At 62.0% G+C, this 55,329-nt stretch carries 54 protein-coding genes (1 of these 54 only partly in view); 29 read left to right on the top strand and 25 right to left on the bottom strand.

The features are described 5' to 3' along the window. Genes dnaA through gyrB form a run of 4 tightly spaced genes read left to right on the top strand, consistent with a single transcriptional unit; the run spans nt 1 to nt 6,220 of the window. Nucleotides 1-1,533 (top strand): chromosomal replication initiator protein DnaA, encoded by a 1,533-nt coding sequence (gene dnaA / locus AC5O5R_RS00005; protein WP_172225091.1) that lies wholly within the window; start codon nt 1-3, stop codon nt 1,531-1,533. A 40-nt stretch (nt 1,534-1,573) separates the two neighbouring features. After that, a complete protein-coding gene (gene dnaN, locus AC5O5R_RS00010) occupies nt 1,574-2,677 on the top strand; it encodes a DNA polymerase III subunit beta (RefSeq protein WP_016712777.1) in 1,104 nt (367 codons plus the stop codon). A gap of 14 nt (nt 2,678-2,691) precedes the next feature. Continuing rightward, nucleotides 2,692-3,795 (top strand): DNA replication/repair protein RecF, encoded by a 1,104-nt coding sequence (recF, locus tag AC5O5R_RS00015; protein WP_172225088.1) that lies wholly within the window; start codon nt 2,692-2,694, stop codon nt 3,793-3,795. A 4-nt stretch (nt 3,796-3,799) separates the two neighbouring features. Further along, the gene (gene gyrB / locus AC5O5R_RS00020; RefSeq protein WP_172286502.1) at nt 3,800-6,220 is read left to right on the top strand and encodes a DNA topoisomerase (ATP-hydrolyzing) subunit B; all 2,421 of its coding nucleotides are present in this window, start codon (nt 3,800-3,802) and stop codon (nt 6,218-6,220) included. A gap of 61 nt (nt 6,221-6,281) precedes the next feature. On the opposite strand, the gene AC5O5R_RS00025 is transcribed toward gyrB, so the two are convergent. Together AC5O5R_RS00025 and AC5O5R_RS00030 are read right to left on the bottom strand one after the other, a co-directional pair. Then, on the bottom strand, nt 6,282-6,689 hold the full coding sequence (locus AC5O5R_RS00025) for an RcnB family protein (RefSeq protein WP_172228422.1): 408 nt from the start codon (nt 6,687-6,689) through the stop codon (nt 6,282-6,284). Nucleotides 6,690-6,807: 118 nt separating this feature from the next. Continuing rightward, nucleotides 6,808-8,100, bottom strand: coding sequence for a sigma-54 interaction domain-containing protein (locus tag AC5O5R_RS00030; RefSeq protein WP_172228420.1), 1,293 nt, complete (start codon nt 8,098-8,100; stop codon nt 6,808-6,810). A 222-nt stretch (nt 8,101-8,322) separates the two neighbouring features. Here AC5O5R_RS00030 and AC5O5R_RS00035 point away from each other — a divergent pair, with 222 nt between their 5' ends. The 3 genes from AC5O5R_RS00035 to AC5O5R_RS00045 are packed head-to-tail and all read left to right on the top strand — an operon-like array spanning nt 8,323 to nt 11,332. Further along, nucleotides 8,323-9,207: an MBL fold metallo-hydrolase gene (locus tag AC5O5R_RS00035; protein ID WP_172228418.1), complete on the top strand. Its 885-nt coding sequence runs from the start codon at nt 8,323-8,325 to the stop codon at nt 9,205-9,207. Nucleotides 9,208-9,245: 38 nt separating this feature from the next. Then, complete coding sequence (locus AC5O5R_RS00040; protein ID WP_172228416.1) at nt 9,246-10,517, top strand: NAD(P)/FAD-dependent oxidoreductase; 1,272 nt, start codon at nt 9,246-9,248, stop codon at nt 10,515-10,517. Continuing rightward, entirely contained in the window at nt 10,514-11,332 is an 819-nt protein-coding gene (locus AC5O5R_RS00045; RefSeq protein ID WP_172228414.1) for a sulfite exporter TauE/SafE family protein, read from the top strand. The genes AC5O5R_RS00040 and AC5O5R_RS00045 overlap by 4 nt, the downstream gene beginning before the upstream one ends. Here the strand turns inward: AC5O5R_RS00045 and AC5O5R_RS00050 are convergent. After that, nucleotides 11,321-12,208, bottom strand: coding sequence for a LysR family transcriptional regulator (locus AC5O5R_RS00050; protein ID WP_172228412.1), 888 nt, complete (start codon nt 12,206-12,208; stop codon nt 11,321-11,323). The genes AC5O5R_RS00045 and AC5O5R_RS00050 overlap by 12 nt on opposite strands. A 141-nt stretch (nt 12,209-12,349) precedes the next feature. Here AC5O5R_RS00050 and AC5O5R_RS00055 point away from each other — a divergent pair, with 141 nt between their 5' ends. Continuing rightward, a complete protein-coding gene (locus AC5O5R_RS00055) occupies nt 12,350-13,996 on the top strand; it encodes a GMC family oxidoreductase (RefSeq protein ID WP_172228410.1) in 1,647 nt (548 codons plus the stop codon). A gap of 97 nt (nt 13,997-14,093) precedes the next feature. Further along, nucleotides 14,094-15,713 (top strand): MFS transporter, encoded by a 1,620-nt coding sequence (locus AC5O5R_RS00060; protein WP_172228408.1) that lies wholly within the window; start codon nt 14,094-14,096, stop codon nt 15,711-15,713. 177 nt (nt 15,714-15,890) lie between these two features. On the opposite strand, the gene AC5O5R_RS00065 is transcribed toward AC5O5R_RS00060, so the two are convergent. Genes AC5O5R_RS00065 through glyQ form a run of 4 tightly spaced genes read right to left on the bottom strand, consistent with a single transcriptional unit; the run spans nt 15,891 to nt 20,248 of the window. Beyond that, a complete protein-coding gene (locus AC5O5R_RS00065) occupies nt 15,891-16,676 on the bottom strand; it encodes a lysophospholipid acyltransferase family protein (RefSeq protein ID WP_172231287.1) in 786 nt (261 codons plus the stop codon). Nucleotides 16,677-16,721: 45 nt separating this feature from the next. Beyond that, the gene (gene gmhB, locus AC5O5R_RS00070) at nt 16,722-17,249 is read right to left on the bottom strand and encodes a D-glycero-beta-D-manno-heptose 1,7-bisphosphate 7-phosphatase (RefSeq protein ID WP_172231284.1); all 528 of its coding nucleotides are present in this window, start codon (nt 17,247-17,249) and stop codon (nt 16,722-16,724) included. A gap of 3 nt (nt 17,250-17,252) precedes the next feature. Further along, complete coding sequence (gene glyS / locus AC5O5R_RS00075; protein ID WP_172231281.1) at nt 17,253-19,304, bottom strand: glycine--tRNA ligase subunit beta; 2,052 nt, start codon at nt 19,302-19,304, stop codon at nt 17,253-17,255. Next, nucleotides 19,301-20,248, bottom strand: coding sequence for a glycine--tRNA ligase subunit alpha (gene glyQ / locus AC5O5R_RS00080; RefSeq protein WP_043198565.1), 948 nt, complete (start codon nt 20,246-20,248; stop codon nt 19,301-19,303). Before glyQ ends, glyS begins: the two co-directional genes overlap by 4 nt. Nucleotides 20,249-20,331: 83 nt before the next feature. On the opposite strand from glyQ, the gene AC5O5R_RS00085 reads away from it, so the two are divergent. Together AC5O5R_RS00085 and AC5O5R_RS00090 are read left to right on the top strand one after the other, a co-directional pair. Continuing rightward, complete coding sequence (locus tag AC5O5R_RS00085; RefSeq protein ID WP_172286915.1) at nt 20,332-20,883, top strand: DNA-3-methyladenine glycosylase I; 552 nt, start codon at nt 20,332-20,334, stop codon at nt 20,881-20,883. Between the two features lie 41 nt (nt 20,884-20,924). After that, nucleotides 20,925-21,812: a lysophospholipid acyltransferase gene (locus AC5O5R_RS00090; RefSeq protein ID WP_172232060.1), complete on the top strand. Its 888-nt coding sequence runs from the start codon at nt 20,925-20,927 to the stop codon at nt 21,810-21,812. A 178-nt stretch (nt 21,813-21,990) separates the two neighbouring features. On the opposite strand, the gene AC5O5R_RS00095 is transcribed toward AC5O5R_RS00090, so the two are convergent. From AC5O5R_RS00095 to def, 5 genes are read right to left on the bottom strand one after another with little or no spacing between them, the layout of a single operon-like run. Beyond that, on the bottom strand, nt 21,991-22,299 hold the full coding sequence (locus AC5O5R_RS00095; protein ID WP_172232063.1) for a tetratricopeptide repeat protein: 309 nt from the start codon (nt 22,297-22,299) through the stop codon (nt 21,991-21,993). 11 nt (nt 22,300-22,310) lie between these two features. Then, nucleotides 22,311-23,684, bottom strand: coding sequence for a Trk system potassium transporter TrkA (trkA, locus tag AC5O5R_RS00100; RefSeq protein WP_016712794.1), 1,374 nt, complete (start codon nt 23,682-23,684; stop codon nt 22,311-22,313). A gap of 22 nt (nt 23,685-23,706) precedes the next feature. Then, nucleotides 23,707-25,017 (bottom strand): 16S rRNA (cytosine(967)-C(5))-methyltransferase RsmB, encoded by a 1,311-nt coding sequence (gene rsmB, locus AC5O5R_RS00105; RefSeq protein ID WP_172286916.1) that lies wholly within the window; start codon nt 25,015-25,017, stop codon nt 23,707-23,709. Continuing rightward, nucleotides 25,014-25,946, bottom strand: a complete 933-nt coding sequence (fmt, locus tag AC5O5R_RS00110; protein WP_172229405.1) for a methionyl-tRNA formyltransferase — start codon at nt 25,944-25,946, stop codon at nt 25,014-25,016. Before fmt ends, rsmB begins: the two co-directional genes overlap by 4 nt. 60 nt (nt 25,947-26,006) lie before the next feature. After that, complete coding sequence (gene def, locus AC5O5R_RS00115; RefSeq protein ID WP_051097836.1) at nt 26,007-26,513, bottom strand: peptide deformylase; 507 nt, start codon at nt 26,511-26,513, stop codon at nt 26,007-26,009. A gap of 206 nt (nt 26,514-26,719) precedes the next feature. On the opposite strand from def, the gene dprA reads away from it, so the two are divergent. From dprA to AC5O5R_RS00130, 3 genes are all read left to right on the top strand, one after another. Continuing rightward, entirely contained in the window at nt 26,720-27,817 is a 1,098-nt protein-coding gene (dprA, locus tag AC5O5R_RS00120) for a DNA-processing protein DprA (protein ID WP_172229403.1), read from the top strand. Nucleotides 27,818-27,859: 42 nt separating this feature from the next. Continuing rightward, nucleotides 27,860-28,417 carry an L-threonylcarbamoyladenylate synthase type 1 TsaC gene (gene tsaC / locus AC5O5R_RS00125; RefSeq protein WP_172229401.1) on the top strand — a complete coding sequence of 186 codons (558 nt, stop codon included), beginning with the start codon at nt 27,860-27,862 and terminating at the stop codon, nt 28,415-28,417. A gap of 460 nt (nt 28,418-28,877) precedes the next feature. Beyond that, nucleotides 28,878-29,186, top strand: coding sequence for a hypothetical protein (locus AC5O5R_RS00130; protein ID WP_172229407.1), 309 nt, complete (start codon nt 28,878-28,880; stop codon nt 29,184-29,186). A 445-nt stretch (nt 29,187-29,631) separates the two neighbouring features. On the opposite strand, the gene AC5O5R_RS00135 is transcribed toward AC5O5R_RS00130, so the two are convergent. Further along, nucleotides 29,632-30,609 (bottom strand): NADPH:quinone reductase, encoded by a 978-nt coding sequence (locus AC5O5R_RS00135; RefSeq protein WP_494511892.1) that lies wholly within the window; start codon nt 30,607-30,609, stop codon nt 29,632-29,634. A 135-nt stretch (nt 30,610-30,744) separates the two neighbouring features. Here AC5O5R_RS00135 and hemF point away from each other — a divergent pair, with 135 nt between their 5' ends. Together hemF and aroE are read left to right on the top strand one after the other, a co-directional pair. After that, the gene (hemF, locus tag AC5O5R_RS00140; RefSeq protein ID WP_172229397.1) at nt 30,745-31,656 is read left to right on the top strand and encodes an oxygen-dependent coproporphyrinogen oxidase; all 912 of its coding nucleotides are present in this window, start codon (nt 30,745-30,747) and stop codon (nt 31,654-31,656) included. Between the two features lie 25 nt (nt 31,657-31,681). Next, nucleotides 31,682-32,506: a shikimate dehydrogenase gene (aroE, locus tag AC5O5R_RS00145; RefSeq protein ID WP_172229395.1), complete on the top strand. Its 825-nt coding sequence runs from the start codon at nt 31,682-31,684 to the stop codon at nt 32,504-32,506. Nucleotides 32,507-32,596: 90 nt separating this feature from the next. Here the strand turns inward: aroE and AC5O5R_RS00150 are convergent, their stop codons facing one another. The 4 genes from AC5O5R_RS00150 to betC all read right to left on the bottom strand — a co-directional run bounded on the left by AC5O5R_RS00150 (nt 32,597) and on the right by betC (nt 38,052). Then, nucleotides 32,597-33,847 (bottom strand): IS256 family transposase, encoded by a 1,251-nt coding sequence (locus AC5O5R_RS00150; RefSeq protein ID WP_494514460.1) that lies wholly within the window; start codon nt 33,845-33,847, stop codon nt 32,597-32,599. A 62-nt stretch (nt 33,848-33,909) separates the two neighbouring features. Next, entirely contained in the window at nt 33,910-35,475 is a 1,566-nt protein-coding gene (locus tag AC5O5R_RS00155) for a SulP family inorganic anion transporter (RefSeq protein WP_172286168.1), read from the bottom strand. Nucleotides 35,476-35,590: 115 nt separating this feature from the next. Further along, nucleotides 35,591-36,520 carry a choline ABC transporter substrate-binding protein gene (choX, locus tag AC5O5R_RS00160; RefSeq protein ID WP_172228911.1) on the bottom strand — a complete coding sequence of 310 codons (930 nt, stop codon included), beginning with the start codon at nt 36,518-36,520 and terminating at the stop codon, nt 35,591-35,593. Between the two features lie 14 nt (nt 36,521-36,534). Then, the gene (gene betC, locus AC5O5R_RS00165) at nt 36,535-38,052 is read right to left on the bottom strand and encodes a choline-sulfatase (RefSeq protein ID WP_172228913.1); all 1,518 of its coding nucleotides are present in this window, start codon (nt 38,050-38,052) and stop codon (nt 36,535-36,537) included. Between the two features lie 108 nt (nt 38,053-38,160). Between betC and AC5O5R_RS00170 the strand changes: the two genes are divergently transcribed. Together AC5O5R_RS00170 and AC5O5R_RS00175 are read left to right on the top strand one after the other, a co-directional pair. After that, a complete protein-coding gene (locus AC5O5R_RS00170; RefSeq protein WP_172228915.1) occupies nt 38,161-39,060 on the top strand; it encodes a choline sulfate utilization transcriptional regulator in 900 nt (299 codons plus the stop codon). Between the two features lie 205 nt (nt 39,061-39,265). Further along, complete coding sequence (locus AC5O5R_RS00175) at nt 39,266-39,598, top strand: DOPA 4,5-dioxygenase family protein (protein ID WP_172228917.1); 333 nt, start codon at nt 39,266-39,268, stop codon at nt 39,596-39,598. 118 nt (nt 39,599-39,716) lie between these two features. Here AC5O5R_RS00175 and trpA read toward each other — a convergent pair whose 3' ends face one another. Together trpA and trpB are read right to left on the bottom strand one after the other, a co-directional pair. After that, nucleotides 39,717-40,526, bottom strand: coding sequence for a tryptophan synthase subunit alpha (gene trpA, locus AC5O5R_RS00180; RefSeq protein ID WP_172228919.1), 810 nt, complete (start codon nt 40,524-40,526; stop codon nt 39,717-39,719). Beyond that, nucleotides 40,523-41,740 carry a tryptophan synthase subunit beta gene (gene trpB / locus AC5O5R_RS00185; protein WP_172228921.1) on the bottom strand — a complete coding sequence of 406 codons (1,218 nt, stop codon included), beginning with the start codon at nt 41,738-41,740 and terminating at the stop codon, nt 40,523-40,525. Before trpB ends, trpA begins: the two co-directional genes overlap by 4 nt. A gap of 110 nt (nt 41,741-41,850) precedes the next feature. On the opposite strand from trpB, the gene AC5O5R_RS00190 reads away from it, so the two are divergent. Beyond that, entirely contained in the window at nt 41,851-42,747 is an 897-nt protein-coding gene (locus AC5O5R_RS00190) for a LysR family transcriptional regulator (protein WP_172228923.1), read from the top strand. Here AC5O5R_RS00190 and AC5O5R_RS00195 read toward each other — a convergent pair. Next, the gene (locus tag AC5O5R_RS00195; RefSeq protein WP_172228925.1) at nt 42,744-43,067 is read right to left on the bottom strand and encodes an ElaB/YgaM/YqjD family protein; all 324 of its coding nucleotides are present in this window, start codon (nt 43,065-43,067) and stop codon (nt 42,744-42,746) included. The genes AC5O5R_RS00190 and AC5O5R_RS00195 overlap by 4 nt on opposite strands. A 150-nt stretch (nt 43,068-43,217) precedes the next feature. Here AC5O5R_RS00195 and AC5O5R_RS00200 point away from each other — a divergent pair, with 150 nt between their 5' ends. Both AC5O5R_RS00200 and AC5O5R_RS00205 read left to right on the top strand, forming a co-directional pair. After that, nucleotides 43,218-43,433, top strand: a complete 216-nt coding sequence (locus AC5O5R_RS00200) for a dodecin (RefSeq protein WP_086976505.1) — start codon at nt 43,218-43,220, stop codon at nt 43,431-43,433. A gap of 100 nt (nt 43,434-43,533) precedes the next feature. After that, nucleotides 43,534-43,755, top strand: a complete 222-nt coding sequence (locus AC5O5R_RS00205; protein WP_172228927.1) for a DUF1161 domain-containing protein — start codon at nt 43,534-43,536, stop codon at nt 43,753-43,755. Between the two features lie 37 nt (nt 43,756-43,792). Here AC5O5R_RS00205 and AC5O5R_RS00210 read toward each other — a convergent pair whose 3' ends face one another. Next, on the bottom strand, nt 43,793-44,797 hold the full coding sequence (locus AC5O5R_RS00210; RefSeq protein WP_172286171.1) for an LLM class flavin-dependent oxidoreductase: 1,005 nt from the start codon (nt 44,795-44,797) through the stop codon (nt 43,793-43,795). A 152-nt stretch (nt 44,798-44,949) separates the two neighbouring features. Here AC5O5R_RS00210 and AC5O5R_RS00215 point away from each other — a divergent pair, with 152 nt between their 5' ends. After that, a complete protein-coding gene (locus AC5O5R_RS00215; RefSeq protein ID WP_172231976.1) occupies nt 44,950-45,375 on the top strand; it encodes an OsmC family protein in 426 nt (141 codons plus the stop codon). A 73-nt stretch (nt 45,376-45,448) separates the two neighbouring features. After that, nucleotides 45,449-45,682, top strand: coding sequence for a DUF1161 domain-containing protein (locus AC5O5R_RS00220; protein ID WP_172231979.1), 234 nt, complete (start codon nt 45,449-45,451; stop codon nt 45,680-45,682). 36 nt (nt 45,683-45,718) lie between these two features. On the opposite strand, the gene AC5O5R_RS00225 is transcribed toward AC5O5R_RS00220, so the two are convergent. Both AC5O5R_RS00225 and AC5O5R_RS00230 read right to left on the bottom strand, forming a co-directional pair. Then, a complete protein-coding gene (locus AC5O5R_RS00225) occupies nt 45,719-46,132 on the bottom strand; it encodes a PA0061/PA0062 family lipoprotein (RefSeq protein ID WP_172231982.1) in 414 nt (137 codons plus the stop codon). Nucleotides 46,133-46,187: 55 nt separating this feature from the next. Then, nucleotides 46,188-46,601, bottom strand: coding sequence for a PA0061/PA0062 family lipoprotein (locus AC5O5R_RS00230; RefSeq protein WP_172231985.1), 414 nt, complete (start codon nt 46,599-46,601; stop codon nt 46,188-46,190). 85 nt (nt 46,602-46,686) lie between these two features. Between AC5O5R_RS00230 and AC5O5R_RS00235 the strand changes: the two genes are divergently transcribed. Further along, the gene (locus AC5O5R_RS00235; RefSeq protein ID WP_172231988.1) at nt 46,687-47,760 is read left to right on the top strand and encodes an aminopeptidase; all 1,074 of its coding nucleotides are present in this window, start codon (nt 46,687-46,689) and stop codon (nt 47,758-47,760) included. Nucleotides 47,761-47,892: 132 nt separating this feature from the next. On the opposite strand, the gene AC5O5R_RS00240 is transcribed toward AC5O5R_RS00235, so the two are convergent. After that, nucleotides 47,893-48,543 (bottom strand): HAD family hydrolase, encoded by a 651-nt coding sequence (locus AC5O5R_RS00240; protein WP_172286172.1) that lies wholly within the window; start codon nt 48,541-48,543, stop codon nt 47,893-47,895. A gap of 114 nt (nt 48,544-48,657) precedes the next feature. Further along, nucleotides 48,658-49,206, bottom strand: coding sequence for a gamma carbonic anhydrase family protein (locus AC5O5R_RS00245; RefSeq protein ID WP_172226539.1), 549 nt, complete (start codon nt 49,204-49,206; stop codon nt 48,658-48,660). A gap of 66 nt (nt 49,207-49,272) precedes the next feature. Between AC5O5R_RS00245 and prlC the strand changes: the two genes are divergently transcribed. The 5 genes from prlC to AC5O5R_RS00270 all read left to right on the top strand — a co-directional run. Next, on the top strand, nt 49,273-51,360 hold the full coding sequence (gene prlC / locus AC5O5R_RS00250; RefSeq protein WP_172226542.1) for an oligopeptidase A: 2,088 nt from the start codon (nt 49,273-49,275) through the stop codon (nt 51,358-51,360). Further along, nucleotides 51,357-51,638, top strand: a complete 282-nt coding sequence (locus AC5O5R_RS00255; protein WP_172226545.1) for a YheV family putative zinc ribbon protein — start codon at nt 51,357-51,359, stop codon at nt 51,636-51,638. The genes prlC and AC5O5R_RS00255 overlap by 4 nt, the downstream gene beginning before the upstream one ends. Nucleotides 51,639-51,742: 104 nt before the next feature. Beyond that, entirely contained in the window at nt 51,743-53,752 is a 2,010-nt protein-coding gene (locus tag AC5O5R_RS00260) for a M3 family metallopeptidase (protein WP_172226547.1), read from the top strand. An 80-nt stretch (nt 53,753-53,832) separates the two neighbouring features. Further along, on the top strand, nt 53,833-54,891 hold the full coding sequence (locus AC5O5R_RS00265) for a PA0069 family radical SAM protein (protein WP_172226550.1): 1,059 nt from the start codon (nt 53,833-53,835) through the stop codon (nt 54,889-54,891). 302 nt (nt 54,892-55,193) lie between these two features. After that, on the top strand, nt 55,194-55,329 hold the start of the coding sequence (locus AC5O5R_RS00270; RefSeq protein WP_172226553.1) for a carbonic anhydrase. Its footprint extends 584 nt past the window's final position; the window shows 136 of its 720 coding nt (coding positions 1-136); its start codon is at nt 55,194-55,196; its stop codon lies off the right edge, out of view.

A 55,329-nucleotide genomic window follows, 5' to 3' on the forward strand; every position in this document is an offset into this window, starting at 1 on the left:
GTGTCAGTGGAACTTTGGCAGCAGTGCGTGGAGCTTCTGCGCGATGAACTGCCTGCCCAGCAATTCAACACCTGGATCCGTCCGCTACAGGTCGAAGCCGAAGGCGACGAGTTGCGCGTCTATGCGCCTAACCGTTTCGTTCTCGATTGGGTCAATGAAAAGTACCTGGGTCGCTTGCTCGAGCTGTTGGGTGAAAACGGCAGCGGGATTGCGCCTGCCCTGTCCTTGTTGATCGGTAGCCGTCGCAGTTCTGCACCCCGGGCCGCACCCAATGCGCCGGTCAGTGCTGCGGTGGCTGCCTCGCTGGCGCAAACCCAGACGCAGAAGGCTGCGCCTGCAGTTGCAGCAGTCGAGCCTGTCATTGCAACGTCTGCCGAGCCCGTGTTGGTCGATGAGCAGGCGTTGCCGTCTTCGCGTAACAGCTTCGATGCCATGGCCGAGCCCGTTTCTGCGCCAGCCGCCAATACCCGCACCGAACAGCGCACTGTCCAGGTTGAAGGTGCCCTCAAGCACACCAGCTACCTGAACCGTACCTTTACCTTCGACACGTTCGTCGAAGGTAAATCGAACCAGTTGGCCCGCGCGGCCGCCTGGCAGGTCGCCGATAACCCCAAGCACGGCTACAACCCGCTGTTCCTTTATGGTGGTGTGGGTCTGGGTAAAACCCACCTCATGCATGCTGTGGGTAACCACCTGCTGAAGAAAAACCCGAACGCCAAGGTTGTGTACCTGCATTCGGAGCGCTTCGTTGCGGATATGGTCAAGGCGCTGCAACTCAACGCCATCAACGAATTCAAGCGCTTCTATCGGTCGGTGGATGCGCTGCTGATCGACGACATCCAGTTCTTTGCCCGCAAAGAGCGCTCGCAGGAAGAGTTTTTCCACACCTTCAACGCCTTGCTTGAGGGTGGGCAGCAGGTAATCCTCACGTCTGACCGTTATCCGAAAGAGATCGAAGGCCTCGAAGAGCGCCTGAAGTCGCGCTTTGGTTGGGGTCTGACGGTGGCGGTCGAGCCGCCGGAGCTGGAAACCCGGGTTGCCATCCTGATGAAGAAGGCCGATCAGGCCAAGGTCGAGCTGCCACACGATGCAGCCTTCTTCATCGCCCAGCGCATCCGCTCCAACGTCCGTGAGCTGGAAGGTGCACTGAAGCGGGTGATTGCCCACTCGCACTTCATGGGCCGCGACATCACCATCGAGCTGATCCGTGAGTCGCTGAAGGACTTGTTGGCGCTGCAGGACAAGCTGGTGAGTGTGGATAACATCCAGCGGACGGTGGCCGAGTACTACAAGATCAAGATCTCCGATCTGTTGTCCAAGCGGCGTTCGCGATCTGTCGCGCGCCCACGCCAGGTGGCAATGGCCCTGTCCAAGGAGCTGACCAACCACAGTCTGCCGGAAATCGGCGACATGTTCGGTGGTCGCGACCATACGACCGTGCTGCACGCGTGCCGCAAAATCAACGAACTGAAGGAATCCGACGCGGACATCCGCGAGGACTACAAGAACCTGCTGCGGACGCTGACGACCTGATGGCCGTCTGCGCAGCTAATTGAAGGCAAGGGACTAGACCATGCATTTCACCATTCAACGCGAAGCCCTGTTGAAACCCCTGCAACTGGTCGCCGGTGTCGTCGAGCGCCGTCAGACCTTGCCGGTCCTGTCCAACGTATTGCTGGTCGTACAGGGCCAGCAACTGTCGTTGACCGGTACCGACCTGGAAGTCGAGCTGGTAGGCCGCGTGCAACTGGAAGAGCCGGCCGAGCCTGGCGAAATCACTGTGCCGGCGCGCAAGCTGATGGACATCTGCAAAAGCCTGCCGAACGACGCCCTGATCGATATCAAGGTCGACGAGCAGAAACTGCTGGTCAAGGCCGGCCGCAGCCGTTTCACCCTGTCGACCCTGCCCGCCAATGATTTCCCGACCGTGGAAGAAGGCCCTGGCTCGCTGACCTGCAACCTGGAGCAAAGCAAGCTGCGCCGTCTGATCGAGCGCACCAGCTTCGCCATGGCTCAGCAGGATGTGCGCTACTACCTTAACGGCATGCTGCTGGAGGTTTCCCGCAACACCTTGCGTGCGGTCTCTACCGACGGTCACCGCCTGGCGCTGTGCTCCATGACCGCGCCTATCGAGCAAGATGATCGCCATCAGGTGATCGTGCCGCGCAAAGGTATCCTGGAGCTGGCACGCCTGCTGACCGACCCGGAAGGCATGGTCAGCATTGTGCTTGGCCAGCACCACATCCGCGCCACTACCGGCGAGTTCACCTTCACCTCCAAGCTGGTGGACGGCAAGTTCCCGGACTACGAGCGCGTGCTGCCCAAGGGCGGTGACAAGCTGGTGGTGGGCGATCGTCAGGCGCTGCGTGAAGCCTTTAGCCGTACGGCGATCCTGTCCAACGAAAAGTACCGCGGCATCCGTCTGCAGCTGGCTGCTGGCCAACTGAAAATTCAGGCGAACAACCCCGAGCAGGAAGAAGCCGAAGAAGAAATCAGCGTTGACTACGAAGGTAGCTCGCTGGAAATCGGCTTTAACGTCAGCTACCTGCTGGACGTTTTGGGCGTGATGACTACCGAGCAAGTTCGTCTGATCCTGTCTGATTCCAACAGCAGCGCTCTGCTGCAGGAAGCTGGCAACGACGATTCTTCCTACGTTGTCATGCCGATGCGTCTGTAACCGTAGCTGGCGAAATGTCCCTTCGACGTATCATGGTCACCGCGGTGCGCAACCTGCACCCGGTGACACTCTTACCCTCCCCCCGTATCAACATCCTTTACGGCGCCAACGGCAGCGGCAAGACCAGCGTGCTTGAGGCCGTACACTTGCTCGGGCTGGCGCGCTCATTCCGCAGCACTCGCCTGAACCCTGTCATTCAGTATGAGCAGCCGGCCTGTACCGTGTTTGGCGAAGTACAGCTGGCCGAGGGTGGCACCAGCAACCTGGGCGTGTCCAGGGAGCGGCAAGGGGAGTTCACTATTCGCATCGATGGGCAAAATGCGCGCAGCGCGGCGCAACTTGCAGAATTGCTCCCGCTTCAGCTCATCAACCCAGACAGTTTCCGGCTGTTGGAAGGTGCCCCGAAAATCCGCCGGCAGTTTCTGGATTGGGGGGTGTTCCACGTGGAACCTCGTTTCCTGCCAGCATGGCAACGCCTGCAGAAGGCGCTGCGGCAGCGGAACTCATGGTTGCGTCATGGTACACTTGACCCAGCTTCGCAAGCCGCCTGGGACCGGGAATTGTGCCTGGCCAGCGCGGAAATAGATGAATACCGCCGCAACTACATCAAGGCCTTGAAGCCTGTCTTCGAGCAAACCCTGAGTGAACTGGTCGAGCTGGACGGGTTGACCCTTAGCTACTACCGAGGCTGGGACAAGGACCGCGAACTGCAAGAAGTACTCGCCTCCTCTCTCCTGCGCGATCAGCAGATGGGCCATACCCAGGCCGGTCCGCAGCGTGCTGATCTGCGTCTTCGTCTGGCTGCCAACAACGCAGCCGACATCCTGTCGCGTGGTCAGCAAAAACTGGTGGTGTGCGCTTTGCGTATTGCCCAAGGGCACCTGGTTAGTCAGGCTCGCCGCGGTCACTGTATTTATCTGGTGGATGACTTGCCGTCCGAGCTGGACGACCAGCACCGCCGCGCGCTATGCCGCTTGCTAGAAGAATTACGCTGCCAGGTGTTCATCACCTGTGTAGATCAAGAATTACTGAGGGAAGGCTGGCAGACGGAAACGCCAGTTGCTTTGTTCCACGTGGAACAAGGCCGTATCACCCAGACCCACGACCATCGGGAGTGAAGGCATGAGCGAAAATCAAACGTACGATTCCTCCAGCATCAAGGTGCTGAAAGGTTTGGATGCCGTGCGCAAGCGTCCCGGCATGTACATTGGCGACACCGATGATGGTAGCGGCCTGCACCACATGGTCTTCGAGGTGGTCGACAACTCGATCGACGAAGCCCTCGCCGGTCACTGCGATGACATCACCGTCATCATCCACACGGACGAATCCATCAGTGTGCGCGACAACGGTCGCGGCATTCCGGTCGACGTGCATAAAGAAGAAGGCGTTTCTGCAGCCGAGGTCATCATGACCGTGCTGCACGCCGGCGGTAAGTTCGACGACAACTCGTACAAGGTCTCCGGCGGTCTGCACGGTGTAGGTGTTTCCGTTGTGAATGCCTTGTCCGAGAAGCTGGTACTCACCGTTCGCCGTAGCGGCAAGATCTGGGAGCAGACCTACGTTCACGGTGTTCCACAGGCACCCATGGCAGTTGTGGGTGAAAGCGAAACCACCGGTACCCACATCCACTTCAAGCCTTCTGCTGAAACCTTCAAGAATATTCACTTCAGCTGGGACATCCTGGCCAAGCGTATTCGTGAGCTCTCGTTCCTCAACTCGGGTGTCGGCATCCTTTTGAAGGATGAACGCAGCGGCAAGGAAGAGTTCTTCAAGTACGAAGGCGGGCTGCGTGCATTCGTCGAGTACCTGAACACCAACAAGACGCCAGTCAACTCCCAGGTGTTCCACTTCAACATCCAGCGTGAGGATGGCGTAGGTGTTGAAGTCGCCCTGCAGTGGAACGACAGCTTCAACGAAAACCTGCTGTGCTTCACCAACAACATTCCTCAGCGCGACGGCGGCACCCACCTGGTGGGCTTCCGTTCTTCGCTGACCCGTAGCCTGAACAACTACATCGAGCAGGAAGGCCTGGCCAAGAAGAACAAGGTAGCCACTACGGGTGACGATGCCCGTGAAGGCCTGACCGCGATCATTTCGGTGAAGGTTCCAGACCCAAAGTTCAGCTCGCAGACCAAAGACAAGCTGGTTTCCTCGGAGGTAAAAACCGCCGTGGAACAGGAGATGAACAAGTACTTCTCCGACTTCCTGCTGGAAAACCCGAACGAGGCCAAGGCCGTCGTTGGCAAGATGATCGACGCTGCCCGTGCCCGTGAAGCTGCACGTAAAGCCCGTGAAATGACTCGCCGCAAAGGCGCGCTGGATATCGCCGGCTTGCCGGGCAAACTGGCCGACTGCCAGGAAAAGGACCCTGCCCTGTCCGAGCTGTACCTGGTGGAGGGTGATTCCGCAGGTGGCTCGGCCAAGCAAGGCCGCAACCGTCGCACTCAGGCGATCCTGCCGTTGAAGGGCAAAATCCTCAACGTGGAGAAGGCGCGCTTTGACAAGATGATCTCGTCCCAGGAAGTGGGCACGCTGATCACTGCGCTGGGCTGCGGTATCGGCCGCGAAGAGTACAACATCGACAAGCTGCGTTATCACAACATCATCATCATGACCGATGCTGACGTCGACGGTTCGCACATCCGTACCCTGCTGCTGACCTTCTTCTTCCGTCAGCTGCCGGAACTGGTCGAGCGCGGCTACATCTACATCGCCCAGCCGCCACTGTACAAGGTGAAAAAAGGTAAGCAGGAGCAGTACATCAAGGACGACGAGGCCATGGAAGAATACATGACCCAGTCGGCCCTCGAAGATGCCAGCCTGCACCTGGACGAGTCTGCGCCAGCTGTTTCCGGCGTGCAGCTGGAGGCGTTGGTCAACGAGTTCCGCAGCGTGATGAAGACGCTCAAGCGCCTGTCGCGCCTGTACCCGGAAGAGCTGACCGAGCACTTCATCTACCTGCCGGAAGTCACCCTGGATCAGCTCGGCGATCACGCGACCATGCAGGCCTGGTTGAGTAAATTCCAGGAGCGCTTGAACAACAGCCAGAAGTCTGGCCTGGCGTATAAGGCGAGCTTGCGTGAAGACAAGGAACGCAATGTCTGGTTGCCGGAAGTCGAGATTACCTCGCACGGTCTGGCCAGCTACATCACGTTCAACCGCGACTTCTTCGGCAGCAATGACTACCGCACGGTGGTCAACGTCGGTACCAAGCTGTCCAGCCTGCTGGGTGAAGGTGCCTATGTGCAGCGCGGCGAACGCCGCAAGGCGATTGTCGAGTTCAAGGAAGGCCTGGACTGGCTGATGAACGAAACCACCAAGCGCCACACTATCCAGCGATACAAAGGGCTGGGTGAGATGAACCCTGATCAGCTGTGGGAAACCACCATGGACCCAACCGTCCGCCGCATGCTCAAGGTCACCATCGAAGATGCCATCGCCGCCGACCAGATCTTCAACACCCTGATGGGTGATGCAGTCGAACCGCGTCGTGAATTTATCGAAAGCAACGCGCTGTCGGTGTCGAACCTGGACTTCTGATCAGGTGTAGACAGCACCCACTGAAAAGCCCGCTGATGCGGGCTTTTTAGTGCCTGAGAAATCAGTAACCACTAAGGATGTTGACGATTACACCACTGGCGATTGCCACCAGCACATAGTCGCCGTTCACAGACAACCAGCGGTGATCACGCGGCGGCGCATACAGGTGGCGTGCTTTCCAGTCCGTCACCCAGTAACGGTCGCCACGGTAATGCGGGTCCACAACATGGCCGCGTTGCCACTGCTGATGGGGTACCGGCATACCTTGCTGCGGTCTGTAGTTCGGGTTGCGGTAAGCGGGGCCACGGCCATTGTCATGTCGGCCTTGGTGCTGCGGCTGAGCATGCGGCGAGTTGCCTTGGTGCGATGGGCCGTTGTCATGCCGGTCAGGAGGGCCTGGCTGCGCGAAACTGGCCAGCGGTGCGCTGAACAGGAGCGCGGCGCAGATCACGGTTAGGGCTTTTTTCATTTGCGGGTCCTCTGCATGTTAACGCCCGGTGGAGCTGTGTGCCGGGTTCGGTTAACTGATGAGACCACGGTTTTTGCCGCGTAATGTCAGGGCTTGAGTAAAGGTCCGGTAAAGGTGGCTACGACACCCCGAGTGCCTTCAACCGGCGATAGAGCGTGCGCTCGCTCAACCCAAGATGGCTGGCCAATTCGCTGCGCGAGCCTTTGAACTGTTCCAACGCCTGCGCCAACTCACCCAGGTTGTTGCGGCGACCGCCCGCTTGGATCTGGCTCGGCGGGCCGACATCCTCCGGCAGGTGCTCAGGCCGAATCAGCCCATCGTCGGCAAACAACCGCGCCCTTTCCAGAATATTACGCAGCTCGCGAATGTTGCCCGGGAACGGATGCAGCCCAAGCTGCTGTAACGCAGCTTCGCCAAGTCTGGCTGTCGCCTTGCCTGCCATACGCTGCAGCAAGCTCTGCGCGAGCAAGGGCAAATCCTCAACCCGCTCGCGCAGTGCCGGCAGGCGGATCGGGAAGCCACTGATGCGGTAATACAGGTCTTCGCGGAAGCTTCCCTCTGCGACCATCTGCCGGAGCGGTTTGTGCGTCGCCGACACCAGGCGGAAGTCCGAGTGCACTGTACGCAGGCTCCCCACCGGGCGGAAGCTGCCAGACTCGATCAGGCGCAACAGCTTCACCTGCATCGCCAGCGGCACTTCGCCAATTTCATCGAGGAACAGGGTGCCGCCGTGGGCTGCTTCGGCCAGGCCGATCTTGCGCTGATTGGCGCCGGTGAATGCGCCTTTCTCGTAGCCGAACAACTCGCTTTCGAATAGCGACTCGGTGAGGCTGGTGCAGTCCACTACCACCAGCGGACCGTTGGCCCTGGGGCTACCCATGTGCACCGCGCGGGCGAACAGTTCCTTGCCGGTACCCGACTCGCCTTGCAGCAATACCGGGATCTGCGCTGGCGCCGCTCGCTGCAGGCTGGCCAGGGCAGCCTTGAAGGCTGGCGCCCGGCCGACCAGCCCTTGTTCCTGAGGCTGAGCCGCAGCAAGGGTGATGGTGGTCAGGCGCTCGACAAACGCCACCACCCTGCCCTGCTCATCCAGTATCGGACGCAGTTCAACATCAACATGTTCAGGCCCGCGCGGCGTGTGATGAATGTGCAACACCCGCTCCGGCACCTTGCTGTCCCACGCCTTGCGCATCGGGCAATGCTCGCCCGCCTGGTCGCAAGGCACGGCGTAGTGGTGGGACACCTTGTGGCATTTCTCACCCAGCGGAGCCAAGCCGTGGCTACCGAACTGGCGGCGATAGGCAGCGTTGGCCGCCAGGATGTTGTAGTCGGTGTCCAGCACGATAGTTGGCAGGGCATCGTGCTCAAGGTAGGAAACCAGAGCTAGGATGAGGGGATGGGCTTCTGGCATGACGGCACCGTTTGGATGACAGACGCAGGGTAACAAGGACTGCCAAACACTGCCATTGGCTGACAGTCGACTGCCAGCCTGGCTGCCATCGTCGCTGGCAGCGTTCAGCCAAAGCTCGGTTTCATTGGCGTGCAAACCTCAAAAAACGCTGGCACGCATCTTGATATACCTCCTGTCACTGCCTGCGCCTGAAAAGGCGGGGCGGATAAATTGGAGAACGTAATGATCATAGGCAACAACATTCACGTGGACGCCTTCTACGATGCGGCGACCTCGACGATCAGTTACCTGGTCATGGACCGTGAAACCCGGCAGTGTGCTTTGATCGACAGCGTGCTGGATTACGACCCCAAATCCGGACGCACCAACACCGCCTCGGCGGACCGCCTGATCGCGCGCGTGGAAGAACTGAAGGCCACCGTGCGATGGGTGCTGGAAACCCATGTGCACGCCGACCACCTCTCGGCAGCTGCCTACCTCAAGGAAAAGCTCGGCGGCCATACCGCCATAGGTGCGCACATCAAGCAAGTGCAGAAAGTGTTCGGTGCCTTGTTCAATGCCGAGCCCGGATTCGCGCGCGATGGTAGCCAGTTCGATGTGCTGTTCGAAGACGAGGAAGGTTTCCGCATAGGTAACCTGCACGCGCGAGCCCTGCACACCCCGGGGCATACGCCTGCGTGTATGAGCTTCATGTTCGAGGATGCCGGCGAAATTGCGCTGTTCGTTGGCGATACCCTGTTCATGCCCGACTACGGCACCGCCCGCTGCGATTTCCCGGGGGCCGATGCGCGCACCCTGTACCGCTCGATCCGCCGACTGCTGGCCTTCCCCGACCAGACCCGGCTTTTCATGTGCCACGACTACCTGCCCGGTGGCCGCGACATGCAGTACGTCACCACTGTCGCCGAGCAGCGCGCCAGCAATATCCACATCCATCAGGGCGTCGACGAGGACCACTTCGTCGCCATGCGTGAAGCTCGCGACAAAACCCTTGATATGCCCGTGCTGATCTTGCCTTCGGTGCAGGTAAACATGCGCAGCGGCCAACTCCCGGCACCGGAAGAGAACGGTGTGCGTTACCTGAAAATCCCGCTGAACAAGCTGTGAGCGTACTGCCCCATAACCAGATCCCAGGATTTACCGCCATGCCTGCCTTGTTGTCCCCTGCCAATTCCGACCACCACAAAGTGGTCATCGTCGGTGCCGGTGCCGCCGGTATCGCCACCGCTTCCAGCCTGATCAGCCGTGACCCGTCGCTGGACGTGGCCTTGATCGACCCCGCCGAAGTGCATTACTACCAGCCTGGCTGGACCATGGTCGGGGCCGGTGTGTTCAAGGCGCCGAGCACTGCCCGAACCATGGCCTCGACCATTCCGCGTGGTGTGCGCTGGATCAAGGCGCGAGTACAGTGCTTCGACCCGTCGGCTCAGTTGGTCAAGCTGGAAGACGGCCGCGCCATCAGCTATGAGCAGCTGGTGGTCTGCCCCGGCCTCAAGCTTGACTGGGCGGCCATTGACGGGCTGAGCGAGACCTTGGGGCGTAACGGCGTGACCTCCAATTATCGCTATGACCTGGCGCCCTATACCTGGGAACTGGTGCAGAAGCTCAAGCAGGGCCGCGCCCTGTTCAGCCAGCCACCCATGCCGATCAAATGCGCAGGCGCGCCGCAGAAGGCCTTGTACCTGTCTTGCGACCACTGGCTGCGTAACGGCCACCAGGGTGCAGTCAAAGCCAGCTTCTTCAATGCAGGCGCGGTGCTGTTCGGTGTGGCGGATTACGTGCCGGCACTGATGAAGTACATCGACAAGTACGCCGTGGACCTCAAGTTCAGCCACCGACTGATCGCCGTCGACGGCCCGAACAAGCGCGCCACTTTTGTCCGCACGCTAGCCGATGGCAGCAGCGAAACCTGCATCGAAGCCTTCGACATGCTGCATGTGGTACCGCCGCAGGTGGCACCGGATTTCATTCGCGAGAGCCCGTTGGCCGACACCGCTGGCTGGGTTGATGTAGACCCGTACACGCTCCGGCATCGCAACTTCAGCAACGTTCATGCACTTGGGGATGTTGCCAATACCAGCAATGCCAAGACTGCCGCAGCTGCTCGCAAGCAGGCACCGGTAGTGGCAAACAACGTCCTGGTAGCGCTAGGCAGGTTGCCTACCCTGGCTCAATACGATGGCTATGGCTCGTGCCCGCTCACCGTCGAGCGCGGCAAGATCGTGCTGGCCGAATTCACCTATGGCGGCAAACTGGCACCAAGCTTTCCCGGCTGGTTGCTGGATGGCCGCAAGCCGACTCGCCTGGCCTGGCTGCTCAAGGCGCAGGCGCTGCCACCGTTGTACTGGCAAGCCATGCTCAAGGGCCGTGAGTGGCTGGCACGGCCGCAGCCGCTGGTAACCGAGGGTGGGCGGTGATCGAGCATCAGTTGCTGGGGGCCGGACTGGGCGCGATCATCGGCGCTGTATTGGCCCTGACCGGTGCCGGTGGTGGCATTCTTGCGGTCCCTTTGCTGGTGTTCGGCCTGGGGCTGTCGATGGTCGAGGCCGCTCCGGTCGGCCTTCTTGCGGTCGGCATGGCCGCGGCGGTTGGCGCGGTGCTGGGCTTGCGTCAGGGTCTGGTGCGTTACCGGGCGGCGCTGTTCATTGCGCTGGTGGGGGTGGCAGCGGCGCCGTTCGGGCTGATGCTGGCGCACCGTGTGCCGAATACACCCTTGCAGCTGGTGTTCGCCGGAGTACTGATTTATGCCTGCCTGCGCATCTGGCGCAAGGCCGCCAGGGAGCTGCGCGGGGAAGCGAATGACGCCCACCGCTATATCGAACCCTGTGTACTGAACCCGTTGCAGGGCCGTTTGCGCTGGACCCTGCCCTGCGCGCGGGCTCTGGCGTTCACTGGCGGGTTATCCGGGCTGCTTTCGGGCTTGCTCGGTGTCGGCGGAGGATTCGTCATCATCCCGGCCCTCAATCGCTACACCAATCTGCGCATGGCCAGCATCGTATCCACCTCGCTGGCGGTCATCGCCCTGGTCTCTACCGGCAGTGTGGTCAGCGCCAGCCTGGCTGGGGTGATGCACTGGCAGGTCGGCGCTCCGTTCGCCGTCGGTGCGGTAGCCGGCCTGTTGCTGGCGCGGCCACTGGCAGCCAGGTTGGCCGGGCCGCGCCTGCAGCAGATGTTTGCCGTGGCAGGTTTTGTGGCCGCGCTGCTGCTGGCTGGCAAAGCGCTATTGGGCTAACAGCTCGCTCTGTTCTGCATCGCACAGCGCCAACAGGTAGTCCCACACCACCCGCAGGCGCACCGATTTGTGCAGTTCGCGGCGGGTGCAGATCCAGTAGCTGCGCTGGATGGTTTCGCCGGGTAGCACGCGCACCAGCGTCGGGTCGTGGCGGGCCATGTAGTTGGGCAGCACGGCGATGCCCAGGCCGGCGCGGGCGGCGGCTTGCTGGGCGATCACGCTGGTGCTGCGAAACACCACGTTGGGCGCCCGGCAAAAGCTGTTGAGAAACAGCAGCTCCTGGCTGAACAGCAAGTCGTCGACGTAACCGATCCAGCTGTGCCGGGCCAGGTCCTCGCGGGTACGCAGTGGCGGTGCGCGATCGAGGTAGGCCTGGCTGGCGTAAAGGGCCAGGCGATAGTCGGTGAGCTTGCGGGTTATCAGCAGGTCGGCGTTGGGCCGTTCCAGGTGGATGCTGATCTCCGCCTCGCGGTTGAGAATGCTGACAAAGCGCGGCACGGCCACCAGCTCCACCTCCAGGCCTGGGTAGCGCTCGAACAGTGCATTCATGCGCGGGGTGAAGAACATGATGCCGATGCCTTCGGTAACCCCCAGGCGAATCTTGCCCAATGGGGTGATGGCCTGGGTGATTTCTTCCTGCGCCAGCAGGGCGACGTTCTCCATGGCTTCGGCGTGCTTGAGCAGGGCCTGACCGGAGGGCGTCAACTCGTAGCCCTGGGCATGCTGCACAAACAGCGCAGTGCCCAGGCTTTGCTCGATGCTCTCGATATGCCGGGCAACGGTACTGTGAGTGGTATTAAGACGCTTGGCGGCAGTGAGCAGGCGGCCACTGCGCTGCAACTCGAGGAAATACCGCAGATCGTTCCAGTCGAACATGCTGATCCTTTTTGGCAGTTCGGTGCAAGCTTGCCACTGTGCTAAAACGCACAACGGCTGCGCGAAATCTCGTGTTTCCCCTGCGAAAATACTCACTAAGATGGATCGGGACAAGAATAAAAAACAGGCCCGAGGTTGCACATGCCATCAGCCGATTCTGTCTTCGACTACGTAATTGTGGGCGCCGGTCCCGCCGGTTGCCTGCTGGCCAATCGTTTGTCCGCCGACCCTTCCTGCCGCGTGCTGCTGCTGGAAGCGGGTGGCCGCGACAACTATCCCTGGATCCACATCCCCGTCGGTTACCTGTACTGCATCGGCAACCCACGCACCGACTGGTGCTTCAAGACCGAGGCACAAACAGGCCTGGGTGGCCGTGCGTTGGGTTACCCGCGCGGCAAGGTCCTGGGTGGCTGCTCGTCGATCAACGGCATGATCTACATGCGCGGCCAGGCCGCCGACTATGATCGTTGGGCCGAGCAAGGCAATGAGGGCTGGGCCTGGAACGATGTGCTACCGCTGTTCAAGGCCAGCGAGAATCACTTTGCGGGCGCCAGCGAGCACCATGGTGGTGATGGCGAGTGGCGGGTCGAACGGCAGCGCTACAGCTGGCCGATCCTCGATGCCTTCCGCGATGCCGCCGAGCAAAGCGGCATTGCCAAGGTCGATGACTTCAACACCGGCGACAACCTGGGCTGTGGATACTTTCAGGTCAACCAGCGCAGCGGTGTGCGCTGGAATGCCTCCAAGGCTTTCCTGCGGCCTATCGCGCAGCGCCCCAACCTGACTGTGCTGACGGGTGTGCAGGTCGACCAGGTGCTGCTGAACAACACCCGGGCCCGGGCTGTGAAGGCATCCTGGCAAGGCAGCTGGCATGAGTTTGCGGCGCGTCGCGAGATCATTCTCTGTGCGGGGGCCGTGGGCTCGCCGGGTATTCTGCAGCGCTCCGGTATCGGCCCGCGCCAGCTGCTGGAAAGCCTGGGGATAGGCGTACGCCATGACATGCCCGGCGTTGGTGGCAACCTGCAGGACCACCTGCAACTGCGGCTGATCTACCAGATCCGCAACACCCGCACCCTTAACCAGATGGCCAACAGCCTATGGGGCAAGATGGGCATGGGCTTGCGCTACTTGTATGACCGCAGCGGCCCGCTGGCCATGGCGCCAAGCCAACTGGGTGCCTTCGCACGTTCCAGTCCGGAGCAGGCCACCGCCAACCTGCAATATCACGTGCAGCCGCTGTCGCTGGAGCGCTTTGGCGAGGCGCTGCATCAGTTTCCGGCCTTTACCGCATCGGTGTGCAACCTGCGCCCGGTCAGCCGCGGGCGCATCGATATCCGCAGCGCCGACATGAACAGCACGCCATCGATCGACCCCAACTACCTCAGCGACCCGCAGGACCTGCGCGTCGCCGCTGACGCCATCCGCCTGACCCGGCGCATTGTCCAGGCCCCTGCCCTCGCCCGTTTTGATCCCAGGGAGTATCTGCCGGGTTCAGCCTTGCACACCGAGGAGGATCTGTTCGAAGCCGCCGGCAAGATCGGCACCACCATATTCCACCCCGTTGGTACCTGCCGCATGGGCCATGGCGAAATGGATGTTGTGGATAACCAGCTGCGCGTGCGTGGCATCCCCGGGCTACGTGTGGCGGACGCCTCGATCATGCCGCAGATCACCTCGGGCAATACCTGTTCACCCACGCTGATGATCGCCGAGAAGGCGGCCCAGTTGATCCTCAAAGGAGCTGCCACCCAGACCTGCTTGAACGAAGACGCGATACCGACCCCCTGACCCGGGAGCGTGCAATAGCGGTAGCTTGCGGTCGAAAGCCACCGGCAGTGGAACAACAAGAATAATCACTGTGGCCTGCGGGCCGAGGACAGCAACGATGTCGGATTACATCCAGGAACAGGGTGCGGCGGCCAGCAGCTCCAGCCGCCGTGAAGAACGCAAGATCATTTTCGCGTCATCCCTCGGGACGGTTTTCGAGTGGTATGACTTTTTTCTCTATGGCGCGCTGGCAGCGGTCATCAGCAAGCAGTTCTTCGCTGGCGTGAACGACACCACCGCTTTCATCTTTGCCCTCATGGCCTTCGCTGCAGGCTTCCTGGTACGGCCGTTCGGCGCGCTGGTGTTCGGGCGCCTGGGGGACATGATCGGGCGCAAGTACACCTTCCTGGTCACCATCGTGCTGATGGGGCTGTCCACCTTTGCAGTGGGCCTGTTGCCGACTTACGCCAGCATCGGCATCGCCGCGCCGATCATCCTGGTGGTCCTGCGCATGCTGCAGGGGCTGGCGCTGGGCGGTGAATATGGTGGTGCCGCCACCTACGTGGCCGAGCATGCGCCGCACGGCAAGCGTGGTTTCCACACCGGTTTCATCCAGTCCACCGCCACGCTTGGTTTGCTGCTGTCCCTGCTGGTGGTATTGGGCAGCCGCTACATCAGCGGTGATGAGTTCGAAACCTGGGGCTGGCGCCTGCCGTTCCTGCTGTCGATCTTCCTGCTGGCGATCTCCACCTGGATCCGCATGAGCATGCACGAGTCGCCGGCCTTCGTGAAAATGAAGGCCCAAGGCAAGATCAGCAAATCGCCGATCCGTGAGTCGTTCACCTCCTGGCCAAACCTGAAAGTAGTGCTCACCGCCCTGTTCAGCATCAACGCCGGGCAAGCCGTGACCTTCTACACGGCGCAGTTCTACGTGCTGTTCTTCCTGACCCAGATGTTGAAGATGGACCCCGCCCAGGCCAACACCCTGTTGATCATCAGCGTGGTAATCGGTGCGCCGTTCTTTGTGTTCTTCGGCTGGCTGTCGGACCGTATCGGCCGCAAACCTATCCTTATGCTTGGCCTGCTGCTGGCCACGGTACTGTACTTCCCACTGTTCAAGGCGCTTAGCCATTACGCCAACCCGCAGATCGACGCCGCCAGCCGTCAGGCGCCGATCGTGGTCACCGCCGACCCGAAAAGCTGCACCTTCCAGTTCGACCCGGTCGGCAAGGCGCGTTTCGACAGCCCATGCGACAAGGTCAAGACCTTCCTGGTCAAGCAAGGCCTGCCCTACAGCTCGGTAAGCGTGGCGGGCAGCGATGTGGTGGTGAACATTGGTGACAAGACCATCAATGGTTTCGACGAAGCCGCCATGCGCAGCGCAGTGGAACAGGCTGGCTACCCGGCCAAGGCTGATCCGGCGCAGGTCAACGAGGTAATGGTGGTGGTGCTGATCGTGGCGATGATCCTGATCGCGACCATGACCTATGGACCGCTGGCGGCAGTAATGGTCGAGCTGTTCCCGACCCGCATCCGCTACACCTCGATGTCGCTGCCCTACCACATTGGTAACGGCTGGTTCGGCGGCTTCCTGCCAACCGTGTCGTTCGCCCTGGTGGTTTACACGGGAGATATCTTCTACGGGCTGTGGTACCCGGTGCTGGTCACCGGGATCAGCCTGGTTGTTGGAATCTTCTGCTTGAAAGAGACCAAGGATGTGGATATCGACAAGGTCTGATGCTGTCCACATGCCATAAAAAAACCGGCTGTAAAAGCCGGTTTCTTTATGCCTCGAAAAAACTTATGCACGTTTTCAAGAAAAATGTCATACGAAGAAATTAACAATAAATACAGTTACTTAGCGACGACTTGGAGCATTGACTGGAAAAACTGCTAACAAGTTATCCACAGAATCTCAAGCCAGCTGCTCCTGGGGTTTTTCATCCATCGGTGGCAGCGAGCCCATGGACCGCTGGGTCGCCTCGTTCCATGCCGCAGCGCGGTCGTTGAGCTCGGCAATGGCACGTGGCCCGGTGCCGTTGGCGTACATCGGCGCGCCAATTACCACCTCGATGGTGCCCGCGCGCTTGCCCCAGCCTGTCTTGGGCCAGTACTTGCCAGCGTTGTGGGCAATCGGCAGCACCGGCAGCCCGGCGTTGACCGCCAGTGCAGTACCGCCACGGGAAAACTTGCCAACCGTTCCGAACGGTACGCGGGTGCCTTCCGGGAAGATCAGCACCCAGGTCTTCTGCTTGAGCAGTTCATCACCCTTGCTCGCCACTTGGCGCAGGGCTTCCTTGGGGTTGTCGCGGTTGATCGCGATCGGCCGCAGCATGGCCATTGCCCAGCCGAAGAACGGCACGTACAGCAGCTCACGCTTGAGCACCTGGCTTAGCGGCGAGAAGTACTGGGAAAGGAAGAATGTTTCCCAGGTGCTCTGGTGGTTGGACAGGATCACACAAGGCTCGGCCGGCACGTTTTCGGCGCCGGTGATCTTGTAGTCGATGCCCAGAATCGTCCGCACCAGGAACAGCGCGCAGCGGCACCAGTACACGTTGATGAACTTGTAGCGCTTGGGGAACGACAGGAACGGCGCGATGAAGAAGCTCAGCGAGCACCACAGCAACGAACTGGTGCCCAGCAGCAGGTAAAAAAGAAAGATTCTGATCGCCTGCAGGATCGACATAGTGGCTTGTACCATTGCGGGCGTGCCCGCCTGAGAAAAATGCGCCCGGGGGCGCACTGTTTAAATTAGTTCTCTGGCGATAGCTGCCAGATCGTCGAAAATCAGTGTAGTTTCCGCAACGCCCTTTTCCAGGGTTCGCTCGCCCTTGCCGGTTTTTACCAACACGGGTTGTGCACCGACGGCCAGGGCCGCCTCCAGGTCACCTGTGCTGTCGCCAACAAACCAGACGCCTGCAAGGCCGACCTGGTAATGCTCGGCGATCGCCTGCAGCATGCCGGGCCTGGGCTTGCGGCAGTCGCAGCCCTGGTCCGGCCCGTGCGGGCAATACACGATGTGGCCCACCTCGCCGCCCTGCTCGGCCACCAGCGCGCGCAGGCGCGCGTGCATGGCCTCGAGGGTTGCCAGCGAATAATAGCCACGGGCAATACCGGACTGGTTGGTGGCCACGGCCACCGTCCAGCCCGCCTTGCTCAACTGCGCGATCGCTTCGACCGAGCCCGGGATCGGTACCCACTCTTCCAGCGTCTTGATGTAGGCGTCGGAGTCGTAATTGATCACCCCGTCACGGTCGAGAATCAGCAGTTTCAAGGCTTACCCCAGCAGCGAAATGTCGGCCACGCCCAGGAACAGACCGCGCAGGCGGCTGAGCAGGGCATAACGGTTGGCGCGTACCTTGGCGTCTTCGGCGTTGACCATCACCGCCTCGAAGAAGGCGTCGACCGGGTCACGCAGTGCTGCCAGTCGGGCCAGCGATTCGCTGTACTGGCGTGCAGCAGCCATTGGTTGCACGGCCTGGTCGGCCTGCTGGATGGCCGAGTACAGGGAGAACTCGTTGGCATTGTCGAAGTACTTGGGCTCGACCTGTTCGGCGATGGCGCCTTCGGCTTTGCTCAGCAGGTTCGACACGCGCTTGTTCACCGCGGCCAGGGCTTCGGCTTCCGGCAGCTTGCGGAAGGCCTGCACAGCCTGTACCCGCTGGTCGAAGTCCAGCGCAGAACCTGGCTGCAGGGCACGTACCGACAGGTAGGTAGCCACATCGATGCCTTCGTCTTCGTAACGTGCACGCAGGCGGTCGAAGATGAACTCCAGCACCTGCTCGGCCAGGCCGGCAGCCTTGACCTTGGCGCCGAACTGCTTGACGGCGAACTCCACTGCACCGGTCAGGTTCAGGTCCAGCTGCTTCTCGATCAGGATACGCAGCACGCCCAGGGCGGCGCGGCGCAGGGCATACGGGTCTTTGCTACCGGTGGGCAGCATGCCGATACCGAAGATGCCGACCAGGGTGTCGAGCTTGTCGGCGATGGCCACGGCAGCACCGGTAAGGGTCTGCGGCAGCTCGGCGCCAGCACCGCGCGGCATGTACTGCTCGTTCAGGGCCAGGGCAACGTCCTGCGGCTCACCGTCGTTGAGCGCGTAGTAGTAACCGGCAACACCCTGCATCTCGGGGAATTCGCCGACCATTTCGGTGGCCAGGTCGCATTTCGACAGCAGGCCGGCACGGCCAGCGCGCTGGGCGTCGCCGCCGATCAGCGGGGCAATGAACGCGGCCAGGCGGGAAACGCGTTCGGCCTTGTCGTACACGGTCCCCAGCTGAGCCTGGAACACCACGTTTTTCAGGCGCTCGTTGAAGGTTTCCAGCGGCTGCTTCTTGTCCTGCTTGAAGAAGAACTCGGCGTCGGTCAGGCGTGGGCGCACGACCTTTTCGTTACCTTGCACGATCTGCTGCGGGTCGCGGCTTTCGACGTTGGCCACGGTGATGAAGCGCGGCAGCAGCTTGCCTTCGCTGTCCAGCAGGCAGAAGTACTTCTGGTTGTCCTGCATGGTGGTGATCAGGGCTTCCTGCGGCACCTCGAGGAAGCGCTCCTCGAACGAGCACACCAGCGGCACCGGCCACTCGACCAGGGCAGTCACTTCGTCCAGCAGCGCCGGCGGCACGATGGCGCTGCCTTCCTGCTGCATGGCCAGCTCGGCGGTACGCTTGCTGATCAGTTCGCGGCGCTCGGCGAAGTCAGCCAGCACGTAGGCTTTGCGCAGGTCTTCGACGTAGTTGGCCGGGGTGGTGACAAGCACGTTTTCCGGGTGGTGGAAGCGGTGGCCGCGGGATTCACGGCCGGCCTTTTGCGAAAGGATGGTGCAGTCGACCACCTGGTCGCCGAGCAGCATCACCAGCCATTGGGTCGGGCGCACGAACTCTTCACGGCTGGCCGCCCAGCGCATGCGCTTGGGGATCGGCAGGTCGTTGAGGGAATCTTCGACGATGGTCGGCAGCAGGCCAGCGGTAGCCTTGCCCGGGATGTGCTGGGAGAAGCGCAGCTTGGCGCCGCTCTGGTCGATTTCGGCCAGCTCTACACCGCATTTCTTGGCAAAGCCCAAGGCAGCCTGGGTGGGCTCGCCGTCTTTGAAAGCAGCCTGCAGGGGCGGGCCATCGATGTTGATGCTGCGGTCAGGCTGCTGCACGTCCAGCTGGCGAATCAGCACGGCCAGGCGGCGCGGCGCGGCGTACACCTGCTTGCCGGTGTAGTTCAGGCCGGCGGCCTGCAGGCCTTTCTCGATGCCGGCCAGGAAGGCGTCGCCGAGGGTAGCCAAGGCTTTGGGTGGCAGCTCTTCGGTGCCCAGTTCTACCAGGAAATCTTGAGCACTCATTGTGCAGCCTCCAGCTTAGCCAACACTTCGTCACGCAGTTCAGGGGTGGCCATCGGGAAGCCCATGCGTGCGCGGGCTTGCAGATAGCTTTGCGCCACGTCCCGGGCCAGGGTACGTACGCGCAGGATGTAGCGCTGACGCTCGGTTACCGAGATGGCGCGACGGGCGTCCAGCAGGTTGAAGGTGTGCGAGGCCTTCAGGACCATTTCGTAGGTCGGCAGCGGCAGGTCCAGCTTGATCAGGCGGTTGGCTTCGCTTTCGTAGAAGTCGAACAGTTCGAACAGCTTCTCGACGTTGGCGTGCTCGAAGTTGTAGGTCGACTGCTCCACTTCGTTCTGGTGGAACACGTCGCCGTAGGTGACCTTGCCGAACGGGCCGTCGGCCCACACCAGGTCGTACACCGAATCGACGCCCTGGATGTACATGGCCAGGCGCTCGAGGCCGTAGGTGATTTCACCGGTGACCGGGTAGCACTCGATACCGCCCACCTGCTGGAAGTAGGTGAACTGGGTGACTTCCATGCCGTTGAGCCAGATTTCCCAGCCCAGACCCCAGGCGCCGAGGGTCGGCGATTCCCAGTTGTCTTCGACGAAGCGAATGTCGTGCACCAGCGGGTCCAGGCCAATGGCTTTCAGCGAGCCGAGGTACAGCTCCTGGAAGTTGGCCGGGTTCGGCTTGAGCACCACCTGGAACTGGTAGTAGTGCTGCAGGCGGTTGGGGTTTTCGCCATACCGCCCGTCGGCGGGGCGACGGCTAGGCTGCACGTAGGCAGCGTTCCAGGTTTCTGGGCCGACGGCACGCAGGAACGTGGCGGTATGGAAAGTGCCGGCGCCTACTTCCATATCGTAGGGCTGAAGCACCACACAACCTTGAGCTGCCCAGTAGTTCTGCAGGGCGAGGATCAGGTCTTGGAAGGTACGCACGGCTGGCGTAGGCTGGCTCACGAAATTCACCTGTATCTGGGGATGCGGATGTAAAGAGCGGGAGTATAACCTGATTCGCCTCGCCCTCTACTCATTGGAGCCTTATGCCACGCTGCTTTTGGTGTACCGACGATCCGTTGTACCAGGCCTACCATGACCAGGAATGGGGAACGCCGCAGCGTGATCCGGCGTTGCTCTTCGAGATGCTTTTGCTCGAAGGGTTCCAGGCGGGCCTGTCGTGGATCACCGTATTGCGCAAACGCGAGCGTTATCGCCAGGTGATGCACGGCTTCGACGCGGCGGCACTTGCGCACATGACCGACGAACGCATCGAGGAACTGATGCAGGACGCCGGCATCATCCGCAACCGCCTCAAGCTCAAGGCCGCCCGGCGCAACGCCCAGGCCTGGCTGGCTGTGGACAACCCTGGCGAATGGCTGTGGTCGTTCGTTGGCGGTGAGCCAAAGATCAATCACTTCAAGGGCCGCAGCGAAGTGCCAGCGGTGACCGACGAAGCCAAGGCCATGAGCAAGGCCCTGCAGAAAGCCGGCTTCACCTTTGTCGGCCCGACCATCTGCTACGCCTTCATGCAGGCCACCGGCATGGTCATGGACCACACCACCGATTGCGATCGCTACGCCGCCTTGCTGCGCTGAGGGGTTACAATGCGCGCCTCGCTGAAATAAGGAATTGGCCTGTGGAAAAGTTCAAGGGCGCCCTGATGGTCGGGGTGCTGCGTCTGTTTGCCAAGCTGCCCTGGGGCGCTGTGCAGCGCGTCGGCGCCGGTATCGGCTGGTTGATGTGGAAGGTGCCCAACGGTTCGCGCAATGTGGTGCGCATCAACCTGGCCAAGTGCTTCCCGGAGATGGACCCGGCCGAGCGCGAGCAGCTGGTGGGCCGCGCGCTGCGGGATATCGGTAAATCCTTTGTAGAAAGCGCCTGTGCCTGGATCTGGCCGCCGCAGCGTTCGCTGGATCTGGTCAAGGAAGTGCACGGCCTGGAAGTGCTGGAGCAGGCCTTGGCCTCGGGCAAGGGTGTGGTCGGCATCACCAGCCACCTGGGCAATTGGGAAGTGCTCAACCACTTCTACTGCAACCAGTGCAAACCGATCATCTTCTACCGTCCGCCAAAGCTGAAGGCTGTGGATGACCTGCTGCGCGAGCAGCGGGTGCAGATGGGCAACCGCGTGGCACCTTCGACCAAGGAAGGCATCCTCAGCGTGATCAAGGAAGTGCGCCGCGGTGGCCAGGTGGGTATCCCGGCCGACCCGGAGCCGGCGGAGTCGGCGGGCGTGTTCGTGCCGTTCCTCGGTACCCAGGCACTGACCAGCAAGTTCGTGCCGAACATGCTGGCGGGCGGCAAGGCGGTCGGGGTATTCCTGCATGCCCTGCGGCTGCCGGATGGGTCGGGCTTCCGGGTGATCCTGGAGGCGGCGCCAGAGGCGATGTACAGCACCGATGTGACCGAATCGGCTGCTGCCATGAGCAAGGTGGTCGAGCGCTATGTGCGTGAGTACCCGAGTCAGTACATGTGGAGCATGAAGCGCTTCAAGAAGCGCCCACCCGGCGAGCCGCGCTGGTACTGAGATCTTGGGGGCGCTCCGCGCCCCTTTCGCCGGCAAGCCAGCTCCCACATTGACCGCGCAGGCCTGGGGCTGTGCTTCAACCTGGGGGAGCCAGGGTTTTGCGCTGGGTCCAATAGCGTACCTGGTCCCTGTGGGAGCTGGCTTGCCGGCGATGGGCTGCAAAGCAGCCCCGGCAATCTCAAGCTTTGTTCAGCTTTTTAAGAAAAACGGTCATCTCTTTCTCGGCCTGCTTGTCGCCATGAGCTTGTGCCGCCACGATCCCGTCTTCCCAGGCCTTGCGCGCCGCCGCCAGGTCACCCTGCAGCTGATACGCCTTGCCCAGCAGCTTCCATGCCGCCGAATACTTCGGGTCCTGCTCTACGCAGCGTGCCAGGTGCACAGCCGCTTCCGCTCCGTTGCCCTCGTCCAGCCAGGCCTTGCCCAGGCCAAACCGCAACAGCGGGTTATCCACACCCTTGGCCAGCATCTTCTCCAGCGATTCGCGCATGCCTTCTTCTCCTAGAAGAAACTCAAGCCGACGTGGAATAGCTTCTCCACATCCCGAATATGCTTTTTATCCACAACAAACAGGATCACATGGTCGCCTGATTCGATCATGGTGTCGTCATGGGCAATCATCACCTCTTCGTCACGGATGATCGCACCGATGGTGGTCCCCGGCGGCAGGGCGATGTCCTCGATGGCCTTGCCCACCACCTTGCTCGACTTCGAGTCGCCGTGCGCCACCGCCTCGATGGCCTCGGCCGCGCCGCGTCGCAGCGAGTGCACGCTGACGATGTCGCCACGGCGTACGTGCGCCAGCAGGGTGCCGATGGTGGCCAGCTGCGGGCTGATGGCGATGTCGATATCACCGCCCTGCACCAGGTCGACATAGGCCGGGTTGTTGATGATGGTCATCACCTTGCCCGCGCCCAGGCGCTTTGCCAGCAGCGAGGACATGATGTTGGCTTCGTCATCGTTGGTCAGCGCCAGGAAGATGTCGGCGTCGGCGATGTTCTCTTCCAGCATCAGGTCCTTGTCCGAAGCGCTGCCCTGCAGCACCACTGTGCTCTCCAGGGTATCGGAGAGGTGCCGGCAGCGGGCCGGGCTCATCTCGATGATCTTCACCTGGTAGCGGCTTTCGATGGCTTCGGCCAGGCGTTCGCCAATCTGCCCGCCCCCGGCGATGACGATGCGTTTGTTGGTTTCATCAATACGGCGCAGTTCGCCCATCACGGCGCGAATGTCCTTCTTCGCGGCAATGAAGAACACCTCGTCGTCGGCCTCGATCACCGTATCGCCCCGTGGGGTGATCGGCCGGTCGCGGCGGAAGATGGCTGCCACGCGGGTGTCTACGTTGGGCATGTGCGCGCGGATCTGGCGCAGCTGCTGGCCGACCAGCGGGCCGCCGTAGTAGGCCTTCACGGCCACCAGCTGGGCCTTGCCCTCGGCGAAGTCGATCACCTGCAGCGAGCCCGGGTGTTCGATCAGGCGCTTGATGTAATTGGTCACCACCTGCTCGGGGCTGATCAGCACGTCGACCGGGATATGGTCGTTGTCGAACAGCTCCTCGCGGGTCAGGTAGGCGGACTCGCGCACCCGGGCGATCTTGGTCGGGGTGTGGAACAACGAATAGGCCACCTGGCAGGCGACCATGTTGGTTTCGTCGCTGTTGGTCACCGCCACCAGCATGTCAGCGTCGTCGGCACCGGCCTGGCGCAGCACCGTAGGCAGCGAGCCACGGCCCTGCACGGTACGGATGTCCAGGCGGTCGCCGAGGTCGCGCAGACGGTCGCCGTCGGTGTCGACCACGGTAATATCGTTGGCCTCGCTGGCCAGGTGCTCTGCCAACGTCCCGCCTACCTGGCCTGCGCCGAGGATGATGATTTTCATCCGTTACTCCCTACCCTTGGTCTTATCCGCGCGAGGCGGCGATCTTGATCAGCTTGGCATAGTAGAAGCCGTCGTGGCCGCCTTCCTGGGCCAGCAGCTGGCGGCCGTGGGGCTGGCGCAGGCCGGCTTCGGTAGCCAGGTCCAGCTCACGGGCGCCCGCGGTACGGGCAAGGAACGCCTCGATCACTTCGGTGTTCTCGGTCGGCAGGCTGGAGCAGGTGGCGTACAGCAGCATGCCACCCACTTCCAGGGTCGGCCACAGGGCATCGAGCAGCTCGCCCTGCAGCGTGGCCAGGGCCGGGATATCGTCGGCCTGGCGGGTCAGCTTGATATCCGGGTGGCGGCGGATCACGCCAGTGGCCGAGCAGGGCGCGTCCAGGAGGATGCGCTGGAACGGCGTGCCGTCCCACCAGCTGGCGGTGTCGCGGGCATCGCAGGCGATCAGCTCGGCGTCGAGCTGCAGGCGGTCGAGGTTCTCGCGCACGCGGATCAGGCGCTTGGCTTCGAGGTCGATCGCCACCATGTGGCCCAGGCCCGCTTCGGCCTCCAGCAGGTGGCAGGTTTTGCCACCCGGGGCACAGCAGGCGTCGAGCACGCGCTGGCCGGGGGCCAGTTCGAGCAAGTCGGCAGACAGTTGCGCGGCTTCGTCCTGCACACTTACCCAGCCTTCGGCGAAGCCTGGCAGGCCGCGCACGTCACAGGCTTCGGCCAGCACGATGCCGTCACGGCTGTACCGACAGGCGCTGGCGCCCACCCCTGCTTCGGCCAGCAGCGCCAGGTAGGCGTCGCGGCTGTGGTGGCGGCGATTGACCCGCAGGATCATCGGCGGGTGGGCGTTGTTGGCAGCGCAGATGGCTTCCCACTGCTCGGGCCAGAACGCCTTCAGCTGCTTCTGCAGCCAGCGTGGGTGGGCGGTACGTACCACCGGGTCGCGCTCCATGCCGGCCAGTAATTCTTCGCCTTCGCGTTGAGCACGGCGCAATACCGCATTGAGCAGGCCCTTGGCCCACGGCTTTTTCAACTTGTCAGCGCAGCCTACGGTCTCGCCGATGGCGGCGTGGGCCGGGATGCGGGTGTAAAACAGCTGGTACAGGCCGACCAGCAGCAGCGCCTGTACATCGGCATCGGCGGCCTTGAACGGCTTCTGCAACAGCTGGGCGGCGAGCAAGTCCAGGCGTGGCTGCCAGCGCGCGGTGCCGAACGCCAGGTCCTGGGTCAGGCCACGGTCACGCTCATCGACCTTGTCCAGCTGCGTTGGCAGCGAGCTGTTGAGCGAGGCCTTGCCGCTGAGCACAGCGGCAAGGGCACGGGCGGCGGCGAGGCGCGGGTTCATTGGCCCAGCACCTTGCCAGCGGCGAACTTCTCGCGCCGGCTGTTGAACAGGTCGCTGAAGCTCAGCGCCTTGCCGCCAGGCAGTTGCAGGCGGGTCAGGCTGAGCGCCTGGTCACCGCAGGCGACCACCAGGCCGTCCTTGCTGGCAGACAGGATCTCGCCAGGGGCGCCCGTGCCTGCGGACAAGTTGGCGGCCAACACCTTCACGCTTTCGCCATCGAGGGTGCTGTGGCAGACCGGCCACGGGTTGAACGCACGGATCAGGCGCTCCAGCTCGACGGCCGGGCGGCTCCAGTCGATGCGCGCTTCGTCCTTGTTCAGCTTGTGGGCGTAGGTGGCCAGGGCATCGTCCTGCACTTCACCTTGCAGCGAGCCGTCGGCCAGGCCGGCAATGGCCTGCACCACGGCAGGCGGGCCCATTTCGGCCAGGCGGTCGTGCAGGCTGCCGCCGGTGTCGTCGGCGCTGATCGGGGTGACCACCTTCAGCAGCATCGGGCCGGTGTCCAGGCCTGCTTCCATGCGCATCACGGTGACCCCGCTTTCGGCGTCACCGGCTTCCACGGCGCGCTGGATCGGCGCCGCACCGCGCCAGCGTGGCAGCAGTGAGGCGTGGCTGTTGATGCACCCCAGGCGCGGGATATCGAGCACCGCCTGCGGCAGAATCAGGCCATAGGCAACCACCACCATCAGGTCTGGCTTGAGCGCGGCCAGTTCGGCCTGGGCATCGACATTGCGCAGGGTTTGCGGCTGGAACACCGGGATGTCATGGGCCACGGCAAGCGCTTTGACTGCACTGGGCATCAGCTTCTGGCCACGGCCGGCAGGGCGGTCGGGCTGGGTATAGACGGCCACGATGTCGTAAGGGCTGTCGAGCAGGGCCTTGAGGTGTTCGGCGGCAAACTCTGGAGTGCCTGCAAAGACGATGCGCATGGAGTTCTCGCTTCAAAATAGAAAAAGGCTTGCCGGAGCAAGCCTTCTGGAAGGTGGGGATCAGGCTTGCTGGCGGTGCTGCTTTTCCAGCTTCTTCTTGATCCGGTCGCGTTTGAGCTGCGACAGGTAGTCGACGAACAGCTTGCCGTTGAGGTGATCGAATTCGTGCTGAACGCAGACCGCCAGCAGGCCTTCGCATTCCAGCTCGTAAGGCTTGCCGTCGCGGTCCTGGGCCTTGACCCGTACCCGCAGCGGGCGGTCGACATTCTCGTAGAAGCCGGGCACCGACAGGCAACCTTCCTGGTACTGGCCCATGTCGTGGGTCAGCTCTTCCACCGTGGGGTTGATGAAGACCCGCGGTTCGCTGCGGTCTTCGCTGAGGTCCATGACCACAACCTGCTTGTGCACGTTGACCTGGGTCGCGGCCAGGCCGATGCCAGGGGCTTCGTACATGGTTTCAAACATGTCGTCGATCAGCTGACGCAGGGCGTCGTCGAACTCCGTCACCGGTTTGGCGATGGTGCGCAGGCGCGGGTCCGGGAATTCGAGAATGTTCAAGATGGCCATAAGGTCAGGCAGTCACTGTGCGGTCGGTTGAAAACTGAGCACACATAATAAAGGGAAACGGCGATTTCAGCACCTGGCAACCTCGTCTAGGGTGTCTATGGGCGTAATAGCCCCCAGTCAATGGACAGCTTTTCAAAGTGTTACCCACAAAGTTATCCACAGTTTGTGCCACGTAAATGGCCCTGCTTTGATCAAGGATGATCTTAATGTCGATTTACCATTCGTCGCCTTGCCCGCCTGCCGAGCTGGAAGCCCGGCTGCGTTTGCACCGCCTTCCAGAAACCGGGTTGAGACGCTTTCGTAACCTGATCGATGCGTTTGGCTCGGCCTCCTCGGCACTATCTGCACCGGGTTCGGCCTGGCGTGCACTGGGCATTCCCCAAGTTACTATCGATGCTCGGCGCAGTGCCGAAGTGCGCGATGGCGCGTTGGCTGCAATGGCTTGGTTAGAGCGTCCGGGCCAGCATTTACTGATGTGGGACGACCCGGACTACCCTGCCCTGCTGGCTGAAATCGATGACGCACCGCCGCTGCTTTTCGTCGCCGGCGAACCGGCGCTGTTAAACCGTCCCCAGTTGGCAATTGTGGGCAGCAGGCGTGCCACACCGCCGGCCCTGGATACGGCTGGCGCTTTTGCACGCTATCTGGCGCAAGCCGGTTTCACCATTACCAGCGGGTTGGCCGTTGGTATTGATGGCGCCGCTCATCGGGCCGCATTGAAGACCGGAGGGAGCACGATTGGTGTGCTCGGCACGGGGTTGCAAAAACTTTATCCACAGCGCCACCGCGAGTTGGCCCAGGCCATGATCGAGACCGGCAGTGCGCTGGTTTCCGAGTACCCGTTGGATGCCGGGCCGCTGCCCGGCAACTTCCCCCGGCGCAATCGCATCATCAGTGGTTTGTCGCTGGGCGTGCTGGTAGTCGAGGCCAGTCTGGCCAGTGGTTCGCTGATTACGGCGCGCCTGGCGGCGGACCAAGGCCGCGAGGTGTATGCCATACCGGGCTCCATTCACCATCCAGGCGCCAAGGGCTGCCACCAGCTGATTCGTGACGGCGCGCTGCTGGTAGAGACGGTGGAGCAGATCCTGCAAACGCTGCAGGGCTGGCAGAACCTGCCGCCCGACGTTGCGGAAAAATTCGACCATCCCCTGCTCGCCCTGCTGCACGCCGCGCCACAGACCAGCGAAAGCCTGGCCCATTGCAGCGAGCAGCCGCTGGCCGCCGTATTGGCGCAGCTTACCGAGCTGGAGCTGGAGGGCCGGGTCAGCAATGAAGCCGGGCGTTGGTTTGCCCGCGCGGGCTAAGTACACTGCTCACAAGCAAGGTATATAGGCGGGGAGACACAAATGGTGAGCAGTTTTCGTGTGCAACAAGCCGCACGTGAGATCCGGGCGGGCGCGGTGATCGCCTACCCGACGGAAGCGGTCTGGGGCCTGGGCTGCGACCCGTGGAACGAGGACGCGGTGTATCGGTTGCTGGCGCTGAAATCGCGCCCTGTGGATAAAGGCCTGATCCTGATCGCCGACAACATTCGCCAGTTCGACTTTTTGTTCGAGGATTTCCCCGAAGACTGGATCGACCGCATGGGCAGCACCTGGCCGGGGCCGAACACCTGGCTGGTGCCGCACCAGAACCTGTTGCCCGAGTGGGTGACCGGGCAGCATGACACCGTGGCGTTGCGGGTCAGCGATCACCCGGTGGTGCGTGACTTGTGCGCGCTGGTGGGGCCTTTGATTTCCACCTCGTGCAACCCGGGCGGGCGCCCGGCGGCGAAGACGCGGTTGCGGGTGGAGCAGTACTTCCATGGCCAGCTGGACCTGGTGCTGGGTGGGGCGCTGGGGGGGCGGAAGAATCCGAGTGTGATTCGGAACTTGGCTACTGGTGAGGTTGTGCGCCCGGGCTGATGCCGTTGGCGAGGGCTTCGCCGGCGTGCGGGCCCCCGGTCGATCGCCGGCAAGCCAGCTCCCACAGGTACTGCACAAGACTTGAAACCGGCGCGGTCGGTGTGGGAGCTGGCTTGCCGGCGATTGGGCCGCAAAGCGGCCCCAGTGGCTCTGCAGATTTTTCTGATTTTTTCTTGAAAGGCTGTCCAGCTTGCGGATTGGGAAATATCCTACGAGCCGCGTCCCCTGCCATCACCTTCTCAGTGGGAACCAGTGTCTCTAGGCTTCATCCATCGCTGAATACCTTGGCGATCGGGTGTGGTAGCCCGGATGCATTTTTTCCATGGCAGTCTATGGCGGCTGTGCGTGGGAGGCTCTTGAGCCTGCCTGGATTGGAAAATGCCCGGGTCTACCACCTCGCGTACAGTCGCCACCCATTCACGTGGTAGTGATGGTTGGCGGCATTGAGGAGCATTTTCCAATGATGAAGAAAATAGTCCCCGATCCACCCCTTCCCTGCACCTCCACCCGCCCCTTTGGCCGCTGCGACGCCGGCCATGACCCGCTCTTCACCGTAAACCCGAACATTTCCGCCGAGGACGCTCTGGTCCACGTAGCCCTGTACCTGCGCAGCGCCTACGAGACCGGCTACAAAGCCCTGGACTACATGCGCGAAGAAGGCCGTGGCATGTTCTGGTCGAACCTGCATGCAATTGAAATGGCAGAAGGTGTGATTGAGGCGATACTCGATGGCATCGAGTCGACTCCACCAGCGACAAAGGGTGTCTGAAATGAAAAGCCACTCTGGTTTCAACCATCACCTGGATGAGACCGCGCACTTACTTGCAGGTGGAAGAAACGCAAGCCGGCTTCGTGCTTCTATCGCGCAGCTCAAAAGTGTTCGTGAAAAAACGCCGTGTGAGCTGCTCGTTGAATCTTCAATGCTTTTACTGACGCAATCGCCGGCAAGCCGGCTCCCACAGGGATAGCGCTGTACTGGAGGCCTACGCAGTACCTGTGGGAGCGGGCGCGCCCGCGAACACCGGCAAAGCCGGTGCCATCCACCGCGGCGGCTGCTTCGCGGGCATGCCCGCTCCCACAGGGATGGCGTTGCACTCAAGATCGGTGCAGTACCTGTGGGAGCGGGTTCACCCGCGAACACCGGCAGAGCCGGTGCCATCCATCGCGGTGGCTTCTTCGCGGGTAAACCCGCTCCCACAGGGAACGTGTGTGGCTCAGGGAATTAGTACAGTCGATCCAACAGTCCGCCGCGCCGACAGCTCCGCCTGCGCCTTCCCCGCCTCACTCAGCGGATACCGCTGCTGGATATCCACAACCAATTTGCCACTGCCAATCATCGCAAACAGGTCATCGGCCATGGCCTGGGTGTTCTCGGCATTGTTGGCATAGGTTGCCAACGTCGGCCGGGTGACATACAGCGAGCCCTTCTGCGCCAGAATCCCCAGGTTCACTCCGCTCACCGCACCCGAGGCATTGCCAAAGCTCACCATCAACCCACGCGGTTGCAGGCAGTCCAGCGAGGTCAGCCAGGTATCGGCACCGACGCCGTCATACACCACCGGGCATTTCTTGCCATCGGTCAGCTCCAGCACCCGCTTGGCCACGTCTTCATGGCTGTAGTCGATGGTCGCCCACGCGCCCAGCGCCTTGGCCCGCTCGGCCTTTTCGGCAGAGCTCACGGTGCCGATCAACTTGGCCCCCAACGCCTTGGCCCACTGGCACGCCAGCGAACCCACACCACCCGCTGCGGCATGGAACAGGATCACGTCACCTGCCTTTACCTCATAGGTCTGCTTCAGCAGGTACTGCACGGTCAAACCCTTGAGCATCACCGCCGCCGCCTGCTCGAAGCTGATGTTGTCGGGCAGCTTGACCAGGTTGGCCTCAGGCAGCGTATGCACCTCGCTGTACGCGCCCAACGGGCCGCCGGCATGGGCCACGCGGTCGCCGACCTTGAGCCGGGTCACACCCTCGCCCACAGCCTCGACCACACCCGCCGCTTCGGTGCCCAGGCCGGAAGGCAGGGACGGCGGCGCATACAGCCCGCTGCGGAAGTAGGTATCGATGAAGTTCAGGCCGATCGCATGGTTACGCACACGTACCTGCTGTGGCCCGGGCGGGGTGGGTTCGAATTCCACAAACTGCAGCACTTCCGGGCCGCCATGCTGGCTGAACTGGATACGCTTGGCCATCTCGCACTCCTGTACTCGGGATCGGGAAAAGGCCTTCTATCGGACGCCTTTGCTTGATCGCCGTCAACTGCGGCGCGCGGGTTGGCGGTGGTATGCTACGCGGCGAATTCTTCCCTGCCCGTTCCTGGTGACCCGATGACTAGCCGCACCGAGGCCGTGAAAGCCTACCTGCTCGACCTGCAAGACCGCATCTGCTCTGCCCTCGAAGCCGAAGACGGCGGTGCCCGCTTCGTCGAGGACGCCTGGGTGCGCGAAGCCGGTGGCGGGGGCCGTACGCGCGTGATTGGCGAAGGCAAGCTGATCGAGAAGGGCGGGGTCAACTTTTCCCATGTGTTCGGCAGTGGCTTGCCGCCTTCGGCAAGTGCCCATCGCCCCGAACTGGCAGGCCGTGGCTTCGAGGCCTTGGGCGTGTCGCTGGTGATTCACCCGCACAACCCGCATGTGCCCACTTCGCACGCCAACGTGCGTTTCTTCATTGCCGAAAAGGAAGGTGAAGAGGCCGTGTGGTGGTTCGGCGGCGGTTTCGACCTGACCCCGTACTACGGCAATGAAGAAGACTGCATCCACTGGCACCGCGTGGCCGAGCAGGCCTGCGCGCCGTTCGGCGCCGATGTGTACCCGCGTTACAAGGCCTGGTGCGATCGCTACTTCCACCTCAAGCACCGTGGCGAGCCACGCGGCATCGGTGGCTTGTTCTTCGATGACCTGAACGAGTGGGACTTCGACACCTGCTTTGCCTTTATCCGCGCCATCGGCGATGCCTTCGTCGACGCGTACCTGCCGATTGTCCAGCGTCGCAAGGACACGCCCTTCACCCCGGCGCAGCGCGAGTTCCAGGAATACCGCCGCGGCCGCTACGTGGAATTCAACCTGGTCTACGACCGTGGCACCCTGTTCGGGCTGCAGTCCGGTGGCCGCACCGAGTCGATTCTGATGTCGCTTCCGCCGCAAGTCCGCTGGGGCTACGATTGGAAGGCCGCGCCGGGCAGCGAAGAAGCGCGCCTGACCGAGTACTTCCTGCAGGACCGCGACTGGCTTGGCCAGTAAGCCTGTGGACAACCAAGGAATCGTCATGGACCAGTACGTCGTTTTCGGTAACCCCATCGGCCATAGCAAGTCGCCGCTGATCCATCGCCTGTTCGCCGAGCAGACCGGCCAGGACCTGGAATACGCCACGTTGCTGGCGCCGCTGGACGAGTTCAGCGACTGCGCGCGTGGTTTCTTCAAGCAAGGCAGTGGCGGCAACGTCACCGTGCCGTTCAAGGAAGAGGCCTACCGCCTGTGCGACAGCCTGACCCCGCGTGCCCAGCGCGCTGGCGCGGTGAACACCCTGAGCAAACTGGCCAACGGTACCTTGCAGGGTGACAACACCGACGGTGCAGGCCTGGTGCGCGACCTCACCGTCAATGCCGGGGTCGAGCTGGCGGGCAAACGCATTCTCATTCTCGGGGCCGGTGGTGCTGTGCGGGGCGTGCTGGAGCCAATTCTGGCGCACAACCCGCAATCGCTGGTGATCGCCAACCGTACCGTGGAAAAGGCCGAGCAGCTGGCGCGCGAGTTCGACGAGCTGGGGCCAGTGGTGGCCAGCGGGTTTGCCTGGTTGCAGGAGCCGGTGGACGTGATCATCAATGCCACTTCGGCGAGCCTGGCAGGCGAGATGCCGCCGATTGCCGACAGCCTGGTCGAGGCGGGGCGAACGGTCTGCTACGACATGATGTATGGCAAGCAGCCGACACCGTTTTGCCAGTGGGCTGCGAACCTGGGTGCGGCCAAGGTGCTGGATGGGTTGGGGATGCTGGCCGAGCAGGCGGCTGAGGCGTTCTTTATCTGGCGTGGGGTGCGGCCGGATACGGCGCCGGTGTTGGCTGAATTGCGCCGGCAGCTTGCTCGAGGCTGAGATTGCCGGGGCCGCAAAGCGGCCCCACGGGGAGTGTCAGGTTTTTTGTGTGCGGGCCGGTAATGGCCTGCCGCCCGGCAGGCCTTGATTTCACCAGGTTGGCCTGATGAACCGATCTCCGTACAGAATCGCAAATTGATTCATCGCACTTTTCCAGTCATGCGCCGCTGACCCCCAGTTCGCTGTGATGTTGCGCAGCCCCAGCCAGATCAGTTTGGTCGCCGCGTCGTCGTTCGGGAAGTGACCGCGGGTTTTGATGATCTTGCGTAGCTGAGCGTTGATACTCTCGATGGCGTTGGTGGTGTAGATCACCTTCCGGATGGCCGGTGGGAAAGCAAAGAACGGAATCACTCGATCCCACGCCCGTCGCCAGGCAGTCACCACTGTTGGATATTGCGTGCCCCAAGGCCCGCTTTCAAACTCATCCAGTGCCTGTTCAGCCGCCTGGGCGTTGATGGCCTGATAGATCGGTTTGAGAGCCTTGGCCAAGGCTCGACGCTTGTCCCAGGCCGCATAAGCGAGGCTGTTGCGGATCAGGTGGACGATGCAGGTCTGCAGTGTCGTCTCCGGAAATACTGCACTGAGCGCTTCCGGCATGCCTTTGAGGCCGTCGGTTACGGCAATCAGCACATCCTCGACGCCGCGCGTCCTGAGGTCATTGAACACCTTCATCCAGAACTTCGCACCTTCGGTGTTCTCAATCCAGATGCCAAGAATATCGCGCGTTCCATCTGGCAAAACGCCCAGTGCCAAGTAGATCGCTTTATTGCGAACCAAGCCTTCTTCGCGAATTTTGACCCGCAGAGCATCAAAGAAAATGACCGGATACATCGGTTCCAGAGGCCGCTGTTGCCACGCGCCAATCTCCTCCATGACCTCGTCGGTCACGGAACTGATGAAGTCGGGCGAGACCTCTGTTCCATACTGCTCGGAGAGAAAGGCACGGATTTCTCTGACCGTCATACCGCGGGCATACATGGCGATGATCTTGTCGTCAAAACCGGTGTAACGGCGCTCATGTTTGGGGATCAAAATGGGCGAAAAGCTGCCATCCCGGTCACGAGGGATATCCAGCCTTAGCGGGCCATCACCAGTGAGTACCGTTTTGCCGCTCTTCCCATTTCGCTGGTTGGTTTCATCCTCCGGGCGCTGCGCGCCCGGTGGATAGCCCAGATGATGACCCAGTTCGGCATTCAAGGCTCGCTCTATCAGCGCCTTCTTGAATGCCGCAGAGGCTTCTTCGATGGCTTCTGCGGTCATCAGCGGAACAGCGGAAAACTGTTCCAGCAGCTCTTTCGGAACCTTTGGTAACTCTCGGAGCGGTTTTTTTTTGGTTGGCATACATGCACCTCTTACTCATGTTATGCCCGAACACAAAATTTCTGACACCCTCGCCCCACGGCTCACTCCTCAAACCGTATCGGACACAGCGCCACCCCTTCCAGCTTCTGCAACTCCTCGATGACCTGCGGCCTGGCCCGATGCAAGGTCAGGCTTCCGCCAGAGCGCATCAACCGCCGCGCCTCGCGATGCAACATATCCACACCCGAGTAGTCGATAAAATTCACCTGCCGCGCATCGATCACCACATGCGGCCCCTGGCAGCGCTGCAAGCGGACCTGCAGGTAATGCGCCGCGCCAAAGAAGATCGACCCGCCCACCCGCAGCACGTCCGCTTCCCCTTCACGGCTCTGCTGCACCCGTGGCCGTGAGGTTCGCTTGAGGTAGAAGAACAGCGAAGCCAGCACCCCGGCATAAATTGCTGTCTGCAACTCCAGCAGCAGGGTCGCCGCCGCTGTCAGCAGCATGACCAGAAACTCCGAGCGGCTGACGCGGAACAATGCCCGAATCCCCCGATGGTCAACCAGCCCCCAGCAGATCAGCAGGATACTCCCGGCCATGGCCGGGATCGGCAGGTGCGCGATCAGCCCTGCCCCGGTAACCGCGAACAAGGCCACCCACAGTGCCGAAAACACCCCGGCCATGGGCGAGCGGGCGCCTGCCTCATAACTCAGGCCCGAGCGGGTGAAGGACCCGGCAGACAAATAACCCGAGAAAAAAGCCCCGGCGATGTTCGACAGGCCCTGTGCACGTATTTCCTGATCAGGGTCGATCAGCTGTTCAGAGCGTGCCGACAGCGAGCGGGCAATCGACAGGCTGGTCACCAGCCCCAGCATGCCCACCGCCACGGCGCTGGGCAGCAGGCGCAGCATGAGTTCCAGGTCCAGTAACGGCAGCGGGCTGAAGGGCGGAAGCTGCCCGGTGAAGGCTGCCACCCGCGGCACATGGCCAAACCAGCCTGGCAGCAGCCAGGCCACCACGCTGACCAGAATCAGACTTATCAACAGGCTGGGCCATCGTGGGCGCCAAAGCTTGCACGCTATGCCGATCGCTACAGTAGCCAGGCCCAGGGCCAGCGCTGGCCAGTCGACCTCACCGGCATGGCTGGCCAGGTCCTGCACGGTTTTCAGCGCCGTGGCCTGGCTTGGCAGGTTCATGCCCAGCAGGTTGGGCAGCTGGCCCAGGGCGATGACGATGGCCGCGCCGAGCGTGAACCCCAGCACGACGGAGTGGGAAACAAAATTGACCAGTGCGCCGAAGCGCAACAGCCCCAGCAGTAACTGGAAGATGCCGCCGAGGAACGTCAGCAGCAGCACCAGGGTGACGTAATCGCTGCTGCCGGCCACGGCCAGCGGGCTGATGCTGGCGTAGAGGACGATGGAAATGGCGGCAGTCGGGCCGCAGATCAGGTGCCAGGACGAGCCCCATAGGCAAGCGATCAGCACTGGCACGATGGCGGCGTAGAGGCCGTATTCGGCGGGCAGGCCGGCGATCAGGGCATAGGCGATGGACTGCGGCAGGGCGAGGATGGCACCGCTCAGGCCTACCAGCAGGTCCTGGCGCAGGCTGCGGCCCGATTGGCGCGGGAGCCAGGAGAGGAAGGGCAGCAGGTGAGTGAGGCGATGCATGGGTTATCCACATTCCTTAAGTTGCACTGTCCCTCTGTGGGAGCGGGTTCACCCGCGAATGCGTCGGTAGCCTCACTGCCGCATTCGCGGGTGAACCCGCTCCCACAGGATTGGTTTACAGCTTGGTTTTTACTGCTTCGTTAGCATCCCCGCCACTTTTGGTAGTCACCCCAGCCAGCCATCCTTCCAGCAATTCAGGGTGCGTCTTTACCCAGGCCCTGGCCGCGTCATCGAAACTTATCTTCTGGTCCACAACCTCGGCCATGATGGTGTTTTCCATGTCCAGGGTGAACTTCAGGTTACCCAGCAGCTTTGCCGCGTTCGGGCAGGCTTGTGGATATCCTTTGCGCGTCAGGGTGAAAACCTCGCCCTTGCTGCCGAACCATTTTTCGCCGCCAGTCAGATAATGCATCTTCAGCTTCACGTTCATCGGGTGCGGTGTCCAGCCGAGGAAGGTAATGAACTGCTGCTTCTTGGCGGCACGGTCTACCTGGGTGAGCATCGCCTGTTCGCTGGATTCCACCAGCTTCCATTGGCCGAGATTGAATTCATTGTTGTCGATGATCTGCTTCAGCGAGAGGTTGGCGGGCGCGCCAGAACCGATCCCGTACAGTTTCTTGTCGAACTGATCGGCATGTTTCTGCAAGTCGGCGAAGTCCTTCACCCCCGCGTTCCACACATAGTCGGGCACCGCCAGGGTGAACTCGGTGCCTTCCAGGTTGCGCGACAGCTGCTGCACGTCGCCATTGGCAATGAATTTGTCATGGAACCCCTGGTGCGCCGGCATCCAGTTGCCGAGAAAGGCATCGATCCGGCCATCCTTGAGTCCGCCGTAGATGATCGGCACGGCCAGGCTGTCGATTTTTACCTGGTAGCCCAGGCTTTCCAGCAACAGGCGGGCTATGGCATTGGTCGTGGCGATGTCGCTCCAGCCGGGGTCGGCCATTTTCACGGTGCTGCATTGCGCGTCGCTGTCGGCGGCATTGGCCGTAATGGCGGCCAGGCTAAGGGCCAGGGCTAACACGGTGGCGGGGAACTTGTGCATGGCGGCCTCTCTTCTCAATCCATGGGTGCGGGCTGTGGATAACGTGCCTTGCGCTCGAGGTCATCGAGATCGATATGGTTGCGCATGTACTGTTGGCTGGCGTCCACCAGCGGTTGGTGGTCCCAGCTTTTCAGCTTGCCGATGGCCAATGCCTCGGCCACCAGGCGGCGTCGGCGCTGGCTGGCGAGAACCTGCTGGCGCAGACTGCGGATATCCCAACGCTGCCTGGCTTCATCGGCAAATGCCTGCAGCAGCGCCTGGTGGTCCGGGCTGCCGGTGAGGTTCTCCCGCTCGTTCGGGTCGCGGCTCAGGTCATAGAGTAGCCATGGGTCGTCTTCGCTGTACACGAACTTGTACGGCCCGCGGCGGATCATCATCAGCGGGCCGACAGTGCCTTCTGCCATGTACTCGCCGATCACTTCGTCGTGGCCGCCCTGCCCTTGCAGGTGGCCGAGCAGCGAGCGACCGTCCAGGTGCAGGTGGTTATCCACAGCCCCGCCGGCCAGTTCGACCAGGGTTGGCAGCAGGTCGCAGGTCGAGACCGAGGCGCCGATCCGGGCGGGGGCAAAGCGTTTCGGCGCGTGGATCAGCAGCGGTACCCGTGCCGACATCTCGAACCAGTGCATCTTGTACCAGAGGCCGCGCTCGCCAAGCATGTCGCCATGGTCACCGGAGAACACGATCAGCGTGTCGTCGGCCAGGTTGCATTCTTCCAGGGTCTGCAGCAACTGGCCGATGTTGTCGTCGATGTAGCTGCAGGCGCCGAAGTAGGCCCGGCGGGCGTCGCGAATCTTGTCCACAGGCAGCGGCTTGTTCCACAGGTCGAAGACCTTGAGCAGCCGCTGCGAGTGCGGGTCGAGTTGTTGCTGACTGAACTCGGCGCTTGGCATGGGGATATCCACACCTTCGTAGCGGTCCCAGTAGCGTTTGGGGATGGTGTAGGGGTCGTGCGGGTGAGTCATGGATACCGTCAGGCAGAACGGCCGGCCATCATTTTCACGCACATGGTCGTACAGGTACTGACGGGCCTTGAACACCACTTCCTCGTCGAAATCCAGCTGGTTGGTGCGCACGCACGGGCCGGCCTGCAGCACCGAGGCCATGTTGTGGTACCAGCTTGGGCGCACGTCGGGTTCATCCCAGTTCACCGCCCAGCCATAGTCGGCCGGATAGATATCGCTGGTCAGGCGCTCCTCGTAGCCGTGCAGCTGGTCGGGCCCGCAGAAGTGCATCTTGCCCGACAGTGCCGTGCGGTAGCCCATGCGCCGCAGGTAATGGGCATAGGTGGGTACGTCAGCCGGGAAATCGGCGGCGTTGTCGTAGGCACCGATACGGCTGGGCAACTGGCCGCTGACCAGGGTGAAGCGCGATGGCGCGCACAGCGGGCTGTTGCAGTAGGCCGAATCGAACACCACGGCATGCTCGGCCAGGCGGCTGAGGTGCGGCATCTGGATTGGCGAAGGGGCGTAGATCGGCAGCAAGGGTGCGGCCATCTGGTCGGCCATGATGAACAGGATATTCGGGCGCGTCATGCTGGCTTCCATCGTTGAGGATTATGCGAATCGCTTGCCTACCAAGATGCGACTGTGGATAACATGGGTAAAGCCCATGGCGGGCAATGACTGGGATTAGCCACACTTATGTTTGATCAGCTTGCGCAGGTGTCGCTGGATACCCTGCGGGTGTTCGAGGCCGCAGCGCGCCTGCGCGGCTTCACCGCAGCGGCCTTGGAGCTGGGCACCACACAGCCGGCGGTGAGCCAGCAGGTAAAGCGTCTGGAGGCGCAACTGGGTACGCGCCTGTTCGACCGAATTTATCGGGGCATCGAGCTGACCGAGGCCGGCCAGGTCCTGTTCGAACAGGTGCATCAGGGCCTGCAGGCCATGGACGACGGCATCGCCCTGGCCAGCGGGCGCGGCCAGCGCGAGGTGCTGCAGGTGGCCACTGACTTTGCCTTTGCCGCGTTCTGGCTGATGCCACGGCTGCAACGTTTTCACCAGGCTTATCCACAGGTGGATGTGAGCCTGGTCACCGGCGAGCGCAGCCAGGGCATGCTGCGCCCGGACATCGATGTGGCAGTGCTGTTTGGCGACGGGCGCTTTCACCAGGGCGAAAGCCGATGGCTATTCGATGAAGAAGTGTTCCCGGTTTGCAGCCCCCGGCTGATTCATGGCAAACCCTTGTCGGCCGTGGCTTTGCAACGTTTGCCATTGCTGCATCTGAAGGGCGAGCTGGCCAGCCGCTGGTTCGATTGGGCTGGCGTGTTTCGCGGGTTTGGCGTGGCCAGCCCGCCGCCGGCGGGGCAACTGCGATTTGATAACTACACCTTGCTGATCCAGGCGGCGATTGCGGGCCAGGGGGTGGCGATTGGCTGGGGGCACCTGGTGGATGGGCTAGTCGAGCAAGGGCTGCTGTGTCGGCCGCTGGAGGGCAGTTTGCGCTCGGCCCGGGGGTATTATGTGGTGCTGCCACCGCGCAAGCGGCGTAGTGCGTTGATCGACCGGTTTGTGGGGTGGCTGGAGCATGAGCGCAGCCTTTGAGATGCCGGGGCCGCTTTGCGGCCCATCGCGACGCAAGGCCGCTCCTACACAGATCGCTTGCCCCTGTAGGAGCGGCCTTGTGTCGCGATGGGCTGCGCAGCAGCCCCGGCAATCTAGACTACGAAGTTAAGCTGTTCGCCCACCTTTTCAACTGCATCACCCCTGCAGGCAGGTGGTGATGGTTCGACCGCAATCAGGAGTTACCGTGCAGAGGATCAAGGGTTACCACGCCCACGTTTACTACGACGCATCGACCATGGAGCAGGCCCGGGAACTGTGCGAGGAGGCGGCGCGGCTGTTTCCGGTGACCATGGGGCGCATGCACCAGAAACCGGTAGGGCCACACCCGGACTGGAGCTGTCAGCTGGCGTTCGGGCCAGAGGTGGTTGGGGTGGTGTTGCCTTGGCTGGCGCTGTACCGGAAGGGGTTGGTGGTGTTCATGCACCCGGAAACCGGGGATGAACTGGCGGACCACCGGGATCATGCGATCTGGATGGGGGCTGTGCGGCCTTTGAAGCTGTCTATTTTCGGTGGATAGAATTTTATAACCTGTACCGGCCTTTTCGCGGGTAAACCCGCTCCCACAGGGACCGCACAGATGCTGAAACTGTGGGGACCTGTAGGAGCGGGTTTACCCGCGAAGCAGGCGGCGCGGATCAGCGCCGGGCGCCGCGCACCCCTTCAGCCAGTGCCGAGCACAGGCTCAATACCTCGTTCACCGCCTGATCGGCAGTCTTGGCCTGGGCAATCTTGTCGACCAGCGCCGACCCCACCACCACGCCATCTGCCAGGCGGGCAATATTCGCCGCCTGCTCTGGCGTGCGAATGCCGAAACCGACGCTGATCGGCAAATCGGTATGCCGGCGCAGGCGGGCAATGGCCTCGGTGACGTGCTCGGTGGTTGCCGAGCCGGCTCCGGTCACACCTGCCACCGACACGTAATAGACAAACCCGGAGCTGCGCTCCAGCACGCGCGGCAGGCGCGCATCGTCGGTGGTCGGGGTGGTCAGGCGGATGAAGTCGATGCCGGCAGCCTGCGCCGGGGTGGCCAGTTCGGCGTCATGCTCTGGCGGCAGGTCGACGATGATCAGGCCATCGACACCTGCTTGCTTGGCATCCTCCACGAACTTGTCCACGCCAAAGCGGTGGATCGGGTTGTAGTAGCCCATCAGCACGATCGGCGTGGTCTGGTTATCTACCCGGAATTCGCGAACCATCTGCAGGGTCTTGGCCAGGGTCTGGCCGGCTTCCAGGGCGCGTAGGGTTGCCAGCTGGATGGCCACGCCGTCGGCCATCGGGTCGGTGAACGGCATGCCCAGCTCGATCACGTCGGCGCCAGCGGCTGGCAGGCCCTTGAGGATCTGCAGCGAGGCGTCGTAGCCCGGGTCGCCTGCGGTGACGAAGGTGACCAGTGCCGAGCGGCCTTCGGCCTTCAACTCGGCGAAGCGTTGTTCAAGACGGCTCATGCCTGTTTCTCCTGGGCGGCCATGTGGCTCATGACGGTTTGCATGTCTTTGTCGCCGCGGCCCGACAGGCACACGACCATCAGGTGATCCTTGGGCAGCTTCGGTGCGCGCTTGATGGCTTCGGCCAGGGCGTGCGAGCTTTCCAGGGCCGGGATGATGCCTTCCAGGCGGCAGCAGGCGTGGAAGGCGTCCAGGGCTTCGTCGTCGGTAATGCTGACGTACTCCACGCGCTTCACTTCGTGCAGGTAGGCGTGCTCCGGGCCGATGCCCGGGTAGTCCAGGCCGGCGGAAATCGAGTGGGCATCGGTGATCTGGCCGTCTTCGTCCTGCAGCAGGTAGGTGCGGTTGCCGTGCAGCACGCCTGGCACGCCGCCGTTCAGGCTGGCTGCGTGCTTGTCGGTGTGCACGCCGTGGCCACCGGCTTCGACGCCGATGATTTCTACGCTCGGCTCTTCGAGGAACTCGTGGAACAGGCCCATGGCGTTGGAGCCGCCGCCGACGCAGGCAACCAGGCTGTCTGGCAGGCGACCTTCCTTCTCGTGCAGCTGGGCGCGGGTTTCCTTGCCGATGATCGACTGGAAGTCACGCACCATGGCCGGGTACGGGTGTGGGCCGGCTACGGTGCCGATCAGGTAGAAGGTGTCTTCGACGTTGGTGACCCAGTCGCGCAGGGCCTCGTTCATGGCGTCCTTCAGGGTGCCGGTGCCGGCGGTGACCGGAACGATCTCGGCGCCCAGCAGCTTCATGCGGAACACGTTGGCCTGCTGGCGCTCGATGTCGGTGGCGCCCATGTAGATCACGCAAGGCAGGCCGAAGCGCGCGGCCACGGTGGCAGTGGCCACGCCGTGCATGCCGGCGCCGGTCTCGGCGATCAGGCGTTTCTTGCCCATGCGCTTGGCCAGCAGCACCTGGCCGATGCAGTTGTTCACCTTGTGCGCGCCGGTGTGGTTGAGCTCTTCACGCTTGAAGAAAATCTTGGCGCCGCCACAGTGCTCGGTCAGGCGCTCGGCGAAGTACAGCGGGTTGGGGCGGCCGATGTAGTCGCGCTGGAAGTACGCCAGCTCTTCGAGGAACTTGGGGTCTGCCTTGGCCGCTTCGTATTCGCGGGCCAGGTCCAGCACCAGTGGCATCAAGGTTTCGGCCACGTAGCGGCCGCCGAACGAGCCGAACAGGCCGTTGGCGTCGGGGCCGGGGCGGTATTGGGACTGGGTCATGGGTCGCTCCAGGGCGTAATGAATGAGTGATGGGCTTTACTGTAAACAGGGCAAGGCCGGCTGAAAACCGATAAGATTGCGAACACTTGTTAGAAAAACTCACAGGTATCATGGCCCACGACCTCCCTCCCCTGAATGCCCTGCGAGCCTTCGAGGCGACCGCCAGGCTAAACAGCGTCAGCCAGGCAGCCGAAGCGCTGCATGTCACTCATGGTGCAGTCAGCCGGCAGATCAAAGTGCTGGAAGAGCACCTGAGCGTTGCGCTGTTCGTGAAGGATGGGCGCGGCATCAAACTCACAGATGCCGGTGTGCGCCTGCGTGACGCCAGTGGCGAAGCCTTCGACCGCCTGCGCAGCGTGTGTGCCGAACTGAGCCGTGATGTCAGCCAGGCCCCGTTCGTGCTGGGCTGCTCGGGTAGCCTGCTGGCGCGCTGGTTCATCCCGCGACTTGGGCGGCTACAGGCGGACTTGCCCGAATTGCGCCTGCACTTGTCGGCGGGTGAAGGCGACCTCGACCCGCGGCGACCGGGGCTTGATGCGCTTCTTGTGTATGCCGAGCCGCCGTGGCCGGCGGACATGCAGGTGCATGTACTGGCAGAGGAGCGTATCGGGCCGGTGCTCAGCCCGCGTTATGCCGGCTTCGAGCGTTTGCAGGATGCACCCCCCAAGGCCTTGCTGGGTGAGGCCTTGCTGCACACTACCTCGCGCCCGCAGGCCTGGCCGACCTGGGCGCTGGAACAGGGGTTGGAACCGGCGGCCATGCAATACGGGCAAGCCTTCGAGCACCTGTATTACCTGCTGGAAGCTGCCGTGGCCGGACTAGGTGTGGCGATTGCGCCGCAACCGCTGGTCGCCGATGACCTGCGTGCGGGCCGCTTGAGTGCACCGTGGGGCTTTTCACCGACGCCGGCGGCGCTGGCTCTGTGGGTGCCCAGGCGCGCCGCAGATGGGCGCGCCGAGCAGTTGGCCCAGTGGTTGCGTGCCGAGCTGGCACGCCAAGGCGCTTAGTTGCGTTTGGTCAGCAGGTAAGCCGCCAGCAGGCCCAAGGCGCCGATGGCAACGCCGGCGGTGGTGTACGGGTGTTCCTGAGCGTAATCACGGGTGGCGATGCCGGTTTGGCGGGTGCGTTGCTTCACTTCCTCGTAGGCGTCGCTCAGCAGGCTGCGCGAATGACGAAGGGCGCTCTCGGCGTTGCTGCGGATTGCCTTCACCGACTTCTGGGATTCTTCCGATGCATCGTGCTTGAGGTTCTCCAAGCTTTTCAGAAGGCTCTCGATCTCTGCTTCCATGCTTTCCAGGGACGTTTTACGCAGCGAGTTGCGGTGCATGTTGACTCTCCTTTGCAGTATGGGCTGTAAGGGTTGCGACCTGCCAACTGCGGGAAAGTGCGATCGAACTTTAGCGCTTGCTGACGGCTCGCAGGTAAACCAGGCCTGCGCTGCTAGGCTCAATCTCACTGTCATCCAAGGAGAGCACTCATGACCGATCATCACACCTACAAGAAGATCGAACTGGTAGGGTCCTCGCCCACCAGTATCGAAGATGCGATCAACAACGCCCTGGCCGAAGCCGGCAAGAGCATCAAGCATCTGGAGTGGTTCGAAGTGATCGATACCCGTGGCCACATCCGCGACAACAAGGCGGCGCACTTCCAGGTCACGCTGAAGGTCGGCTTCCGTATTGCCAACAGCTGAAACACCAGCGGGCTGGATGATTCCGGCGTGATGCGGTATTACGAAGAGGGCGCCTTGGCTGGCGCCCTTTCTGATTTCATCTGCACAAGGAAAGCGAATGATGAACAAACTGATTCTGGCGCTCGGCCTGATGACCCTGGCCGGCGGTGCGCTGGCAGCAGGCAAGCCGTGTGAAGAGCTGAAGGCGGAAATTGCGGCCAAGCTGGATGCCAAAGGGGTCAAAGGCTACAAGCTTGAGATCGTCAACAAAGGCGACCCCGCGGGCAAGGTGATCGGTAGCTGCGAGGCAGGGACCAAGGAGATTGTGTACCGCCGCGGCTGATGTGCTGGCTTCTTCGCGGGCAAGCCCGCGAAGACGGTCACGCGGTCTTGAGGGCCTGCGCCAACAGTTCATAGGACCGGATGCGGTCCGCATGCTCATACAGGTCACAAGTGAAGATCAGCTCATCCGCGCCGGTCTGCTCCAGCAGCACTTCCACCTTGGCTCGCACCTTCTGCGGGCTGCCGATCATCGCCAGGCCCAGGAAACTGCTCACTGCATCGCGCTCATGGGGCAGCCACAAGCCATCCATGGTTTCTACCGGCGGCTTCTGCATCAGGCTCTGGCCGCGAATAAGCGCAAGGATTCGCTGGTACACGGAGGTGGCCAGGTACTCGGCCTTCTCATCCGTTTCCGCCACCACCATGGGAATGCCCAGCATCACATACGGCTTGTCCAGCGTGGTGGAGGGCTTGAAGTGGTTGCGGTATACCCGGATGGCCTCGTGCATGTAGCGCGGCGCAAAATGTGAAGCAAAGGCGTAGGGCATGCCGCGCATGCCGGCCAACTGCGCGCTGAACAGGCTGGAGCCGAGCAACCACATCGGTACGTCGGTGTCGTGGCCCGGTACCGCGATCACTTTCTGATCATCGGTGCGCGGGCCCAGGTAGCGCGACAATTCCTCGACATCGTCGGGAAAATCGTCGGCACTGCCCGAGCGTTCGCGGCGCAGGGCATGAGCGGTCATCTGGTCGGAGCCCGGCGCGCGGCCCAGGCCCAGGTCGATACGGCCAGGGTACAGGCTGGCCAGCGTGCCGAACTGCTCGGCGATTACCAGCGGCGCATGGTTGGGCAACATCACCCCACCAGAACCCACACGAATGCTCGAGGTGCCACCGGCCAGGTAGCCAATCAGCACAGAGGTGGCCGAACTGGCGATGCCGTCCATGTTGTGGTGCTCGGCCACCCAGAAGCGGTTGTAGCCAAAGCGCTCGACGTGTTGTGCCAGGTCCAGCGAGTTGCGCAGTGACTGCGCCGGGCCGGCGTCGGCACGCACCGGTACCAGGTCGAGGGTGGAAATCTTCAGGTCACGCAGCTGCGTCATGGAGCCTCCGCAAAGGTGGTTGGCCAACGGCCTTTTTAACTCTGTATGGGCATATTCGGCAGATTCAATGTTTGCCGTGCGATTGGTCTGAACTTGCCGTAGGCGGCTGGCCTCTGAACTCATACGCATGTAAACCACGACCAGGAGGCATCATGAAAAAGACAGCATCGGCGATCTGGCAAGGTGGCCTGAAGGATGGCAAAGGCCTGCTTTCCACGGAAAGCGGCGCGCTCAAGCAGAACCCGTATGGCTTCAACACCCGTTTCGAGGGTTCGCCCGGCACCAACCCGGAAGAACTGATCGGCGCGGCGCATGCCGGCTGTTTCTCGATGGCGCTGTCGATGATGCTCGGCGAAGCGGGGCTGACCGCAGAGCGGATCGATACCGCTGCCGAGGTGACGCTCGACAAGCTGGCAGATGGCTTTGCCATTACCGCCGTGCATCTGGTGCTCAGGGCCAAGGTGCCTGGGGCAAGTGAGGCGCAGTTCCTGGAAATCGCCAACAAGGCCAAGGAAGGTTGCCCGGTGTCCAAGGTATTGAACGCCAAAATCAGCCTGGATGCCGCCCTGGTGGGCTGAAGCGGTGCAACAGGGGCAGTTTGCGGTAGTCTAAACAGCGTCGGCAGCACGCTGCCCTTTGAGGAGCCGTTCCATGATCCGCGTAGCAATCGCTGTATTGGCTTCCCTGGTTGCCACCTCTGCGCTGGCGGCGGTCAAGCCGTGCGAAGAGCTCAAAGCCGAGATCGAGGCCAAGATCCAGGCGCAGGGGGTTGCCTCTTATACCTTGGAAATCGTGCCGAACAGTGAGGTAAAGGACCAGAACATGGTGGTCGGGACTTGCGATGGCGGCACCAAGAAGATCATTTATCAGAAGAATGATCGCTAGGTTCGCAATCCTGGGGCTGCAATGCAGCCCCAGGATTCACGGAATGCAGAACACTTCGCTAGGCTCGTTCACCACCACCGTGCGGCTTGCGTCGTACAGCAGCACTTGCGGCTGCATGACTGGCGCCCGCGCTTCCAGGCGATAGCGCTCTCCAGCCTTGAAGTCGTCAAAGCGTACGGTCAGGTAGCACGTACGGTCCCTGGGCTCGGACATGATCCCGCCCGAGTAGATTTCATAATCGAAACGCACCACCAGTTCGTGCTTGCCCGGCGTCACCTGAAAGTAGCGGCCGTCCTCCAGGCGCTTGCCGTCCAGGCGGTCGGCCATGATCACCCTGCCGGGGGTCATGGTGTAAAGGTCGATCCACGCTTGCTTGGGGTCGACGGGCGGCAAGGGGCTGGCGCAGGCTCCCAGTGCACTGAGGGCGATCAGCATCATGGGCTGGCGCATGGCAAAACTCCCACTTGCGATTTACACCCTACAAGCATAGCGCCGTTTACGTGGCTCAGGTGCGCTGGCAGCCCGCCGGCAGGCCTTGGCCAAGCAGTCTTTGCTGGTGGTCATAGAGTTTGATCCAGGGCCGGAAGCCAATGCTGCCAGCATGCAGCTGATAACGCTGCCCGGCGCTGAAGTCCTTGAAGGTCAGCTTGACCTGGCAATCGCGCCACAGCGGCTCGTCGACCGGGCCGATATTGCTGGGGGTGACCGGGAACTGGTAACGCACGGTCAATTCATGGCTACCAGGTTGTACCTCGAAGTAGCGGCTGTCAGCCCAGTCGCGTTCGTCGACCTGCACGGCGTCCAGCGAGCTGTTTTCGTAGGGTGTAAGGTCGATCCAGGCCTGATTCGGGTCTGCGTCTGGCAGGGTCGAACAGGCGGAAATCAGCAGCAGTGAACCGGCGACCAGCAATGCACGCATGGCGAAACTCCCCCTTGGCGAGATAGTCTTGGAGCGAATCGACCTTGAGCGAGTCAGACAGTCCCGGATGCTTCGACTTTTTCTTGTGCAGCGCTCAGGCCATCGGGCACTCGACCGCGTTTTCACCCGATTGGTTCCGCTGCTGGCGACGCTTCTGCTGAACGGTTGCAGCGGTGCTGCCTACTATGGGCAGTTGGCCGAGGGCCAGTGGCAGCTGCTGCGGGCGCGGCAACCCGTGGAGCAGGTAGTGGCCGACCCGACCACGCCGGCGAAATTGCGTGCGCATCTGCAACATGCCGAGCAGGCACGGGTTTTTGCCAGCCAGCATTTGAAACTGCCGGACAATCGCAGTTATCGGGTTTACGCCGACCTCGGCCGCCCGTATGTGGTGTGGAATGTCTTCGCCACGCCAGAGCTGTCGTTGCAGCCAGTCACGCACTGTTTTCCGGTTGCAGGATGCGTGGCGTACCGCGGGTATTACCAGCAGGGTGCGGCGCGTGGCGCGGCGGCGCTGATGCGCCAGAACGGCCTGGATGTGTATGTGGGTGGGGTTGAAGCGTATTCGACCCTGGGCTGGTTCGATGACCCGATACTGTCGTCGATGGTGGGCTGGGGTGACGAGCGGCTGGCCACGCTGATCTTCCATGAACTGGCCCACCAGCGTTTCTACGTGCAGGACGATACCGAGTTCAACGAGTCGTTTGCCTCCTTTGTCGAGCAGGAGGGAACCCGGCAATGGCGCTTGGCGCGTGGGCTGGCGCCGGTTGGCGGGGACCAGGGGCAGCAGCGTGACGAATTCATCCGCTTGGTATTGGCCAGCCGTGAACGGTTGCAGGCGATCTATGCCGGGCCGCTGGATGATGGGCACAAGCGCCTGGCCAAACGGGCGGAGTTCGAGCGGCTGAGGCGGGAATACCGGCAGGTTCGGGATGGTCAGTGGGGCGGGGACAAGCGCTATGACACCTGGATATATGGGCCGATGAACAATGCCAAGTTGTTGCCATTCGGGCTGTATGACCAGTGGGTGCCGGCGTTTGCGGCGGTGTTTCGCGAGGTTGATGGGGATTGGGGGCAGTTTTATCAGCGGGTTGAGCAACTGGGGAAATTGCCGATTGCAGAAAGGAAAGTGGCGTTGCAGCGGTTGATGATAAGCCTTTGAGATTACGGGGCCGCTTTGCGGCCCATCGTCGGCAAGCCAACTCCCACAGGGACCGCACAGGATTTGCGATGGATGCAGTACTTGTGGGAGTTGGGCTTGCCGGCGATGGGCTGCAAAGCAGCCCCATGGCTATCAAGCCTTGACGAATGCCTGATGCATCTCGGCCAAGGTGGCAAAGTGGAATGCCGGCTCCTGCGCCACCAACTCTTCCTGGCTACCAAACCCGTACCCCACAGCCACTGCCTGCACGCCATTGCTGCGGGCACCGATCAGGTCATGCTTGCGGTCGCCGATCATCAGCGTCTGCGCCGGGTCCAGCCCTTCTTCAGCCAGCAGGTGGCGAATCAGCTCGACCTTGTTGGTGCGCGTGCCGTCCAGCTCACTGCCGTAGATCACCTTGAAGTGATGGTCGAAGGCGAAGTGGCGGGCGATTTCGCGGGCGAACTCCCAAGGTTTGGAGGTGGCGATATACAGAGTGCGGCCTTGGCCGTTCAAAGCCTCGAGCAGCTCGGGCACGCCCTCGAACACCAGGTTTTCGTACAGGCCGGTGACCCGGAAGCGCTCCCGGTAGAAGTTCACCGCATCCCAGGCCTTGGCTTCGTCGAAGCTGTAGAACTGCATGAACGCCTGCAGCAGCGGTGGGCCGATGAAGTGTTCGAGGCGGGCCAGGTCCGGCTCGTCGATGCCCAGCTTGGCCAGCGCGTACTGGATCGAGCGAGTGATGCCCAGGCGCGGGTCGGTCAGGGTGCCGTCGAGGTCGAACAGGATGTTTTGCTGATGCATGTACGGGGTTCCACTTGAGTTCTCTGTGGCCAGCATTCGCGGGTAAACCCGCTCCCACTGGGCATCACAGGGGCTGAGGTATCCCTGTGGGAGCGGGTTTACCCGCGAATGCGGTCATTCAGGTTGATCGTAGCCTTCGGCCAGATGCTGGTCCTTGAGCTTCACATAGTTGCCGGCGCTGTAGGAAAAGAATGCGCGTTCATTGTCGTTCAGCAGCCGGGCCTGCTTCACCGGGCTGCCCATGTACAGGTAGCCACTGACCAGGCGCTTGCCCGGCGGCACCAGGCTGCCAGCGCCGATGATCACTTCGTCCTCGACAATGGCGCCGTCCATGACGGTGCTGCCCATGCCAACCAGGATGCGGTTGCCGAGGGTGCAGCCATGCAGCATGACTTTGTGGCCGATGGTTACTTCATCGCCGATGATGAGCGGGTAGCCGTCCGGGTTGAACGGGCCGGCGTGGGTAATGTGCAGCACGCTGCCGTCCTGCACGCTGGTACGGGCGCCGATGCGGATGCGGTGCATGTCGCCGCGGACCACGGTCAAGGGCCATACAGAGCTGTCTTCACCGATTTCCACGTCGCCCAGTACTACCGCCGAACGGTCGATGAAAGCCCGTGGTCCAACTTTCGGAGTGTGTTGCTGGAAGCTTCGGATGGCCATGATAGCGTCTCTCATCTGTGCCGATAGGCAGGCTGCCTGCTGCGGTCGGCGTCGATTGTAATTAAGATGGGGAAGTGTTTCTTCTGCCAAGGTATCCGAACCGTGAGTGCGAACAACCCGCTTCTGCAATCCTACGATCTGCCGCCCTTCTCGCAAATCCGTGCCGAACACGTGTTGCCGGCGATCGAAGCGATCCTGGCCGACAACCGTAAAGCCATTGCCGAGATCCTCGAAAACCAGGGCAAGAACCCCACCTGGGCCGGCCTGGTGCTGGCCATGGACGAACTCAATGACCGCCTGGGCGCTGCCTGGAGCCCGGTCAGCCACCTCAATGCGGTGTGCAACAGCGCCGAGCTGCGCGAGGCCTACGAGTCCTGCCTGCCAGCATTGAGCGCCTACTCTACCGAACTGGGCCAGAATCGTGCGCTGTTCGAAGCGTACCAGGCGCTGATCGCCAGCCCGGAAGCCGACGGTTTCGACGTGGCGCAAAAGACCATTCTCGAGCACGCCTTGCGTGACTTCCGCCTGTCGGGTATCGACCTGCCGGCGGACCAGCAGCAGCGTTATGCCGAGGTGCAGAGCAAGCTCAGCGAGCTGGGCAGCCGCTTCTCCAACCAGCTGCTGGATGCCACCCAGGCCTGGACCAAGCACGTTACCGACGAAGCCGCGCTGGCCGGCCTGACCGATTCGGCCAAGGCGCAGATGGCTGCCGCAGCCCAGGCCAAGGGCCTCGACGGCTGGTTGATCACCCTGGAATTCCCCAGCTACTACGCGGTGATGACCTACGCCAGTGACCGCGCCTTGCGCGAAGAGCTGTACGCCGCCTATTGCACCCGCGCTTCGGACCAGGGCCCGAATGCCGGCCAGTTCGACAACGGCCCGGTGATGGAGCAAATCCTCGACCTGCGCCAGGAGCTGGCACAGCTGCTGGGCTACAAGAACTACGCCGAGCTGAGCCTGGCCACCAAGATGGCCGAGTCCGGCGACCAGGTGCTTAGCTTCCTGCGTGACCTGGCCAAGCGTTCCAAGCCTTTTGCCGCCCAGGACCTGCAGCAGCTTCAGGCGTACGCCGCCGAGCAGGGTTGCCCTGAGCTGGCCAGCTGGGACGCCGGTTACTTCGGCGAGAAGCTGCGTGAACAGCGCTACAGCGTGTCGCAGGAAGCGTTGCGCGCCTACTTCCCGATCGACAAGGTGCTGGGCGGCCTGTTCAGCATCGTGCAACGCCTTTATGGCATCGAAATCGCGGAGCTCAAGGGCTTCGACACCTGGCACCCGGACGTGCGCCTGTTCGAGATCAAGGAAAAGGGCCAGCACGTGGGGCGCTTCTTCTTCGACCTGTACGCCCGCGCCAACAAGCGTGGCGGCGCCTGGATGGACGGTGCCCGCGACCGTCGCCGTACCGCTGCCGGCGAGTTGCAGAGCCCGGTGGCCAACCTGGTGTGCAACTTCACCCCGGCCGCCCCAGGCAAGCCGGCGCTGCTGACCCACGATGAAGTCACCACCCTGTTCCACGAGTTCGGCCATGGTCTGCACCATATGCTGACCCGCATCGAACATGCCGGTGTATCCGGTATCAACGGCGTGGCCTGGGATGCGGTCGAGCTGCCAAGCCAGTTCATGGAAAACTGGTGCTGGGAGCCAGAAGGCCTGGCGTTGATCTCCGGCCATTTCGAAACCGCTGCCGCCCTGCCCCAGGACTTGCTGGACAAGATGCTGGCGGCGAAGAACTTCCAGTCCGGCATGATGATGGTGCGCCAGTTGGAGTTCTCGCTATTCGACTTCGAGCTGCACGCCAGCCACGGTGACGGCCGCAGCGTGCTGCAGGTGCTCGAAGGCGTGCGCGACGAGGTGTCGGTCATGCGCCCGCCTGCTTACAACCGCTTCCCCAACAGCTTCGCGCACATTTTTGCTGGTGGGTACGCAGCAGGCTACTACAGCTACAAGTGGGCCGAAGTGCTGTCGGCTGACGCCTTCTCGCGCTTCGAGGAAGAAGGCGTGCTGAATGCCGAGACTGGCCGTGCCTTCCGTGAAGCGATCCTGGCCCGCGGTGGCTCGCGCGAGCCAATGGAGCTGTTCGTCGACTTCCGTGGCCGTGAACCTTCCATCGATGCGTTGCTGCGTCACTGTGGCCTGAGCGAGGCTGCGGCAGCATGAGCGAGGTAGTTGTGAACAAGACCAAGAAGCGCTTTATCGCCGGGGCGGTATGCCCGGCGTGCAGCGAGCCGGACAAGCTGATGATGTGGAACGAGGACGGTGTCCCGCACCGTGAGTGCGTGGCCTGCGGCTTCACCGATACGCTTAACGAGCAGGGCCTTTCCGTGCCCAAGGAGCTGGGTACCCGGGTCAATCACCTGGCGCCGAAGGCGGCGCCGGCCAAGGTGCAGACTGTGCAGTTCTTTCCGAACCCGAAGTTGAAAAAACCGACCGAGTGACGGGTTTCAGGCCACCTGCAATGGGTGGTAGATGTTGCGCGCCGTGGTTGCGAAAGAAAGCCGGATATTCCTGGCCTTCTTTCGCAATCGTAAAGGCCGGCACCATGAACGTTCTGCTGAATTCCCAACAGCTGCTGAATTACGAGCAAACCACTCCCGAGCTCGCTCTGGCAGCAATCCAGGCCAGTGTTGCTCGCTACCAGCAAGGTATCGAGCGAGTCATAAAGCACCAGGCTGATCTCCCTACCTGGGACGACCTCGTGCTTGCCGTAGATGAACTTGATGCTGACTTGCAAGGTGCATTCTATGCCTTCCTGCCTATGGCCGACCGCGATCAGCAGTGGCAGGACGTGATGGGCCAGGCGTTTGGCGAAGTTGAAGCGTGTTTCACCGACAAGTTCAAGAACCTTGAGCTTTACACCCTGTACAAGCGTCTGACCGACAGCGCTATCGGTCAGAACCTGGATACTCAGAAGAAGGCTACCTTGACCCTGATTCTCAAGGAGTACCACCGCGGGGGCGTGCTGTTGAGCAGCGAAGTCAGGGTGCAAGTACAGGCGCTGGAGGCACAGCTTCAGGCGCTGATCGGCCAGTTTCAGTACAACTTCACTGATTCTGTATCGTCCCTGTCGGTACATGTCGAAGACAAGGGGCGGCTCACGGGTCTGCCCGACTACCTGGTCACCCAGTTGGAAGACAATGCCAAGGCGGCATCGCTCGCGGGCTGGTTGATCACCTGCGACCTCGCCAATTTTACTACTGTGTTGAAATACGCCGAGGACAGATCACTTCGTGAAGATATCTACCGCGCCTACCTGACCCGTGGCGCCAGTGACCCTAAGACTGACAACGGTGCTGTCATTCAGAAAATCGCCGAAGCCCGCAGTGACAGGGCCCGATTGTTGGGCTTTGACAGCCACATGGCATTCAGCCTGGCCAGCAAGAGCATCGGCACTGTTGCTGATTTGCAGACGTTTCTTGGAGGGCTGGAGCAACGTATCAAGCCTGTTATCGAGGCTTCAAACAGCCGACTGCATAGCCTGGCTGCCGAGCAAGGCATTGATCAGATCATGCCGTGGGACGTGGAGTACCTGCATGAGGTTGGTCGCGGTGGCGAACGCGCGCTCACCGAAAGCCAGATGCAGGAATACTTCCCGCTCGAAACGGTGGTTGCTGCGCTGATTGATTTAGCCAGGCACTTGTTTGGTGTGCAGCTGAAAAAAATTGACGAGCCCAAAGCCTGGCACCCAAGTGTGAGCGCCTTCGAGGTCATCCAGGACCATGCCTCCTTGGGCTACCTTTATCTCGATGCTCTCCTGCATGAATACAAGCAGCCAGACACTGTGCAAACCCTTGCCTACAGGCATAGACGTACAGATGCAGAGGGGCGGTACCATGGTGCAGTGGTGGCGATGATCAGCGATGTACGCATGGGTACCGACGGGGTTCCTCCGCTGCTTGATCACTTGGCGCTGAGAAAGCTGTTCCACGAGTTCGGCCATGCGTTGCATTCACTGCTGGTGCGCACGAGCAACCATGTCTTGTCCGATATTCGCCGGCTCGGCAACGATGGCGTTGAGGCAGCCGGCAAACTGTTCGAATGCTGGGTATGGGATGCCGACTACCTCGCCAGCATCTCCGCTCATCATCAATCTGGCCAGCGGCTGGAGGTGGCAGCCTTGCGCTCGCTTCTTGTGCAATTGCGGGCCGACCATAGTCGCGCCTGTGCCAGGACCTTGAGCCTGTCGCTTCTCGATTTCGACTTGCACCTGACACCCCGGGATGGCCGCAGCCTCGATGACCGAGTTCGGGATGCCAATAACCGCGCGGGGCGCTGGCCGCTGGCCGGGTTCGAAAAGCCGCTGCACGGCTTCGACTACCTTGTGGCGGGTTACGATGCCGGGTTCTACGCCTATCTCTGGGCCGATGCTCATGCCTGGGACCTGTTCACACGTTTTGAGTCAGCAGGGCTGCTTGACGCAGCAGCCGGAAGGTCGCTGCTTGAAACATTCTTCGAGCCCGCCGCCTCGCGACCATTCGCCCAGAGTCACGAAGCATTTCTCGGGCGGCCCTTGGATAATTCGCGGTTTTTGAAGCACAACGGGCTGCTTTGATGCCCGTCTGATGACCAGTGGTGCTGGAGAAAACGCTGCCATGTGATTACTGTATGTAAATACAGTATGAGGCTCAAGCCATGTTCACTCCAGCACCCCGGAAAGGTCGCGGCACTGCGCATAATCCGCATAACCGCTTTGCGTTGCACCATTCGACGGCTGAGGACGATGGTTGGTATCAGGAGGTGCCGGCGACCCAAGGGACCGAAGTGCGAATCGAGACTGCCAAGACAGTCATCAGCCGCAACACTTCTCCCGATTTGCCCTTCGATCGCTCCATTAATCCGTACCGGGGTTGCGAGCATGGCTGCATCTACTGCTACGCTCGTCCCTCGCATGCATACTGGGACCTTTCCCCGGGCCTGGATTTCGAGACCAAGCTGATCGCCAAGACCAACGCTGCCGAGGTGCTTGCCCAGCAATTGAGCAAGCCGGGCTACGTTTGCGCGCCGATCAATCTGGGCTCCAACACTGACCCGTACCAGCCCATCGAGCGTGAGCACTTGCTGACCCGGCGTCTGCTTGAAGTGCTGCTGCGTTTTCGCCACCCGGTCACCATCGTTACCAAAGGTTCGTTGGTGCTGCGCGACCTTGATCTGCTGGCCGAGATGGCACGGCAACGGTTGGCGAAGGTAATGATCAGCCTGACCACGCTGGACGATGACCTGAAGCGGGTGCTGGAGCCACGTGCGGCGTCACCCTCAGCACGGCTGCGGGCGATTCGGGTGTTGCGCGAGGCGGGTGTACCGGTTGGGGTGTTGTGCTCGCCCATGATTCCGATGATCAATGACAGTGAACTGGAGCGCTTGCTGGAGGCAGCCAGAGAGGCGGGTGCTCAGAGCGCGGCCTACATGATGTTGCGCCTGCCGCTGGAGGTGGCGCCGTTGTTCGAGCAGTGGTTGCAAGACCATTACCCGCAGCGGGCCGCGCATGTACTGAGCCTGATCCGCCAGAGCCGGGGCGGCGAACTGTATGACAGCCGGTTCGGCGCCCGCATGCGCGGTGAAGGCGTGTTTGCCGAGTTGCTGGCGCAGCGGTTTGCCAAGGCCATGAAACGCCTGGAGTTCGAGGGGCGGGAAGCGCAGGCGCTGGATTGCTCTGCGTTCTGTGTACCCGGTGGGCAGATGGCCCTGTTCTGATATTCGGATCCTGCCCAGGCCCTGCTCTTTGCTCACAACCCAACTAATAGCAGCCAATAACGACAGTAATACATATTGGCAGTTGATGTTTTTTTGCTATTATCCAGTTCCCGCCTATTTCATCTGGAACACCCGTTCTAGAGCCTGCGAATTAAGTTTCAGTTAAGTTTCCCCCGCTAGCGTAGGAAATCAGTCCACACCGACTGTGATCTATGGCCCGTGCGTGTCATCTAATTCCCTGCATAGCCAGAATCTTTCACCGGTAAAATGGATTTACCTACACACCGTCAAGAGGATGAATCATGCCCGTCAAGGACCCATCCAAGGCCGTACCGCAGGTCCCCGCGGAGAGCGCCGATGCCGCCCTGAAGCACATTGTCGATGGCTTTCTGCGCTTTCACCATGACGTCTTCCCCGAACAGCAACAGCTGTTCAAGA

It is taken from the genome of Pseudomonas sp. 8_5_2 (assembly GCF_059295255.1).

What these genes read in the sequence shown, in the direction of transcription:
- AC5O5R_RS00025 (WP_172228422.1), bottom strand. Translation starts at nt 6,689, where the DNA reads ATGAAAAAAGCCCTAACCGTGATCTGCGCCGCGCTCCTGTTCAGCGCA.
- AC5O5R_RS00050 (WP_172228412.1), bottom strand. Translation starts at nt 12,208, where the DNA reads ATGTTCGACTGGAACGATCTGCGGTATTTCCTCGAGTTGCAGCGCAGT.
- AC5O5R_RS00240 (WP_172286172.1), bottom strand. Translation starts at nt 48,543, where the DNA reads ATGCATCAGCAAAACATCCTGTTCGACCTCGACGGCACCCTGACCGAC.
- AC5O5R_RS00225 (WP_172231982.1), bottom strand. Translation starts at nt 46,132, where the DNA reads ATGCGCCAGCCCATGATGCTGATCGCCCTCAGTGCACTGGGAGCCTGC.
- def (WP_051097836.1), bottom strand. Translation starts at nt 26,513, where the DNA reads ATGGCCATCTTGAACATTCTCGAATTCCCGGACCCGCGCCTGCGCACC.
- recF (WP_172225088.1), top strand. Translation starts at nt 2,692, where the DNA reads ATGTCCCTTCGACGTATCATGGTCACCGCGGTGCGCAACCTGCACCCG.
- AC5O5R_RS00155 (WP_172286168.1), bottom strand. Translation starts at nt 35,475, where the DNA reads ATGCATCGCCTCACTCACCTGCTGCCCTTCCTCTCCTGGCTCCCGCGC.
- AC5O5R_RS00060 (WP_172228408.1), top strand. Translation starts at nt 14,094, where the DNA reads ATGTCGGATTACATCCAGGAACAGGGTGCGGCGGCCAGCAGCTCCAGC.
- AC5O5R_RS00215 (WP_172231976.1), top strand. Translation starts at nt 44,950, where the DNA reads ATGAAAAAGACAGCATCGGCGATCTGGCAAGGTGGCCTGAAGGATGGC.
- aroE (WP_172229395.1), top strand. Translation starts at nt 31,682, where the DNA reads ATGGACCAGTACGTCGTTTTCGGTAACCCCATCGGCCATAGCAAGTCG.
- AC5O5R_RS00065 (WP_172231287.1), bottom strand. Translation starts at nt 16,676, where the DNA reads ATGGTACAAGCCACTATGTCGATCCTGCAGGCGATCAGAATCTTTCTT.
- tsaC (WP_172229401.1), top strand. Translation starts at nt 27,860, where the DNA reads ATGGTGAGCAGTTTTCGTGTGCAACAAGCCGCACGTGAGATCCGGGCG.
- AC5O5R_RS00200 (WP_086976505.1), top strand. Translation starts at nt 43,218, where the DNA reads ATGACCGATCATCACACCTACAAGAAGATCGAACTGGTAGGGTCCTCG.
- hemF (WP_172229397.1), top strand. Translation starts at nt 30,745, where the DNA reads ATGACTAGCCGCACCGAGGCCGTGAAAGCCTACCTGCTCGACCTGCAA.
- AC5O5R_RS00170 (WP_172228915.1), top strand. Translation starts at nt 38,161, where the DNA reads ATGTTTGATCAGCTTGCGCAGGTGTCGCTGGATACCCTGCGGGTGTTC.
- AC5O5R_RS00245 (WP_172226539.1), bottom strand. Translation starts at nt 49,206, where the DNA reads ATGGCCATCCGAAGCTTCCAGCAACACACTCCGAAAGTTGGACCACGG.
- rsmB (WP_172286916.1), bottom strand. Translation starts at nt 25,017, where the DNA reads ATGAACCCGCGCCTCGCCGCCGCCCGTGCCCTTGCCGCTGTGCTCAGC.
- prlC (WP_172226542.1), top strand. Translation starts at nt 49,273, where the DNA reads ATGGGGAAGTGTTTCTTCTGCCAAGGTATCCGAACCGTGAGTGCGAAC.
- AC5O5R_RS00150 (WP_494514460.1), bottom strand. Translation starts at nt 33,847, where the DNA reads ATGCCAACCAAAAAAAAACCGCTCCGAGAGTTACCAAAGGTTCCGAAA.
- AC5O5R_RS00195 (WP_172228925.1), bottom strand. Translation starts at nt 43,067, where the DNA reads ATGCACCGCAACTCGCTGCGTAAAACGTCCCTGGAAAGCATGGAAGCA.
- AC5O5R_RS00260 (WP_172226547.1), top strand. Translation starts at nt 51,743, where the DNA reads ATGAACGTTCTGCTGAATTCCCAACAGCTGCTGAATTACGAGCAAACC.
- AC5O5R_RS00230 (WP_172231985.1), bottom strand. Translation starts at nt 46,601, where the DNA reads ATGCGTGCATTGCTGGTCGCCGGTTCACTGCTGCTGATTTCCGCCTGT.
- AC5O5R_RS00190 (WP_172228923.1), top strand. Translation starts at nt 41,851, where the DNA reads ATGGCCCACGACCTCCCTCCCCTGAATGCCCTGCGAGCCTTCGAGGCG.
- trpB (WP_172228921.1), bottom strand. Translation starts at nt 41,740, where the DNA reads ATGACCCAGTCCCAATACCGCCCCGGCCCCGACGCCAACGGCCTGTTC.
- AC5O5R_RS00210 (WP_172286171.1), bottom strand. Translation starts at nt 44,797, where the DNA reads ATGACGCAGCTGCGTGACCTGAAGATTTCCACCCTCGACCTGGTACCG.
- AC5O5R_RS00255 (WP_172226545.1), top strand. Translation starts at nt 51,357, where the DNA reads ATGAGCGAGGTAGTTGTGAACAAGACCAAGAAGCGCTTTATCGCCGGG.
- dnaN (WP_016712777.1), top strand. Translation starts at nt 1,574, where the DNA reads ATGCATTTCACCATTCAACGCGAAGCCCTGTTGAAACCCCTGCAACTG.
- glyS (WP_172231281.1), bottom strand. Translation starts at nt 19,304, where the DNA reads ATGAGTGCTCAAGATTTCCTGGTAGAACTGGGCACCGAAGAGCTGCCA.
- trpA (WP_172228919.1), bottom strand. Translation starts at nt 40,526, where the DNA reads ATGAGCCGTCTTGAACAACGCTTCGCCGAGTTGAAGGCCGAAGGCCGC.
- AC5O5R_RS00040 (WP_172228416.1), top strand. Translation starts at nt 9,246, where the DNA reads ATGCCTGCCTTGTTGTCCCCTGCCAATTCCGACCACCACAAAGTGGTC.
- gyrB (WP_172286502.1), top strand. Translation starts at nt 3,800, where the DNA reads ATGAGCGAAAATCAAACGTACGATTCCTCCAGCATCAAGGTGCTGAAA.
- dprA (WP_172229403.1), top strand. Translation starts at nt 26,720, where the DNA reads ATGTCGATTTACCATTCGTCGCCTTGCCCGCCTGCCGAGCTGGAAGCC.
- choX (WP_172228911.1), bottom strand. Translation starts at nt 36,520, where the DNA reads ATGCACAAGTTCCCCGCCACCGTGTTAGCCCTGGCCCTTAGCCTGGCC.
- AC5O5R_RS00265 (WP_172226550.1), top strand. Translation starts at nt 53,833, where the DNA reads ATGTTCACTCCAGCACCCCGGAAAGGTCGCGGCACTGCGCATAATCCG.
- AC5O5R_RS00205 (WP_172228927.1), top strand. Translation starts at nt 43,534, where the DNA reads ATGAACAAACTGATTCTGGCGCTCGGCCTGATGACCCTGGCCGGCGGT.
- AC5O5R_RS00055 (WP_172228410.1), top strand. Translation starts at nt 12,350, where the DNA reads ATGCCATCAGCCGATTCTGTCTTCGACTACGTAATTGTGGGCGCCGGT.
- AC5O5R_RS00135 (WP_494511892.1), bottom strand. Translation starts at nt 30,609, where the DNA reads ATGGCCAAGCGTATCCAGTTCAGCCAGCATGGCGGCCCGGAAGTGCTG.
- fmt (WP_172229405.1), bottom strand. Translation starts at nt 25,946, where the DNA reads ATGCGCATCGTCTTTGCAGGCACTCCAGAGTTTGCCGCCGAACACCTC.
- betC (WP_172228913.1), bottom strand. Translation starts at nt 38,052, where the DNA reads ATGACGCGCCCGAATATCCTGTTCATCATGGCCGACCAGATGGCCGCA.
- AC5O5R_RS00085 (WP_172286915.1), top strand. Translation starts at nt 20,332, where the DNA reads ATGCCACGCTGCTTTTGGTGTACCGACGATCCGTTGTACCAGGCCTAC.
- trkA (WP_016712794.1), bottom strand. Translation starts at nt 23,684, where the DNA reads ATGAAAATCATCATCCTCGGCGCAGGCCAGGTAGGCGGGACGTTGGCA.
- AC5O5R_RS00220 (WP_172231979.1), top strand. Translation starts at nt 45,449, where the DNA reads ATGATCCGCGTAGCAATCGCTGTATTGGCTTCCCTGGTTGCCACCTCT.
- AC5O5R_RS00130 (WP_172229407.1), top strand. Translation starts at nt 28,878, where the DNA reads ATGATGAAGAAAATAGTCCCCGATCCACCCCTTCCCTGCACCTCCACC.
- AC5O5R_RS00095 (WP_172232063.1), bottom strand. Translation starts at nt 22,299, where the DNA reads ATGCGCGAATCGCTGGAGAAGATGCTGGCCAAGGGTGTGGATAACCCG.
- AC5O5R_RS00035 (WP_172228418.1), top strand. Translation starts at nt 8,323, where the DNA reads ATGATCATAGGCAACAACATTCACGTGGACGCCTTCTACGATGCGGCG.
- AC5O5R_RS00030 (WP_172228420.1), bottom strand. Translation starts at nt 8,100, where the DNA reads ATGCCAGAAGCCCATCCCCTCATCCTAGCTCTGGTTTCCTACCTTGAG.